Below are 55,690 nucleotides of genomic sequence, written 5' to 3' on the forward strand. Positions count from 1 at the left end.
TCCTCGTTGTGGAGGCAATGATCGCGAAGATGGTGGACGTGGCATCGACCCTCGGCGCCCTTCAGTCCCGCATCGACATGCAGACCGAATTCGCCGCCAAGCTCTCCGACGCGATCGACAGCGGCATCGGTCGGCTGGTCGATGCCGACATGAACGAGGCGTCCACCCGGTTGAAGGCGGTCCAGACGCAGCAGCAACTGGCAATCCAGTCCCTGTCCGTTGCCAACGCCGCACCGGAAACGATGCTGCAACTGTTCCGATAGACACGCTCCCTTAAACGCAAAACGGCCGCCCCTGAGGCGGCCGTCGCGGTTTGCCGTAAGGCAGATCGATCAGGCCGCCGCCTTCAGCTCCCTGTCGACCATGGCGCGCAGCGCGCCGAGGTCCTTGGCGAAGGCGCGGATGCCTTCGGCGAGCTTTTCGGTCGCCATGGCGTCCTCGTTCAGCATCCAGCGGAAGGCCTTCTCGTCGATCTTGATCGGGGCGACGTGGCTGACGGTTTCGGGCGAAAGCCGGCGCTCGAGCTTGCCTTCGGCCTTGTCGAGTTCGTCGAGAAGCTGCGGGCTGATCGTCAGCCGGTCGCAGCCGGCCAGCGCCTCGATCTCGCCGGTGTTGCGGAACGAGGCGCCCATGACGATCGTCTTGATGCCGTTGGACTTGTAGTAGTCGTAGATCGCGCGCACCGACAGCACGCCCGGATCGTCCTCGGCGGTGTAGGTCTTGCCGGTCGCCTTGACGTGCCAGTCGAGGATGCGGCCGACGAAGGGCGAGATCAGGAAGGCGCCGGCATCGGCGCAGGCGATCGCCTGGGCCTTGCTGAACAGCAGCGTCAGGTTGCAGTCGATGCCTTCCTTCTGCAGCACTTCGGCGGCGCGGATGCCCTCCCAGGTGGAGGCGAGCTTGATCAGGATGCGCTCGCGGGAAATGCCGCGCTCGTCATAGGCCTTGATGATGGCGCGCGCCTTTTCGATCGAGGCCTGCGTGTCGAACGAGAGGTCGGCGTCGACCTCGGTGGAGACGCGCCCGGGGACGAGTTTGGCCAGCGCCGTGCCGACCGAAATCGCCAGCCGGTCTGCGACGGCGGCGACCACGCCCTCGCGGCTGCCGCCCTGCGACTGGCCCCAGCGCAGCGCCTCGGCGATGGCGTCGGCAAACATCGGTGTGCCCAGCGCCTTCAGCACGATGGTCGGGTTGGTGGTGCAGTCGACGGGCTTCAGGCGGGCGACGGCTTCGATGTCGCCGGTGTCTGCGACCACGGTCGTCATCGCACGCAGTTGTTCTAGCTTGGAGGTCATGTTCGAGGTCCCGTTTCGTGATGTCCTGTGAAGCGCCGACCGTCGGCTCGAAACGATCGCCGTTGCCTTCAGCGCACCGCCGGCGCATATGCCGGAGATGCCGCTTCCCGGGTCGCGCATGCGAATGCATGCGGCGTCGGTGACGCTGCGGCACGGGCGACTATCGTCGTCGCGTCGCATCGATGTCAAGCACTTTTGCTCATTCGGTTAAACATATGTCGCGCCGCTTCGGTTCCATGCTATGAGCGGTCGATCCGTCCACAGGGACGGCTCCGAGGAATGGAGGAGCGATTGGTGAAACTGAGGCGGGAGACGCACACGGCCATATCCGAAAGCGCGTCGCTGCGTCTTCGCGCGGCCTGGCTCTACTACAACCAGCGCCTGACGCAGAAGGACGTTGCCGAAAAGCTCGGCGTCAGCAGGTCGACGGTGATCCGCATGCTCGACGAGGCGCTGAAGCGCGGCGAGGTGCAGATCTGGATCGATGAGGGCGTCGGCGACTGCGTGGAACTGGCGACGCGGCTGGAGCGGGCCTACGGCCTCGACGAGGCGGTGGTGGTGCCGGCGGCCGACAGCGCCGAGGGCACGGCCAAGAGCGTCGGGCTGGCGCTCGGCCAGTTCCTCACCGAAACGATCCCCGACGACTGCACGATCGGTGTCGGCTGGGGCCGCACGCTGACCGCCTCGCTGGCCAGCTTCCGCCCGGCGCGACGGGAGCGCGTCAAAGTCGTGTCGCTGCTCGGCGGCGTCGTCCAGGCGCATCACATCAACCCGATCGAATACAGCTGGCGGATCGCCAGCCAGCTTGGCGCCGAGTGCTATCTGTTCCTCGCGCCGCTTCTCGTCGACAGCCGCGAGACGAAGCACAGGCTGATCGAGAAATGCGGGCTGAAACCGCTGTTCGAGCTGGCGGAGGCGATGGACATCGCCGTCGTCAGTTGCGGCGACATCGGGCCCGATTCCACCTCGCTGTCACGCGGCTTCCTGCCGCGCCAGGTGCTGGACGAGCTGGTGGCGGCCGGCTGCGTCTGCGACACGATGTGCAACTTCCTCGACGCCGAAGGACGCACCATCGACCATCCGATCCGCGACCGTGTCATGTCGATCGACCTCGACACGGTAAAGAAGGCCAGCCACATCGTGCTCGTCTCCGGTGGCGCGCACCGGGCGGCGGCGATCCGCGCGACGATCCGACGGATCGGTTGCAACACGCTGATCACCGACGAGGGTGCGGCGCTGGCGATGCTGGAACTGGCGGAGGCTCAGGCCGCGTAACGCAGGCCGCGCAAGATGGTCAGATCAGGTCCAGGAGTGCTGCGCGCGAAACCGCTCCGGTGATGTTGCGGGCGCCCAGCTTCACCATGGCCGTCGTCAGCGCCTCGACGACGCGCGGCAATGGCAAGTCGGTCTCGAGCACGATCTGACCCGGCGACCGGCCCTCGGCTACGAGCGCAAGGCAACGCAGCTCGATGGCCGAAAGTTCGGGCCTGGCCGGGCGCGGCAGGTGTGACGAATGCGAATCGGCGGTGGACATGACGAGGTGATAGGGCGCCTTTTCGCAGCCGCGCCAGCCGAAGCTGACGGGATGCTTTATCGAACGTTATCACCATTTTGCTGCTCCCGGAGTGCCTTGGCCGGCGCTGCAGCGGGTTGAAGCGAGAAGCGACCTCTCATTAGGGTTGTCGCGAAATGGCGCATATCGAAAGTTGCAAAAGAACGTCCGGCGTCTTTTGGTTCCACGACGTTCCGGTGCGCCCGCGGCGTGCGGCGGTTGCGGGTGACGCTGTCCGGCGTTATGGGAAGCAGAACGATCAGCAACGGGAAGAGCCGCGTGACGCCGAAAGAACTGAAAGCCGCGCTTCGCAACGAGAAGCTGGCGCTCCGCGACCGGATACCGGCGGAAGCGCGCATCGAGGCGAGCCTGGCGATGGCGGAGCACGCCGGCGACGTCATCGCCTTCGAGCCCGGCGCGGTGATCTCCGGCTTCTGGCCGATCCGCTCCGAGGCGGACATCCGCCCGCTGATGGCGCGGCTCGCCGAGCGCGGCGCAAGGCTGTGCCTGCCGGTGGTGCTCGACCGCGAGACCATCGTCTTCCGCGAACTGGTGCGCGGTGCGCCACTGGTCCATACCGGCTTCGGCACGACCGGGCCCGGCCCGGAAGCCGCGCTGCTCGACCCGGAAATCCTGCTGGTGCCGCTGTCGGCCTTCGACGCGGCCGGCCACCGGATCGGTTACGGCGCCGGCCATTACGACCGGGCCATCGACCGGCTGCGCGCCAAGGGGCATGCGCCACGGCTGATCGGCGTGGCCTTCGACTGCCAGGAGGTGGCCGCGGTGCCGGCCGAGCCGCACGACGTCGCGCTCGACGCGGTGCTGACCGAGGGCGGCTTTCGGATTTTCAACGGTCAGGGCGGACGGGGCTGATGCGCTTTCTCTTTCTCGGCGACATGGTGGGCAAGACCGGCAGGACCGCGGTGTGGCAGCGACTGCCGGGACTGATCTCCGACCTGAAGCTCGACTTCGTCGTCGTCAACGGCGAGAACGCCGCCGGCGGCTTCGGCATTACCGAGGAGATCTTCCAGGAGACGATCAACGCCGGCGCCGACGTGGTCACCACCGGCAACCATGTCTGGGACCAGAAGGAGGCGGTGACGTTTGCCGCCCGGCACGACCAGTTCCTGCGCCCGGCGAACTATCCGGCCGGGACGCCCGGCCGCGGCTCCAACCTGTTCTTCGCCCGCAACGGTGCCCGCGTGCTGGTCGCAAACATCATGGGGCGGGTCTTCATGCACCCGGAGCTCGACGACCCCTTCACCACCGGCGAGACGATCCTCGCATCCTGCCCGCTCGGCGAGCAGGCGGACGCGGTCATCTTCGACTTCCACGCAGAGGCGACCAGCGAGAAGCAGTGTTTTGGCCACTTCGTCGACGGACGCGCGAGCGCGGTGATCGGCACGCATACGCATGTGCCAACCGCCGACTGCCAGATCCTCAACGGCGGCACCGGCTACATGTCCGATGCCGGCATGTGCGGCGACTACGACTCATCGCTCGGCATGGACAAGGAGGAGCCGCTCAATCGCTTCATCTCGAAGATGCCGAAGGGCCGCTTCGAGGCGGCGACCGGACCGGCGACCATCTGCGGCGTCGGCGTGGAGATCTCCGACCGGACCGGGCTGGCGGAAAAGATCGCCCCCTTGCGGCTCGGGCCGCGGCTTTCGGAGACGATCCCGGATTTCTGGGCCTGAAGATTCATCTCCAGATTGCGCTTGCCTCGCTCTGAAACTTTGGCATGATTTGTGTGTCGCGATTTAAAGTGATACAAAAAACATGCGGATCGTTTATGATGAGCGCAAGCGCCGGGCGAACATCGCCAAGCATGGCTATGATTTTGCCGAACTGACGCTGGAGTTCTTTGCCGGATCCATCGCCGTTGCAGCGAAACATGGGAGGTGGAAAGCGATCGGGCCATTCGGCGAGCGGCTAGTGGCAATCGTCTTCGTTCCCCTTGGCAGCCAGGGCGTTTCGGTCATCTCCATGCGGCCGGCGAGCCGTCAGGAAAGGGCACTCTATGCAAAGCAATAAACCGAGACGCCTTTTTCCCCCCATCACAGACGAGGAAGAGGCTCGTATTCAGAAGGCCATCGCGCAGGATCCGGACAATCCCGAGTGGACGGAGGAGGATTTCAAGCAGGCTCGCCCGTTCGCAGAGGCCTTTCCCGACCTGATGGAGAGCATCCGCCGCGCCCGCGGACGGCCGCCTGTGGCGCGGCCGAAGCAGCAGGTCTCGCTGCGGCTCGACCCCGAGGTGATCGAGAAGTTCAAGGCGACGGGCAAGGGCTGGCAGGCGCGCATCAACGAGGTGCTGAAGCGCGCCAAGGTCTGAGCGAACGGCACAGGCCGCCAAGCCACTGCCCATGCAGTGACGCCGTGCCGAGCGGGCGACGGACGGCGCTGTGTGACTTTGCGACCGCCGGACATCGTCGGCCCGGGCTATGGAGCGAGGCTCCGGGGCCCACTCGGCCACTGGCCAGCCTGCGTCTCCCCGAAGACGACGTGCGCGCGGACGCCGACCTCCGGTTCCTCGTCGGCGGTGAAATTCGCCTTGGCGATCTCCCAGCCAAATTTCAGTGTGCTGCCGGTGGAGGCCCAGATGGCGGCGTCGTCCAGCCGCAGCGCCAGCATCGTCAGCTTCGGGTCGTCCTTGCCGTGATCGTACCAGGCTTCGACGACCGAGTTCCAGTATGCGTCGATCCTCGCCGGGTTCCTCTCGACCGTGATGCGGCCGGCGAGCGAGGCGTGATAGTCGTGATCCTTGCCGACGACGCAGAAGATGCCGCGTTCGCCGCTCCCTTCGCCGATCGCCTCGGCAAGGTCCGTGTCGGTCTTGGTGAAGAACCAGATCGTGTTCGTCTCCCGGTCGAGATGCGGGGCCATCGGCTGCGGGTGCATCCGGACGCGCTCGAGCCCGAGCATGCCGGCACCGATCCGGTCGATCTCGTCGAAGAGCTGTTCGCGGGGGTTTTCGCGGGCGCGGGTCAAGCTGGTCATGAGGATGCTCCTTTGCTATTCCAATGCCGTCGCAACGTGCCGGAGAAGGCCATTGTTCCGGATTTTCAAGGTGACGGGATTGTGAACGGAACCGGCGTGCCGGCGGCTCGACCCGGCGGGACGCGAAAGGCATAGTGCATGCGCTCGACGGTCGGAGGCGCCGATGTTAGTCCGATTCATCACGCCGCTTGTACTGCTTTGCGTTTTTGCAGGGGCCCTTCCGGCGCGAGCCCAGGAGCCGGCAAAGCCCGCCAGCCAATGCCAGATGATCGCGCAGGCGCTGCCGGACGTGGTATTCGCGAGCGTCCGGTCCGCCGACGTCCAGAGCGACGGCACCGTGGACATCACCTATATCGGGCATTCCACCTTCTTCATCGAGACGGCGGGCGGCGTGAAGATCGCGACGGACTACAACGGCTGGTACCGTACACCGTCGCTGCCGACGGTAGTGAGGATGAACAGAGCGCACTCGAGCCACTACACGATGGCGCCCGATGCCGCGATCGCCCATGTGCTGCATGGCTGGCGCGACGACGGCGGGCCGGCCGACCACGACCTCGTCGTCGGCGACGTCTATATCCGCAACGTGCCGACCGACATCCGCGGCTGGGGCGGGGCGATGGTGGAAAACGGCAACTCGATCTTCATCTTCGAGATCGCCGGCCTCTGCATCGGCCATCTCGGCCACCTGCACCACGAACTGACCGAGAAACAGTATGCCGAGATCGGCCGGCTGGACGTGCTGATGGTGCCGGTCGACGGCGGCCTGACGATGGGCACGGAGAGCATGAGCCGGGTGGTCGAGCGGCTGCGCTCGGCGCTGATCCTGCCGATGCACCGGCGCGGCCCGCCGATCGCGCAATTCCTGTCGATGTTCGACGAGAGCTTCGATGTATCCCTCTCGGATACGGCGACCGTCAAAGTCTCTACGGCAACCCTGCCGCGCCGCCCGTTGATCCTTGTCCTGAAGGGCGTTTGAGAAGGCGGAAGCGCGCCCTGGCTGGCCTGTGCGGCGAGGATTTTGCCGCCCCTGCTGGACGGATCGCCTCAATGAAACTATAAGGCGCCATTTTCCAACATCGGAGCCGCCGGGCCGGACTGGACACGGGTGGGTGCGCTCCCGAACCGAAACAGCGCCGGTTGCCGCTCCCGGAGCGGGTCGCTGCCGTCGCGCCAGACATATCAAGGGGTGCCATGGCAGGCCATTCACAGTTCAAGAACATCATGCATCGCAAGGGCCGCCAGGACGCGGTGCGCTCGAAGATGTTCTCCAAGCTCGCGCGCGAAATCACCGTTGCCGCCAAGGCCGGCATGCCCGACCCGGCGATGAACCCGCGCCTGCGGCTCGCCATCCAGAACGCCAAGGCGCAGTCGATGCCGAAGGACAACATCGAGCGCGCCATCAAGAAGGCCTCCGGCGGCGATGCGGAGAACTACGAGGAAGTCCGCTACGAGGGTTATGGCCCGGGCGGCGTCGCCGTCATCGTCGAGGCGCTGACCGACAACCGCAATCGCACCGCCTCCTCGGTGCGCTCGACCTTCACCAAGGCGGGCGGCGCGCTTGGCGAGACCGGCTCGGTGTCCTTCTCCTTCGACCGCGTCGGCGAGATCACCTACAAGCTTTCGGTCGGTGACGCCGACAAGGTGATGGAAGCGGCGATCGAGGCGGGCGCCAATGACGTCGAGACCGACGAGGAAGAGCACACCATCTATTGCGCCTTCGAAGAAATCGGCGAAGTGTCCAAGGCGCTCGAAGAAACCCTCGGCGAGGCTGAGACCGTCAAGGCGATCTGGAAGCCGCAGAACACCGTGCCGGTCGACGAGGAGAAGGCGCAATCGCTGATGAAGCTCATCGACACGCTCGAAGACGATGACGACGTGCAGAACGTCTATTCCAACTTCGAGGTGTCCGACGAGGTGATGGCGAAACTTTCGGCCTGACGGGCGACGTACCGATCAATTTCCGCCCGTGCCTTTCGAGGCGCGGGCTTTTTTCATGACCTATCCTGCATGACTTACGACCTGGTCATTTTCGATTTCGACGGGACGCTTGCCGACACCGGCGAGTGGTTCATGACCGCAACCAACAAGGCGGCGGATCGCTTCGGCTTCCGTCGGATGTCGCTTCCGGAATTCGACGAACTGCGCTCCAAAGGCAACCGCGAGATCATCGCTCATATGGGCGTTCCGTTCTGGAAGTTGCCGGCGATCGCTGCGTTCATGCGCCGGCAAGCCGAGGCGCATGCTTCCGAGATTCGCCTGTTTGCCGGCGTCGAGCCGATGCTGTCTTCGCTGAACGCGGCAGGCGCCCGTCTGGCAATCGTGAGTTCCAATCGCGAGAAGGTCGTTCGTGCCGCGCTCGGGGACAATGTCAGGCACATCGATCATTTCGGCTGCGGCGCTTCGCTGTTCGGAAAGGCGCGGCATTTCCGCCGGCTGTTGAAGGCGACGTCGGTGGCTCCCGGGCGGGTGCTGTCCATCGGCGACGAGGGGCGCGACATCGAGGCGGCGCGCGATTGCGGCATAGCGGCCGGCTCGGTCGGCTGGGGTTACGCCGATCCGGGCTTTCTCAGGAGTCTCGGACCGGACCTGTTCTTCGCCCAGGTCGAGGATATTGCCACCACCCTCGCCGGGACCCGCCCCTGAGGTCAGGCGGCGAGCGCTCTTCGGGCCTCGGCGAACAGCCGCACGGATTTCAGCCGCGCTTCCATGTCGAAGACCGGCATGGAGATGATCAGTTCATCGGCCTTGGTCAGGTCGAGGAACCGGGCGATCTGCTCGCGGGCGGCCTCAGGTCCGCCGACCACGGCATATTGCAGCGTATGCTCGACCATGATCCTTTCCTGCTCGCTCCAATGCCCCTCCATGCTTTCGACCGGCGGCGGGAAGGCCGTCGGCGCACCGCGGCGCAGAGCGACGAAAGACTGCTGCATCGAGGTGAAGTGATAGCGCGCTTCTTCGTCCGTGTCGGCCGCGACACCCATGACGCCCACCATGACCTGCGGCTTGTCGAGATATTGCGACGGCTGGAAGCGCTCGCGGTAGATCTGAAGCGCCGACAGCAGCATGTCGGGGGCGAAATGCGAGGCGAAGGCGAAGGGCAGGCCGAGCATGCCGGCGAGATGGGCGGAATAGTGGCTGGAGCCCAGCAGCCAGACGGGGACGTTGCTATCGGAGCCGGGGACGGCGACAATCTTCTGGTTCGGCTGGACCGGGCCAAGCAGCGCCATCAGGTCGACCACGTCCTGCGGAAAATTCTCGGCTGAGGTTTCCATGTTTCGCCGGAGCGCCCGGGCGGTCAGCATGTCGGTGCCGGGCGCGCGGCCGAGACCGAGGTCGATGCGGCCGGGAAACAGCGCTTCCAGCGTGCCGAACTGCTCGGCGATGACCAGCGGCGAATGGTTCGGCAGCATGATGCCGCCGGCGCCGACGCGGATGCTGTTCGTGCCGGCGGCGACATGCTGGATGACGAGCGAGGTGGCGGCGCTGGCGATGCCGCGCATGCCGTGATGCTCGGCCAGCCATACGCGCCTGTAGCCCTGGGCCTCCGCCTCTTGCGCCAGCCGCCGCGAATTGGCGAGCGACTGGGCGACGGTGCCGCCTTGAACGACCGGGGAGAGATCGAGGATCGAGAAAGGGATCATGGCGGCGGGCCTCATGAATGGATTTCAATGCACCCCCATGTAGGTTCAATTCAATGAAATCCAAACCGGGCCGTAAGCGTTTCCGGCGGGCCTATGGATGTTTTTGTTTTGTTCACATTTCGCTGGCAGGGTCCGCCCGACGGGAATAGGGTTCGACCATGCAGGGCACGATTCGCATCATCGGCATCGATCCGGGGCTTCGCCGCACCGGCTGGGGGATCATCGACACGCTCGGCAACTCGCTGCGCTTCGTCGCCTCCGGGACGGTGACCTCCGACGGCGACATGGACCTGGCCTCGCGGCTCTGCCAGTTGCACGACGGGCTGGCGGAGATCATCCATGCCTACCGGCCGGACGAGGCGGCGGTGGAACAGACCTTCGTCAACAAGGACGCGACCGCGACGCTGAAGCTCGGACAGGCGCGCGGCATCGCCATGCTGGTGCCGGCGCGCGCCGGCCTGCGGGTCGCCGAATACGCGCCGAACGCGGTGAAGAAGGCGGTAATCGGCGTCGGCCACGGCGACAAGCAGCAGATCCAGATGATGCTGAAGGTGCTGATGCCGAAGGTGGAGTTCAAGGGCGCCGACGCCGCCGATGCGCTGGCCATCGCCGTCTGCCATGCCCACAACCGCGGCAGCCTGGCCAGCCGTCTGGGCCAGCTCGCCGGCTGATCTGTTCTTGACTTGTTCTGGTTTTGGCATTAAGTAATACCGTAGAGGTATTACGATGCGTGTAACTGAAAAAGGCCAGGTGACGATCCCGCGGAATGTGCGAAACAATCTCGGCATTGTGCCGGGATCGGAGGTGGAGTTCGTTCTTCAAGGCGACAGTGCCGTTTTGCGCCGTGTCGAGCGGTCTGCTGACGAGCGCGAGCGGGAGGTTCAGGAACTGACCGAGCATCTCCGGCGTCATAAGGGCTCGATGGCACTTGGCGACCTCGACGGCGAGGCCTTTTACAAGCTGTTGCGCGACTGATGGCCACGCTTGTCGATACCAACGTCCTGATCGACCTTTTCCATTCCGGCAGCGTCTTTGAAGACTGGTCCCTTCGTGCGATCACGGAGGCGCGGCGGCAGGGTGATGTGCTGATCAATCCGTTGATCTATGCCGAGATGGCTGCCGGTTTCGCCACGGTCGCCGCACTCGATGCGGCACTCTCGCCGACATCTTTTCTGCGCGAAGACCTGCCATGGGAAGCAGCCCATGCTGCTGGTCATGCCTTCCTGCAGTACAAGCGCGGCGGTGGCGACAAGCGTTCGCCCCTGCCGGACTTCTACATCGGCGCGCACGCCCTGGTGCGCGGGCACAATCTGCTGACCCGTGATCCAGTGCGCTATCGAACCTATTTCCCGATGATCCGATTGATCACACCCGAAACACATCCCTGACGGACCTTACCATGATCGGCAAACTCAAAGGTACTATCGACGAGATCGGCGACGACCATGTGGTGCTGGACGTCCATGGGGTCGGCTACGTCGCCTTCTGCTCGGCCCGGACGCTTGGCAAGCTTGGCTCGGCCGGCGAGGCGGCGGTGCTGTTCATCGAGACCTATGTGCGCGAGGACCAGCTGAAGCTGTTCGGCTTCCTTTCGGCGCTGGAGCGGGAGTGGTTCCGGCTCCTGCAGAGCGTGCAGGGGGTCGGCTCGAAGGTGGCACTGGCGGTGCTGTCGACGCTGACGCCGGGCGAGCTTGCCAACGCGATCGCGCTGCAGGACAAGGCGCAGGTGTCGCGCGCCCCGGGCGTCGGGCCGAAGGTGGCCGTGCGGATCATCACCGAGCTGAAGAACAAGGCGCCGGCCTTTGCCGGCGAGGCGGGGGGCGCAATCGGCCTGAAGCAGGAGATCGGCGAGGGCGTGGCACCGGCCCCGGTCGCCGACGCCGTCTCGGCGCTCACCAACCTCGGCTATTCGCGCGACCAGGCGGCGAATGTGGTCGCCGCGGCGCTGAAGAACGGCGGCGAGGACGCCGATAGCGCCAAACTGATCCGGCTGGGGCTGAAGGAACTGGCGCGGTGATTCCCTTGTTTTCGAGCGCGTTCCTTACTAATATTGTTCCGGTAAGGAGATCGGTCGATGAATATCTATGACAGCACCCTGACATCGAAAGGCCAGACGACCGTTCCCGCCGAGGTGAGAGAGGCGCTAAACCTGAAGCCCGGCGACAAGATACGCTACGTCGTCAGTGGCAACCGGGTCTATTTGCGGGTGAAGAACAAGCGGGCGATTGACCTGGCGGGCAAGTTCTACGACCCGAACAGGCCTCCAGTGTCGATCGAGGAGATGGAGGCAGCTATCGGCGATGCGATCGTGGATCATGTGCTGGGGCGGGAATGATCGGACTCGATACGAACATCCTTCTGCGTCTTTTCTTCAAAGATAATCCCGAGCAGAGCGAAAAGGTTGCCGCGCTGATAAGGCAGCTGCCGGAGGTCGGTCCGGGTTATGTGAATTGCATCACCTTGATGGAGTTCGCATGGTACTTGCGTCAGCGGGGCAAATTGTCGAGGAGCGAGGTCATGGAAGGCATATCGGACCTGCTCGACACCCAGGATATCATCATGGAGGACGAGCACCTCATCGAGGCGACGCTTGCGGAAATGGCGAACTCGAATTCAGAATTTCCCGATGTCTTCATCGCCCTTCGCAACGGCAACGCCGGCTGCATCGCCACAAAGACGCTTGATCAAAAGGCTGCGGCCCGCATCCCCGGAATGGAACTTCTGACATGACCGAAGCCGCACGGCTGATCTCCTCCGAACGGCGCGGCGAGGATGTCGATGCCGCGCTGCGCCCGCAGACGCTCGACGACTTCACCGGCCAGGCGGAGGCCCGCGCCAACCTGAAGATCTTCATCGAGGCGGCGAAGAACCGGGGCGAGGCGCTGGACCACGTGCTGTTCGTCGGCCCGCCCGGCCTCGGTAAGACGACGCTGGCGCAGATCATGGCGAAGGAACTCGGCGTCAACTTCCGCTCGACCTCGGGGCCGGTGATCGCCAAGGCGGGCGACCTTGCGGCGCTTCTGACCAATCTCGAAGAGCGCGACGTGCTCTTCATCGACGAGATCCACCGCCTCAACCCGGCGGTGGAGGAGATCCTCTATCCGGCGATGGAAGATTTCCAGCTCGACCTGATCATCGGCGAGGGGCCGGCGGCGCGCTCGGTGAAGATCGACCTGTCGAAGTTCACGCTGGTGGCGGCGACGACGCGGCTCGGCCTCTTGACGACGCCGCTGCGCGACCGTTTCGGCATTCCGGTGCGGCTGAATTTCTATACGGTCGAGGAGCTGGAATCGATCGTGCGGCGCGGGGCGCGGCTGATGGGGCTCGGCATGACCGACGAGGGCGCGCGCGAGATCGCCCGCCGGGCGCGCGGCACGCCGCGCATCGCCGGACGGCTGCTGCGGCGGGTGCGCGATTTTGCCGAAGTGGCGAAGGCCGAGGCGGTGACGAAGACGATCGCCGACGAGGCGCTGACGCGGCTGCTCGTCGACAACATGGGCCTCGACCAGCTCGACCGGCGCTACCTGTCGATGATCGCCCACAATTTCGGCGGCGGACCGGTTGGCATCGAGACGATCGCCGCGGGTCTTTCGGAGCCGCGCGACGCGATCGAGGACATCATCGAGCCCTACATGATCCAGCAGGGCTTCATCCAGCGCACCCCGCGCGGCCGCGTGCTGACGGCGAACGCCTGGAAGCACCTGGGGCTGCAGCCGCCGAAGGATCTCGAGGCAAGCCAGTTCCGGCTGTTTTCCGAGGAGGACTGATCCGGACCCGCATCCGGGTGGCGGCCACTACGGCGCGTGTCGTCCCGATGAGGGAAACGCCGGCGAACGCTGACAGGTCTCTTCCGCAGCAGGCGCCATGTCGATCGGCCTTGCTGCTGCGGAAGAACCGGCGCCGCGTGCTCTCGACCGCGACGCCCAGCCGCCATCAATGGCTGATGGTGGTGCCGGAACCGGAGCCGGAGCCGACCTTGATGCGGCGGGTCTGCTCCTGCGCGGCGTTCTTCGGCAACGTGATGGTGAGAACGCCGTTCGTCATGTCGGCGTGGACGTCATCGGGATTGATCGAATGCGGCACCCTGATGGAGCGCTGAAATTGACCGAAGGATCGCTCGACGAAGTGATAGTTCTCCTTCTCCTCTTTCGCTTCTGTCCGCTTTTCGCCACGGATCGTCAGGAGATCGTCGTCGAGCGTGATGTCGACATCCTCTTCCGCCACGCCCGGCAATTCCGCGGTGACGCGGATCTGGTTCTCGGTTTCGGAGACGTTGATTCGCGGCATCAGCATGCCCTGCTCGCGTTCCGCAATCGGCGACCTCGTGCCCTGGAACACCTCGTCGAACAGCCGGTTCATGCCCTGTTGCAGGGAGAAGAAGGGATCGTTGGTCATGGAGGTGCCGGAAAACGGCATCAGTGAACGACGTACCATGGTAGTCACTCCTTCATCGACTGAAGGCCGGTCACTGTTGGGATGCCGCGTGTCCGGTCACCGGCCAACAGGGCCGGACAAGCGCCCGTTTGCGCATCCCGGTATGAGGAGAAATTTTAAAACAATGGCGGCGCAATTGGAACCATGACGCAGGGCAGACGGCCGCGGCGGCACGTCGCAGTCGCTATGAGAGCGCTCGGATGCTTCGCCTATCGGGAGGCGACAAGATCGGTGACAACGGCGCGAAGCCGCGCCGCGCCTCCGGGGCCCCAGCCGAGCGCACGGATCCTCTCGGTCGCCATGGGATTGAAGGCCAGAAGGAAGGCGGGCGGCGGCAGCGGGTGAGGGCATGCTGTGGCGTCCCGCACGATCGCAAGGACAGAACGGGTGTCGACGAGCAGGTCCGAGACGTTGAACACCCAGCCGCTGATGACTGAAGGGTCGGCCTCGAGCATCAGCCGGACGGCCGCGGCGACGTCATCGCCGTGGACCTCGGTGCCGGTGCGGGCGGGAACCGGGCGACCGGCTAGGTAATCGTTGAACAGGGACTGCCATTTGTGCTGACGGCCCGGACCGGCAGGGCCGTAGACGCCGGTGACGCGCAGGCAGGTGGTGATGAAGGCAGGGCCGCAAAGCGACTGCAGGCGGCGCTCGGCCTCCAGCTTGACCTGACCGTACAACGTCTCCGGCTGCGGCGGCGTTTCCTCCGTGAGCGTCACCCGTCCGGGATACGGGCCATAAACGGCGCGGCTGGAGAGAAAGACGCAGCGGCGGATGCCGGCCTGCCTTGCCTCTTCGAACAGCCGCACCGATCCGTCCAGATTGGCGCAGCGGAATCCGTCCGGATCGTCGCCTTCGCCGCCCCGATACTTGCCGGGCAAGTGCGAGAAGGCGGCGTGGACGAAATGGTCGACGTTCCTGAAGGCGTCACCCTGGTCGAGGTCGGGGTCGAGGATGAGCGGCGCGAAGGCCACGTGTTTCGAGTAGAAGCCGGCTGCGGGCGGCGATCGGCCACCGACGGTGACGTCATGGCCGTGCGCCAGCAGGTGCTCGACGACGAAGCGGCCGACATAACCGGTGCCGCCGGAGACGAGGACGCGGCTCATGCGCCTAGCTGGCTGGCCCGCGCGACGGCCGTCGGGGCGGGATTGGGCAGGCTGTCGATGTCGGGGATCGGCGCCCCGTCGTGAAAGGCGTGCCAGAGCGCGATCAGCGGCGCCAGCCGTTCCCCCTTCGGATGGTTCGCCTCCCAGGGCTTCTCATACTGGTAATGCAGCACGTGGATGCTCCGCCAGTCCCACAGTTGCGGCAGGTTGAACCAGACGTATTGCAGCATGTTCATGAAGACCGGCAGGCCGTGCCAGCCCGGAAAGAAGGCCTGCAGGAAGGTCTGGTCGGTGCGCGGCCAGAAGGCGTCCGGCGCGTCGAGCCGTTCCAGCATCGCCGAGAAGGTGGCCGTCGAGGGCCGGGCGACGAACACGCCGGAGTTCAGCCGGTGGAAGTCGGCCAGGCTTTCGTAGACGTTGGGGGCGGCGGAGAACTCGGGGTAGGCGAACAGCCGGTCGATGTTCTTCAGCACGATCGCGTCGGCGTCGACGAAGATGCAGGCCTCATACTCGACCAGCTGCCAGAGCCGCAGCTTGACGAAGTTGTCGAGCGGGGTGTGGAACGCCGGCTTGCGTCCCTTGGTGAAGGGGGCGGCACCATGCAGGGCGGTGCGGGCATGGCGGGCGTTGAAGGCGTCACAGAGCGGCAGCAGATCGGCCTCGACAAGACGGCAGCCGAGGGCGGCGAGGGCGGTTCGGTGTTCGGCCGCCAGAGCCGGTGTGTGCAGGACGACGATGTCGGCGGTCGTGCCGGTCGCAAGCAGCGAGCGGACGAGCGCGGTGGCGCCCTTCGCATAGTCCGCGTTGGTGACGAGCGTCACATACGCCTGTCGCGCCCGGGGCGGTCCGCCAAGCCTGATGCCGGCTTCGGGGGCGTTTGCCGTCATGATACCGATTTGAGCCTCCGGCCTTCCGGGTCGGGGTTGATGGTGGCGGCGATGTCGCGCGTCCAGGCGGAAACGGCCGGCACGCGCGAGCGGTCGACGCGGTAGGCGAATTTCTTCGCCACGTCGACGATCTCCGACAGCAGCCCGCTCTCCAGCGTGGTCGGCTCGAGGCCGAGGGCGCGGAATTTTTCGTTCTCGACGGCGAGATCGTTCTCGGCCGCTTCCTTGCGGGGGTTCGGCAGCCAGGCGATCTCGCTGCCGGTCAGGCCGGCGATCAACTGGGCAAGGTCGCGGACGCGGTGGGTCTCGGTCATCTGGTTGAAGATCTCGACGCGGGCGCCGCGGGCCGGCGGGTTTGAAAGCGCCAGCTCGATGCAGCGCACCGAATCCTGGATGTGGATGAAGGCGCGGGTCTGGCCGCCGGTGCCGTGCACCGTCAGCGGATAACCGATCGCCGCCTGGATCAGGAAGCGGTTCAGCACGGTGCCGTAGTCGCCGTCGTAGTCGAAGCGGTTGACCAGCTGCGGGTGGCGGCGCGTCTCGCTCGTATGCGTGCCCCAGACGATGCCCTGGTGCAGGTCGGTGATGCGCAGGCCGTCGTTCTTCGCATAGAACTGGAAGAGCAGCTGATCCAGGCACTTGGTCATGTGGTAGATCGAGCCGGGGTTGGACGGATAGAGGATTTCCTGGCGGGCGGTGCGGCCGTCCATCGTCTCGATGCCGACCGGCAGGTAGCCTTCGGGGATCGCAGCACCGACCGTCGAGTAGCCGTAGACGCCCATGGTGCCGAGATGGACGACATGGGCGTCGAGGCCCGTCTCGACCAGCGCATTCAGAAGATTGTGGGTGGCCGAGACGTTGTTGTCGACCGTGTAGTTCTTGTGGCGGTCGCTCTTCATCGAATAGGGCGCGGCGCGCTGCTCGGCGAAGTGGATCACCGCATCCGGCCGCTCCTCGCGCAGCCAGTTCTTCAGGCGCTCGTAGTCGCGGGCGAGGTCGATCAGGTGGAAGTGGATGCGGCGGCCGGTCTCGGCATGCCAGACGCGGGTGCGTTCCTGGATCGAGTCCATCGGGGTGAGCGATTGTACGCCAAGCTCGGTGTCGATCCAGCGGCGGGAGAGATTGTCGAGGATGTGGATCTCATGACCGGCGTTGGAGAGGTGCAGCGAGGTGGGCCAGCCCACGAAACCGTCTCCGCCGAGAACCGCAATCTTCATCGCCGATGCCATGGAATACCCCCTGCGCGTTGAGACTGTCCCGGTCATAGTGACCGAATATGACAGGAGTGCAATCCTTGCTTTTGCCCCGCCGTTCCTCCACAGAGGCGGGAAGATCGCCACGTTTCGGATATTGAACATGACGAATTTCGACCACGCCCTTGCGGGCGAACTGACGGCGGACGGGCACCGGCTGGTGCAGCGCGTCTACTACGAGGACACGGACTTTTCCGGTTTCGTCTACCACGCGCGCTACCTGCACTTCATGGAGCGCGCCCGCACCGACTACCTGCGCTGTCTCGGGGTCGAGCAGGGCGCTTTGTCCATCGAGAGCGACACGGAAGGGCTGATGTTCGTCGTCCACCGCATGGAGATCGACTTCAAGGCGCCGGCCAAGATGGACGACATCCTCACCGTGTTGACGCATACGGAGAAGGCGGGCGGGGCGAAGATGGTGCTGCAGCAGGAGGTGCGCCGCGGCGAGCAGCTGTTGATCGCCGCCAAGGTGGTGATCGCCGTCATAAACGCCAAGGGCCGGCCGCGGCGGCTGCCGGACGGGCTCGCGGCGCAGTTTCTTTCGGCTGCGGCTGTCGAAGCGGGTTGATCTCACTGATCCGTTACGGCGCTGACGATGCGGTCGGTCAGCGACTGTTTCCATTCGCGCATTTCCGCCCATGGATCGGTCTCCGCCAGCCGCTGCAGGACGACGGGGATCGTGAAGGCGTTGGCTGCGTCTAGGGCGGCCAGCTCGGTCCAGGTCACCGGGGTCGCAACCGGTCCGCCTTTGCGAGCGCGGGTCGAATAGGGAGCGACCGCTGTGGCGCCACGCTCGTTGCGCAGCCAATCGATGAAGATCCTGCCCTTGCGCTTCGCCTTCGACATGGTCGTGACATAGCGGTCGGGCCTGGCATCGGCGAGCCGCTGCGACAGCGCCCTGGCGAACGTCTTGACCTCGTCCCAGCCCGCCTTCGGCGCGAGCGGCACGATGACATGAACCCCCTTGCCGCCGGTCACCATGGGCACCGATTGCAGACCGACCGCAGCGAGCACGTCGCGCAACTCCTCGGCTGCCTGCTTGACCTCTTCGAAGTCAATGGCGTCATCCGGATCGAGGTCGAAGATGATCCGGTCGGGCCGCTCCAGCTTGTCGGCGGCCGCGCCCCAGATGTGGAACTCCAGCGTGCCCATCTGCACGGCGGCGACGAGGCTCTTTAAATCGGTGATCGCCATGTAGCTTTCGGTCTCACCGGACGATTCGCGGATCGGTACCTGCGCGATCTCCTCGGGAAAGCCGTCGCCCGCGTGCTTCTGGAAGAAGCAGTGGGCGATATCGCCGCCGGGGCAGCGCAGGAGCGAAACGGGATGTCGGGCGGCGTGTTGAAGCATCCGCGGGGCGGCCGCTTCGTAGTAGTGCGCCAGATCCAGTTTTGTGATGTTTCCCTCCTTGAAGAGAACGCGCTCGGGATGACTGATCGTAATGCCGGCGACGAGGTTGCTTCGCGCCGCCGGCTTTGAGGGCGCACGCGTCCCCGCCGCCGCGCGGTCGGTTGCCGAGGGCGACTTCTTGCCGGATGCATCATTCTCGGTGCTGTTTTTCGGTTGCTCCAGAACCACGGTCCGCGCCTCCTTGTCCTTGCGCAATCCTTGAAACGATCCGTGCCGGACATGGCCGTCGTCGGTGAACTCGGCGAAGTCGACCTCGGCGACGAGATCCGGTTCAAGCCAGACGGCGCCGCGGGCGTATTCCTTGGGGACCGATGCAAACGGCGATGCCTTGCGGACGCGTCTGGCGAACAACGCGCCAAGCTCGCTCAATGTTTCATCGTTGAAGCCGGTACCGACCCGTCCCCGGTAGATGAGGCGGTCTTTGTCGAAGGTGCCAAGCAGGACCGAGGCGAAGGGACGGCCGCGCTTGTCGGAGGGGGCATAGCCGCCGATCACGAACTCCTGTCGCCGCGAGCACTTGATCTTGAGCCAGCTGCCGACGCGACCGGACCGGTAGGGATCGTCGGCGCGCTTGGAGACGATGCCTTCCTGCCCCGCCCGGCACATGCTGCGGAAGACTTCGTCCGCGTGCCCGCGGACGTGCTCGCTGAACTTCAGAATCCGCCCGTCCGAGCCCGCCAGCAACGACTTCAGCAATGCCTTGCGTTCCAACAGTGGCCGTCCCGAAATGTCCTTGCCGTCCAGATGCAGGAGATCGAAGGCATAGAACACGGTCTGCCCCCCATCCTTCAATGCCTTTTGCAGCGCGGAGAACTGCGAGCCCTCACCGTCGGCGGCAACGGCCTCGCCATCGATCAGCGTGCTTTCGCAGTCGAGTTCCGACAGGGCCGTAGCAATGCCGGCAAACTTATCCGTCCAGTCGAGACCGTTGCGGGTGTAGCAGGTGACGCGGCCGTCGCCGATCGCCGCCATCAGCCGGTACCCGTCGAACTTCACCTCGTTCAACCAATCGTTGCCCTCGGGTGCGCGGGTGCTGAGGGTGGCGAGTTGCGGGGCGCGGAAGGCGGGCTGGCCGGAGGCCTTCGTATCGGCTTTTTTTTTACGCGACCGGGCAGGGGCGCAAGGGCCCCCTTGCGAAGGTTCTCCGAGACGGATTCGCTAGACTGCCAGACATGGCGCTTCGTCTCGCCCCTGCCAGCGGCGATTTCCGCCATCGTGCGCTGCGTGACGACGCTGGTGTCGTTTTCCCGCAAGACACTCTCGCCATCATCGCACGCCTCCGCGTCGCGCTCCTTGATGAGCAACCAGTTCTCGTGCTTTTCCCCCGGGTGCGGCTTCATGCGTACGAGCGCCCAGTTTCCGTTGAGGCGGCGGCCATAGAGGCGGAATTTCAGCTTGCCTTCCTTCAGGCCCTCGTCCGGATCTTCCAGCGGCTCCCAATGGCCGAGGTCCCAAAGCATCACCGTGCCGCCGCCATACTCACCCTTGGGAATCGTTCCCTCGAAATCGCCATAGGCCATCGGATGATCCTCGGTGCGCACGGCTAGGCGCTTGTCTTCGGGGTCGAGGCTCGGCCCGCGCGTCACGGCCCAGCTTTTCAGCACGCCGTCCCATTCGAGGCGGAAGTCGTAATGCAGGCGGGTCGCGGCATGTTTCTGGATCACATAGCTGAGGCCGCTCCTGGAGCGGCGTGCAACCTCACCCTTGGGTTCGCTCGTCTTCGAAAAGTCGCGCTTGCGGTTGTATTCCTTGAGGGATTGCTGGGGCGTCGCCATGGAACCTCACATTGACATCGGCGGGTGCCGGCGGGTTGGGATTTCTGGCCGGGCTGCCGCTACGCTCATGTCGTTCAGACGAAATATAGCATTTCCTCACGCTGTGGGCAGAGGGATGCGCAGCAGGCAGCGCTTGGCAAATGTGCGACCGGGCGAATTGGTTCCATCGGGGCGGCAAGCAGCGCGAGATGTTTTCGGAGCCTCCCGGTAATACTCTCTTAACCATAATGATGTCTTACTCAAAGCACTGGATTTTGTGCGCTGCACGTCATCCTTTAACCAAAATTGCCGGCAAGAAGGCAGATGAAAGCGTTAGATCGGCGTGGCAGCCGGCGACATCAACCGGACATTCTTGACGGAAACGCGGAGCGGTTGCGGACACATCGAACCGCCAGCTCCAAAGGTTTGCGCAGAGCCGGCTCGGCAGATCCGAAATTCCCATCGGATGCCGGTCCGGCCAGGATGAAGACCCGGTGCGATGGCCATGGCCCGTGCCGGGTGTTTGGATTCGGGGACAGAAGTCTATGGAACAGGTAGGTTTGGCAGCAACGACCGACGTGAGCCTTTGGTCGCTCTTCATGCAGGCCGGCTTGGTCGTGAAGCTTGTCATGCTCGGGCTGATCGGCGCGTCGGTGTGGACCTGGGCGATCGTTGTCGACAAGACACTCGCCTACGGCAAGGCGCGACGCGCCCTCGACAGCTTCGAGCAGGTGTTCTGGTCCGGCCAGTCGCTGGAAGAGCTCTACCGCACGCTTTCCGACCGGCAGACGTCGGGCATGAGCGCGATGTTCGTCGCCGCCATGCGCGAATGGAAGAAGAGCTTCGAGCGCGGCGCGCGCTCGCCGATCGGCCTGCAGATGCGCATCGACAGAGCGATGGACGTGACGCTGGCGCGCGAATCCGAGGTGTTGGAAGCGCGGCTCGGCTCGCTTGCGACGATCGGCTCGGCCGCCCCGTTCATCGGCCTCTTCGGCACCGTCGTCGGTATCATGACCTCGTTCCAGGCGATCGCCGGCTCGAAGTCGACGAACCTCGCCGTCGTGGCGCCGGGTATCGCCGAGGCGCTGCTCGCCACGGCCATCGGCCTGCTGGCCGCAATTCCCGCCGTCATCGCCTACAACAAGTTCACCGCCGATGCCGGCAAGCTGACGGCGCGCATGGAAGGCTTCGCCGACGAATTCTCCGCCATCCTTTCGCGCCAGATCGACGAGAAGCTGCAGCCGCGCCAGGCGGCGCAGTGACCGGCCGACGTTAAGCAGGAGACGAAGCCATGGGCATGTCAGTCGGTGGAGGAAAGGGCGGCGGAAGCCGTCGCAGGCGCGGTGGTCGAAAGGCGGTCATGAGCGAGATCAACGTCACGCCATTCGTCGACGTCATGCTCGTGCTGCTCATCATCTTCATGGTCGCCGCTCCGATGATGACGGTCGGCGTTCCGCTCGATCTTCCGAAGACCTCCGCCAAGGCGCTGAACGCCGAAACCCAGCCGATCACCGTGTCGGTGAAGGCGGACGGCGCGGTGTTCCTGCAGGAAACGGCGATCCCGGTCGAAGAGATCGCCGCCAAGCTCGAGGCGGTCGCCACGACCGGCTACACCGAGCGCATCTTCGTACGCGGGGATGGTGCAGCCCCCTATGGCGTGATCGCCGACGTCATGTCGCGCATCCAGCAGGCGGGCTTCACCAATATCGGCCTCGTCACCGAGCAGAAACCGGACAATTGATCAGACCGCGATGAAGGGCAGCCTCGCCACATCCGCCGCATTGCATATCCTGGTGCTCACCTGGGCACTGGTGTCGATCGGCAGTCCGGAAAGCTTCGACGTCGCCGACGTCGAGGCGATGCCGGTCGACATCGTGCCGATCGAGGAACTGACGCAGATCCAGCAGGGCGACAAGAAGGCGCCGATGGCGGAGAAATCGGCCCCCGTGCCGACCAAGCGCCAGGATGTCGTCGAGAACGCCGAGAACGCCGGCGACAACGACATCGACATGAAGACGCCGCCGACGCCGGACAAGAAGCCGCAGGCCGTCGAGACGGCGGCTGCCCCGCCAAAATCCGAGAAGGCGATCCCGACACCCGAGCCGGCGAAGGAGCCGGTGGAAGAGGTGCAGAAGACCGAACCTGCGACGACGCCCGCCACGGAAGTGGCGAAGGCCGAGCCGAAGCAGGACGTGAAGCCCGACGCCAAGCCGGAAGAAAAACCGACCGAAGAGGCACCGGCCGAGGTCGCCGAGGCCGAAGCGCTGCCGGAAACTGGACCCGTTCCCGAGGTCAAGCCGAAGCCGGCGCAGGCCCAGACGGCCAAGACCGAGGACCGCAAGAACGAGGACAAGAAGAAGGAGCAGAAGAAGTCGGCCTCCGCCAAGGAGAGCGACTTCAACGCCGACGAGGTGGCGGCGCTCCTCAACAAGACCGAAAGCAAGGGTGGCGGCGCCAAGCGCTCGACGGAAACCGCCTCGCTCGGCGGCAAGAAGACGACCGGCGGCTCGAAGCTGTCGATGAGCGAGATGGATGCGCTGCGCGGCCTGATCCAGAACAACTGGTCGATCATCCCCGGCATGGCCGATGCAAGCGACGTGCGCATCAAGGTATCGATGCAGCTCGATCCGGACGGCAACATCATCGGCGAGCCGGAGGTCGTGGCGACCGGTGGCTCGGAAGCGGCGCGCCGGGCGCTCGCCGGTGGTGCACGCCGCGCGATCCTTAAATCCGCGCCCTTCGATAAGCTGCCGAAAGACAAATACGACGCCTGGAGCGAAGTCGTGGTGAACTTCGATCCGAGCGAAATGATGTGATGCCACGTGGCATGAACCCTAGGAAGGCCTAGAACGCATGTTGAGACGCACTTTTCTTCATTCTGCCGCTGGACTGACGGGCCTTGCGGCGACCGTGTCGCCGGCTATGGCGCTGGTCGAGATCAACATCAACAAGGGCAACGTCGAGCCGCTGCCGATCGCGGTGACGGATTTCATCGCGGGCGGCGACCTCGGCCAGAAGATCACCGATGTGATCGCGGCCGACCTGAAGCGCTCCGGCCTGTTCGCCCCGGTCAGCAAGCAGGCCTTCATCGAGAAGATCTCCAACCCGGATCAGCCGCCGCGCTTCGAGGACTGGAAGGTCATCAACGCACAGGCGCTGGTAACGGGCCGCGTGGCGCAGGAGGGCGGTCGGCTTCGCGCCGAGTTCCGCCTGTGGGACACCTTTGCCGGCCAGCAGATGACCGGGCAGCAGTTCTACACGCAGCCGGAGAACTGGCGCCGCGTCGCCCACATCATCGCCGATGCGATCTATGAGCGCATCACCGGCGAGAAGGGCTATTTCGATACCCGCATCGTCTATGTCGCCGAGAGCGGCCCGAAAACCGCCCGCAAGCGCCAGCTCGCGATCATGGATCAGGACGGCGCCAACGCCCGCGCGCTGACCAATGCCAACGAACTGGTGCTGACGCCGCGCTTCTCGCCGAGCCGCCAGGAAATCACCTACATGTCCTTCGAGGGCCAGCAGCCGCGCGTCTACCTGCTGCAACTCGAGACCGGGCAGCGCGAGGTGGTCGGCAACTTCCCCGGCATGACCTTTGCGCCGCGCTTCTCGCCGGACGGCCAGCGCGTGATCATGAGCCTGCAGCAGGAAGGCAACGCCAACATCTACACGATGGACCTGCGCTCGCGCACGACGACGCGGCTGACTTCGACGGCGGCAATCGACACGGCGCCGTCCTATTCGCCGGACGGCACCCAGATCGTCTTCGAAAGCGACCGCGGCGGACGCCAGCAACTTTATGTGATGAGCGCCGACGGCTCGGGCCAGAACCGGATTTCTTTCGGTGACGGCTCGTACTCGACGCCGGTCTGGTCGCCGCGCGGCGACCTCATCGCCTTTACCAAGCAGTCGGGCGGCAAGTTCTCAATCGGCGTGATGAAGACCGACGGTTCGGGCGAGCGCATCCTGACGTCGGGTTTCCACAACGAGGGCCCGACCTGGGCCCCGAACGGCCGCGTGCTGATGTTTTTCCGTCAGAACGCCGGCGCGGGCGGCCCGCAGCTCTATTCGATCGACTTGACGGGGTATAACGAGCAGCAGATTCCGACCAACGGCTTTGCGTCCGACCCCGCCTGGTCGCCGCTTCTGGAGTAGTCTTCCGGCAAATTGTGACGGCGCCGCCGCTTTCTCGCCTCAAAGTCCTGCAAATCAGGCATCGAACGGCGAGGGATTCGGCGGCGTGTGCCGTTTATGTCGGGGATCGGGGAACATTGCGAAAGCCTTTGTTAACCATAGTTGTTGAAAGCCGGTTAACCGCGTGCGGTTACAGTCTGGCAACCCTGATTGAAACCCAAGCCCCATCGAACTGATGCAAGGAGACCGGCTCATGAGCCGCATTGAAATCCCGGCCGCTGGCCGCATGCAGAATCTCGCTCGCAATCCCGCTATGATCGCCCTGTTCATGGGCCTCGCACTTGCCGGCTGCGCCAACAAGAAGAACATGCCCAACAGCGCCGGCGAACTCGGCCTGAACAATGCCACCCCCGGCTCGACGCAGGACTTCACCGTCAACGTCGGCGACCGCATCTTCTTCGACACCGACTCCACCTCGATCCGCGCCGATGCGGCCGCGACCCTCGACAAACAGGCGCAGTGGCTGCAGAAGTATTCGAACTACGCGATCACGGTCGAGGGCCATGCCGACGAGCGCGGCACGCGTGAATACAACCTGGCGCTCGGCGCCCGGCGTGCGACGTCGACCAAGCAATACCTCGTCAGCCGCGGCATTCCGGCCAACCGCATTCGGACGATTTCCTACGGCAAGGAAAAGCCGGTCGCCGTCTGCGATGACATCTCATGCTGGTCGCAGAACCGCCGCGCCGTGACCGTTCTCGGCGGGGCCGGCATGTAAGCTGCGCAGGTCGGCTGAACACAGCGACCGACAAGGCCTGCCAGCGCTGGCAGGCCTTTTGCGTTGAGGGGGGACGGCCAAAACGACGGTTGCTCCGCCACGCGCAGTTTTTTATCACACTTTGGCCGAACTCCGTTGCTTTTTGAGAGCATTTGGCAAAACCTGCGCCGCGCGCGCCAATGCGCAATCTGACCAACGGGACAAAGTCATATACGGGACAAAGTCATATGAAGAAAATCGTCGCGGCAAGCCTGATTGGCTTGGCAGCTCTCGCCGGGCCAGTGGACGCGTTGCACGCATCGCCGCTGTCGGCGCTGGCGAACCGCTTGATGCCGGCTACCGGCAAGGCGGACAATGAGGTCGTGCTGGCGCAGGCCAACGATGCAATGCGCATCGGCCAGCTCGAAGAGCAGATCCGCTCGCTCAACGGCCGCATCGAGGAGATGAGCTTCCAGTTGCTGCAAATGCAGGAGCAATTGCGCAAGACGCAGGAAGACAACGAATACCGCTTCCAGGACCTGGAGAGCGGCAAGGGCGGCGGCAAGAGCGGCGCGCTGGAAAGGCCGCTCGGCCAGAATTCCGGCGCCAGCCAGACGGCAGCAACGGAGCTCCCGGCGGATCCTTCCGCCGCGGGCGCGACCGACACGGCCTCCGCCGGCGGTCTGGCGCCGCAGGAGCAGACCCTCGGCACGATCCGCTTCGACGAGCAGGGGAACCAGATCGGTGCCGAAATGAACGAGAGCGCGTCGATCGGCAGCGGGTCGCTTCCGGACATCGATAGCGGTCTGCCGACGGCCGGCGGACAGGCGGCCGGTTCGCTCGACAATCCGGACGAGATTTACAAGGCGGGGTACGGCCACGTGCTTGCGGGCGATTACGCGCTCGCCGAGAAGGAGTTCCGCGACTATCTCGACATCTTCCCCGAGGGCGACAAGGCTGCCGACGCCAGCTTCTGGCTGGGCGAAGCGCAGTATTCGCAGGGCAATTTCAACGATGCGGCCAAGACCTTCCTGAACGCGCACCAGACCTACAACAAGTCCAAGAAGGCGCCGGAGATGCTGCTGAAGCTCGGTATGTCGCTTGCAGCGCTCGACAACCGCGAAACCGCCTGCGCGACGCTGCGCGAAGTCGCAAAGCGCTATCCGAATGCGTCCAAAGCCGTGAAGACCAAGGTCGCCAGCGAACAGAGCCGGCTCGCCTGCTGATACGACGGGGCGACGTGGTGAACGGCCGCAACAGCCCGGGCATCGACGCAACGATCGCCCACTTTCTCAAGAGTTTCCACAAACCCGCAAGGTTGCTTGTCGCCGTTTCCGGTGGCGGCGATTCTGTCGGCTTGCTGCTCGCGCTCGACGAAGCGCTGAAGACAGGCCGATTTTCCGGATTTTCCCTTCTTGCCTGCACCGTCGACCATGCGCTGCGCGCCAATTCCGCCGACGAGGCTGATTGGGTGGCAGCGCTTTGCGCCCGCCGGGGCATTTCGCACCTCTCGCGCCGCTGGGATGGGCCGAAACCTGCAGCCGGCATCCAGGCGCAGGCCCGGAATGAACGCTACGCGCTGCTGTCGGAGGTCGCGCGCGATCGTCACGCCGACGCGATCCTGACGGCGCACAATCGCGATGACCAGTTCGAGACGATCGCCATGCGCAAAGAGCGCCGGAGCGAAGGCGCCGGCCTTGCCGGCATTGCACCGGCGACGCTGGTTTTCGGCAGCACCTGGGTGCTGCGACCGTTCCTCGACGTGCCGCGGGCCGACATTCGCGCCTACCTGCAGGCGATCGGCCAGGACTGGCTCGAGGACCCGAGCAACCGCAACCGCACCTTCGAGCGCGTCCGCGTCCGGCTCGATGGCAGGGACGGCTCGGACGCGGTCATGTCCGCTGCAACGGAGATGGCCGCCGACGTCGCGCGCGCGTCGGAACTGCGCATGCAGGCATCACGGCAGGGCGCTGCGTTCCTGTCCGGTCAGGTTCGGGTGTACGAGGCCGCGTTGGCGCGGCTGCCGGCGTCGGCGGTGCCAACGCTCCTGGGTGGCCAGCCGGAATGGCGCGCTCTGCTGGCTCTGGTCGCAGTCCTCGGTGGCCGCGAGCACCACCTGGATAAACACGCAGCCGAAAGGCTCAGGCTGTTTCTCGAAAGCACAAGGTTGTCGCGGATGACCGCGGGCAGGGTGGTGTTCGATCGCCGCCGCGAGGGGCTGTTTCTCTACCGTGAGCATCGCGGTGTTGCGCCTGTCACCATTGCGCCGCTCGATTGGGCGATCTGGGACGGTCGTTGGCGGGTGTATAACCGGTCGAGCAGTGACTTGACCGTTCAGGCCGCTGCCGAGGTGCAGGGTTGCAGCATTGCCGCAGGTGACGTGCCATCGGGCGTCGCCAGGCGGGCTGCGCGCAGCCGTCCGCTGGTGCTGGCGGGCGATGCGCGGGCAGAGGCAGACCTCTTTTCGCTCGAGCCGGTGCTTTCACCCTACGACCGCTACCTCCCGGTTTTCGACCTGCGGCTGGCGCAAGCGCTTGCTGCACTGTTCGCGCGCGCACCGTATCCCGCCTTGCCGGTGCGGCTCGGGTGCGACGACTCGCGTCGTGGTGATATTCGCCCGGATGGTGCATAAGGTGGGCATTGTTGCCGCGAAATTCCGCCGAAACCGCAAATCCGCCATAGCCGTCAAGGATAATTCCCGAAATGGCCGGGGGCCGTTCGGTTTGCCTTGGCAAGGCGGTACTGCGACCCTATGTTAGGTGCAAATGAGACGGCACAACACCTGTAGCCGAGAAAACGCCCGGAAAGCCCGATGAATCCAAATTTCCGCAATGTCGCCCTCTGGGCCATCATAGCGCTCCTGCTGATCGCTCTCTTCAGCATGTTCCAGACGAGCCCGGCGCAGACCGGTTCGCGGGACGTTCCCTATTCGCAGTTCCTGAAGGAGATCGATGCGAGCCGGGTCAAGGAGGTGGTGATCACGGGCAACAAGATCGTCGGCAGCTATGTGGAGACCGGCACCACTTTCCAGACCTATGCGCCGGCCGTCGATGACGCGCTGCTGGAGCGGCTGGAAGCGAAGAACGTGGTGGTCAACGCCCGTCCCGAGACCGACGGCTCCAACAGCTTCCTGAGCTACATCGGCACCCTGCTGCCGATGCTGTTGATCCTCGGCGTCTGGCTGTTCTTCATGCGGCAAATGCAGGGCGGCTCGCGCGGCGCCATGGGCTTTGGCAAGTCCAAGGCGAAGCTCCTGACCGAAGCGCACGGCCGCGTCACCTTCGCCGACGTCGCCGGCGTCGACGAGGCCAAGCAGGACCTGGAGGAGATCGTCGAGTTCCTGCGCGACCCGCAGAAATTCCAGCGCCTCGGTGGGCGCATTCCGCGCGGCGTGCTGCTCGTCGGCCCGCCCGGCACCGGCAAGACCTTGCTGGCGCGCTCCGTCGCCGGCGAGGCGAACGTGCCGTTCTTCACGATTTCCGGCTCCGACTTCGTCGAGATGTTCGTCGGCGTCGGCGCAAGCCGTGTCCGTGACATGTTCGAGCAGGCGAAGAAGAACGCGCCCTGCATCATCTTCATCGACGAGATCGACGCCGTCGGTCGTCACCGTGGCGCTGGCCTTGGCGGCGGCAACGACGAGCGCGAACAGACGCTGAACCAGTTGCTGGTCGAGATGGACGGCTTCGAGGCGAACGAGGGCATCATCCTGATCGCCGCCACCAACCGTCCGGACGTCCTCGACCCGGCGCTCTTGCGTCCCGGCCGCTTCGACCGCCAGGTCGTGGTGCCGAACCCCGACATCGTCGGCCGCGAGCGCATTCTCAAGGTGCACGTGCGCAACGTGCCGCTGGCGCCGAACGTCGACCTCAAGGTGCTGGCCCGCGGCACGCCCGGCTTCTCCGGCGCCGACCTGATGAACCTCGTCAACGAGGCGGCGCTGATGGCGGCACGGCGCAACAAGCGCCTTGTCACCATGCAGGAGTTTGAGGACGCCAAGGACAAGATCATGATGGGCGCGGAACGCCGCTCGTCCGCCATGACCGAGGCCGAAAAGAAGCTGACGGCCTATCACGAGGCGGGGCACGCGATCGTGGCGCTCAACGTGCCGATGGCCGATCCGTTGCACAAGGCGACGATCATTCCGCGCGGCCGTGCGCTCGGCATGGTGATGCAGTTGCCGGAGGGCGACCGCTACTCGATGAGCTACAAGTGGATGGTCTCGCGGCTGGCGATCATGATGGGTGGCCGCGTCGCCGAGGAGATCACCTTCGGCAAGGAGAACATCACCTCCGGCGCTTCCTCCGACATCGAGCAGGCAACCAAGCTGGCCCGCGCGATGGTGACGCAGTGGGGCTTTTCCGACCAACTCGGCCAGGTGGCCTATGGCGAGAACCAGCAGGAGGTCTTCCTCGGCCATTCAGTGGCGCAGTCGAAGAATGTTTCCGAATCCACCGCCCAGAAGATCGACAACGAGATCCGCCGCCTGATCGACGAAGCCTATTCGGAGGCCAAGCGTATCATTACCGAAAAGCACCACGAATTTGTGGCGCTGGCCGAGGGGCTGCTGGAATACGAGACGCTGACCGGCGACGAAATCAAGGCGCTGATCCGTGGCGAAAAGCCGGCCCGCGACCTCGGCGACGACAGTCCGCCACATCGTGGCTCGGCGGTGCCCAAGGCCGGCGGCCAGAAGAAGGGCGGCGAGGCAGAAGGCGGGCTGGAACCGCAGCCGCAGTAGCGCCATTCGGCGGGGTCAACGACAAGCATTGACGTTTCAGGGGCGTCGCGTGAATGATCACGCGGCGCCTTTCTGCATCAGCAAGATTCGTTCCAGCAATGCGAGCGCGATCACCATCCAGATGAGCACGACAACCGCCAGGCCAATGCGAGAGGCGGGCAGGGCGATCCGCTCGACGGCGCGCGGCCCGCAGTTCGGCGCGAATATCCGGAGGGATCAGCTTTAGAGCGGCAATCGTCCCGAGCGGGACGATGATCAGGTCGTCGAGGTAGCCAAGTACGGGAATGAAGTCGGGGATCAGGTCGACCGGCGAGAGAGCGTAGGCGGCAACCATCGCCGCAACGGCCTTGGCGTGCCAGGCAACGCGCCGGTCGCGGGCGGCGAACCAGAGGACGACCACGTCGCGCTTGATCGCGCGGGCCCAGGTCTTGGCTGTATCGATCCACGTCATCGGCATGTTCGTCCGCGGCTGTTCGGCTGCGGTCGCTGACGGCGCACCGCAGGTTTCCTGTCGTGGGCAAAGGTTGCATTCTAGGCACGCCCGCGCTGTGTCGCAATCGACTGTTGCTCGACCGTATCGGCCGGTAACGGCCTGTAACGGAATTTCAGGTGCTCTCGGTTTCAATCTGTGGCAAAGAGGCGAAAAGAGCCGCGATCGACAGCGCCAGCGTTTGGGCAGCCGCCGGAGGCTCGGCACACATTCAGGAGCATAGATGAAGCGTCGCTATTTCGGAACGGACGGCATCAGGGGCCAGTCCAACGTCTTCCCAATGACGCCAGACCTCGCAATGCGGGTCGGCATCGCCGTCGGTACGATTTTTCGCCGCGGTACCCATCGCAACCGCGTCGTCATCGGCAAGGACACGCGCCTGTCCGGCTATATGCTTGAGAACGCGATGGTGGCGGGCTTTACGGCGGCCAGCGTCGACGCCTTCGTGCTCGGACCGATCCCGACGCCGGCGGTTGCGATGCTGACCCGGTCGCTGCGCGCCGACATCGGCGTGATGATCTCCGCCTCGCACAATCCCTTCCAGGATAACGGCATCAAGCTTTTCGGTCCCGACGGCTACAAGCTTTCCGACGAGCTGGAAATGCAGATCGAGGCGCTGCTCGACAACGACGCCGTGCCGCAACTCGCCAAGGCCGGCGAGATCGGCCGGGCCAAGCGCATCGACGGCGTTCAGGACCGCTATATCGAGTATGCCAAGCGCACCCTGCCGCGCGACGTGACGCTGCACGGCCTTCGGGTCGTGATCGACTGCGCCAACGGTGCGGCCTATCGCGTGGCGCCGGCGGCACTCTGGGAACTGGGTGCGGACGTGGTCACGATCGGCGCCGATCCGAATGGCACGAACATCAACCGCGATTGTGGCTCGACGCACCCCGAGGCGCTGCGGCGCAAGGTGGATGAGGTCCGCGCAGACATCGGCATCGCGCTGGACGGTGATGCGGACCGTGTGCAGATCGTCGACGAGAACGGCAAGCTGATCGACGGCGACCAGCTGATGGCGGTGATCGCCGAGACGTGGGCCGGCGACGGCATGCTGAAAGGCGGCGGCCTAGTCGCGACCGTGATGTCCAACCTCGGGCTTGAGCGCTTCCTCAAGAGCAAGAAGATCGGTCTGCATCGCACGCAGGTAGGCGACCGCTACGTCGTCGAACACATGCGCCAGCACGATTTCAATGTGGGCGGCGAACAGTCCGGTCACATCGTCCTTTCCGACTTCGGCACGACCGGTGACGGGCTTGTGGCGGCGCTGCAGGTGCTGGCCTGCGTCAAGCGCAGCGGCAAGCCGGTCAGCGAGGTTTGCAACCGCTTCGAGCCGGTGCCGCAGGTCCTGAAGAACGTACGCATCGCCGGCGGCAAGCCGCTCGAGGATGCCGGCGTACTTGCGGCGATTGCGGACGCCGAAAACGCGCTGGCCAAGAGCGGCCGGCTGCTGATCCGTCCGTCCGGAACCGAGCCTCTGATCCGCGTGATGGCTGAAGGCGACGACCGGTCGAAGGTCGAGCGCATCGTCGACGAACTGGTCGGGGTCATCGGTTCGGTGCGCAGCGCCGCCTGAGGCAGCAGTCCGCCAGGAAATCTTGATCTACCGAAAGGGCCGAGGTCTGCCACCTCGGCCCTTTCGGTGTTGAAGGAAGCAGGCGGCGGCGCGTCTCCCGCGCCAGGCTTACCCAATGGTTAACGCCTAGGGTAAATCATCGTAGTTAATTGCAACTTAACCTTTCCCGGCCATTATCCGTGACGATCGATGAATTGGGTCCTGTGTTTGCCGCAGCGCCCGACAATCTTGTTATGGAGTTGGGCCATGAGAATGTTAATGAGTACCGCCCTTGCAGCCGTGATTGCGAGCTCTTCGGCGTATGCGGCTGACCTCTACCAGGCGGCGCCTGCCCCGATCGCGCCAGTCGAGCCCGTCGTGTCAGCCAGCGGCTGGTATCTGCGCGGCGATGTCGGCTACGGCTGGACCGATATGCGCGGCGCCAGCTACTATCAGGGCGGCCCCGGCGGCTTCAAGGCGGACTTCGACGACACGGACCTCGATGATGGCTTCATCCTCGGTGGCGGCGTCGGCTACCAGTGGAACGATTATTTCCGCACCGACGTGACGCTCGACTATCTGTTCGACACCGACTTCAAGGGTTCGACGAGCGGTAGCTGCGGCGTCGCCGCGAACTGCGTGTCCACCGATCGCGCCTCGATGTCGGCGCTAAGCCTGCTCGTCAATGCCTATGTCGACCTCGGCACCTATGGCGGCGTCGCCGGTGGCTTTGGCGGCGTCACCCCCTACGTCGGTGCCGGTATCGGCGCAACGCGGGTCAACTGGGGCAACCTGCGCAACACCTCGTGCGACGTCAATGATCCCGGCAGCTGTGACCCCACGATCAAGCACGACGGCGAAGACAGCTGGCGCTTCACCTATGCCCTGATGGCGGGTGCGTCCGTCGACCTGACCTGCAACTGGGCCGCCGACGCCGGTTACCGCTTCCGCCAGGTCGCTGGCGGCGACATGTTCGGATACGCCATGAACGGCGGCCCGGGCGATGACGACGGCTTCTACATCCACGAGGCGCGCCTCGGCCTGCGCTACAGCTTCAACAGCTGCGAGGTGCCTTACGTTCCGCCACCGGTCGAGCCTGCGGTCTACAAGTAACGATCGCACAACCCCTACGCCAAGAAAGCCGTCCGGCTACCGGGCGGCTTTCGTCGTTCCGAGCAGGCGGTTACGACCGGAGATTGAGACGTACGTCATCCGACCTATCCTTGCCGCCGTATTGCCCGCCCGACGCCCGATAGGCGAAGTCGACAACGCTGCGAGGTCATGATGTTCTGGATCGTGCCGGGGTAACATTGACGGGGATGCAGTTTGGAGTACCGGACCCTTGGAGATACGGAACTTTGCCCCTCGCTCCTCGGTCTTGGTACCTCGAGGCTGACCTCCGTCTCATCCGGGCTTTCCCGCCGCACAGCGCTCGACCTGGTTTCGGCGGCTGCGGATCTCGGGATCAACTTTATCGATACAGCCGATATCTATGGCCAGGGCGACAGCGAAGTCGTGATCGGCGAGGCCATTCGCGATCGTCGGGACCGCTTCATTGTGGCGACGAAAGCCGGTTATCGGTTTGGCAGGACCGGCGGCATACTCAAGATGGCAAAGCCGTTCTTGAAGCGCGTATTGGGCCCGTTCAGACACGCACGGACCTGGGTGGCCGCCGTTCGGACGAACGCCGAGACGGCCAACGTCATCGCACAGGATTTCTCGCCGGGCTATGTCGCCACCGCCATCGAAGCCAGTCTGCGCCGCCTGCGCACCGACTATCTGGACATCTTCTACCTGCACGACCCGCCGGCACTGTTCGACCTGTCGGACGAATTGCGAGCCGTCCTGGAACGGGCCCAGCGCGCGGGCAAGGTGCGGCACTTCGGGACCGCGTCTGCTCACGATGAATCGGTGGAACTCGTGCGGCGCGATCCGCTCTTTCGGGTCGCCCAGACCGAGGTGCATCCGTGGCGCTCTTCCGCATCGCTGTCTGCGCTGCCGGCTGCGGGAAAAGGGGTTGTGGTGCACCGGGTCTTTGCACATGACCAGGAACAACGCCTTGAAGAGTTCGCCCGACGCCATGCCATCACCCCCCGGCAGGCCATCCTCGGATTTGTCGCCCAACAGCCTTTTGTCAGCTCCGTCCTCACCGGGACGACAAACGTCGGGCATTTGCGAGACAACATAGCGAGCGTGGAATCGACGCGGAACATTCCTTTCAGAGAGTTGGCCGAGACATGTCCCGGCTGAAAACGGTGCCCGCGGGCACCATCCTGGAGTGCGACGTACTGATCGTCGGCAGTGGGCCGGCCGGAATCACGATCGCCATGGGACTTGCAGGATCATCGTTGCGCACGATCTTGCTGGAAAGCGGCGGCGAGCGCGAATCGACGCAATCGCAAGACCTGCTGCGTGGGTTCGTTCATCCTGTGGGCAGCCACGAGCCTCTGGAGGCCAATCGCCGTCGCGTGTTCGGAGGCGCCTCGACGGCGTGGGGCGGTCGCTGTATCGCGTTCGATCCGATCGATTTCAAGCCTCGTCCCTGGATTCCGTACAGTGGATGGCCGCTCGGTTGGCGTGACGTGGAGCCGTATCTCGCGCGCGCCGCCGCTCTGTGCGAGGTCGGCGAGCCCGTGTTCGATGCAGGCAGTGCGTTTCCCGGCCGCCAGGCCGAGATGATTGCCGGCTTCGACGGCGGCGGAGTGCTCTCCTCGCCGCTCGAGCGATGGGGGCCGCCTACGAATTTTGCCCGACGGTATGGACCGCTGCTCGACAAGCAGGCCAATATGACGACCATCCTGAATGCCACCCTCGTCGGTCTGAAATTCGATCCGGAGTCCGGTTGCGTCTTGCACGCGCAGGTGGCGTTGGCCCCCGATCATCGCTTCATTGTCCGGGCGCGCAGGATCGTGCTGGCTTGCGGCGCCATAGAAAACGCTCGCCTGCTGCTCGCCTCGAATGATGCTGCTTCGGCGGGTATTGGAAATGCGTTCGACAAGGTGGGCAGGTTCTATATGTCGCATCCGAACGGCATGCATGCCTGGAGCCGCCTGACGGACCCCGGAGGCCGTTTTCTCTTCGGCTTCGAGCGGCACGGGGAGACATACGTTCGCCGCAGGTTCTGGATAACACCGACGGCGCAACGCCGACGGCGTATGGGCAATGCCGTTGCCAGTTTCCTCACGCCCTATGGCGATGAGGAATTGCAAGCCGGTGCGCTTTCGTCGGCGGTGTTCATCGCCAAGTTCGCGCTTGCGCTCGCTCGCAAGCGCGATGTTGCCGACATCCTGCGGCACAGGAAGGTGCTATTGCGGCACTTCGGCAGGATGGCGAAAGAGGCCCCCGCACTGGTGCCGCAACTCGTCGAAGCGGCGAGGCAGCGGTTTTTCGCCAAGCGTCGGCTGCCGATCCTGCTGCCGCGGAAGGAGGACCTGCACAACCGATTCGGTCTGTTCTACCAAACCGAGCATCTGCCGAATCCCGACAGCCGCATCGTTCTGCATTCGGAGCGGGACGCATTGGGTGTTCCCCGTGCGGAAGCAAGAATCGCCTTTACCGATCTCGACGTGCGGACCGTCATGGCCACCCACGCCCTGGTCAGGGACCAGTTCAGGCGCAGCGGTACCGGAGAACTCGTCTACGACGAGAGGGACCTGGAACAGCAGGTGCGTGCGCGCCTTCGCATGTTCGATTCCATGGCCCATCATGCCGGCACCACGAGGATGTCGAAGGAACCAGCGACCGGTGTCGTCGACGAGAATTGCCGGGTGCACGGCACCAGCAACCTGTTTGTCGCGGGATCGTCGGTGTTTCCGACGAGCAGCCATGCCAACCCCACCTTCATGATCGTCACCCTCGCGCTGCGCCTGGCGGAGCACCTGCGGCAAGGTGAATGCTGTCTCTCTGTCGGGGAGGTCGACCAATCGCAGGAGCAAGGACACTCCACGGTGCGGTGGCAGGATGCGACGGCGGCCATGGTTAACAAACATGCTTAACCGAGCCTTAACCCTTCCCTGAAATACTGGTTCTCACTTAACCGGCCCGTGGCCGTCGCGTGGGGGCGAGACATGATCGTGCGAAAGACAATTCTCGGTGCCGCTTTGACCGCCGGCCTGTCGGCGACCGTCGCTCACGCCGGCGGCGAGCTCTATCCGGTGGTCCAGGCGCCGGAAGTCGATATGGGAACGATCGCCGCCGCACAGGGCTGGTACATCCGCGGCGATCTTGGGTATTCCGCATCGATTAGCGGCGGGGATGGAAACTACACCTACGTTGACACATTCACCGGCGGCCAAAGCCGAGAAAGCTTCGATGATAGCCGTTTCTCCAAGCCCTTTTCCTATGGCTTCGGCATGGGCTACCAGTTCAACAACTTCCTCCGTGCCGACCTGACGACGGATTTTTTCAATTCCAGCTTTGATGCCGAATCAGGGATTGATCAGCCATGCCGGCCGGGCGGCAATGCCGGTACGGGCTGCAATTTCACCCACGACTCCGGCTTCGACGCCATCAGCATCCTGGCCAACGGCTATGTCGACCTCGGCACCTATGCCGGCTTCACGCCGTACATCGGCGCCGGCATCGGTGCGACCAATGTCCAGTGGGACGACCTTACGACCCGCGCCACCTGCGTCGATGGCGTCGGTACCTGCGGCAGCACCGCTCAGGGCACGACGAAAAATCCCGGCGAGGAAAGCTGGCGCTTCACCTATGCGCTCATGGCCGGCGCCTCCTATGACCTGACGAACCGGGTCAAGCTCGATGTCGGCTACCGCTACTCCGACATCGATGGCGGCAAGATGTTCGGCTACAACCAGTTGGAAAAGTCGCTCGGCGCCTCCGGCACGAAGGCCAGCGACGACGGTTTCCAGCGCCACGAGATCCGCGCCGGTATCCGCGTGACGACCTGGTAAACGTCCAAAACCCTGGATTGTGCGGCGCGGGACATGTTCTCGCGCCGTTTCCTTTGCGGCGAAAAATTTCCTGACAGCGACGTATTCGGCTTGACTTGGATGGCCCCCTCCCATATTTGCGGCGGCGGGACACCCTTCCCCAACGAAGGGCTTTCTATCTGGAAGGATAGCCATCATGACGAAGACCGTCACCCCGCCGGACGTGCGTCCGAACAATACCCGTTTCTCTTCTGGCCCCTGCTCGAAGCGTCCGAACTGGTCGCTAGAAGCGCTTGCTGACGCTCCGCTCGGTCGCTCGCACCGCGCCAAGATCGGCAAAGCCAAGCTGAAGCAGGCCATCGATCTCACCCGCGAAATCCTGGAAGTGCCTGCCGATTACCGCATCGGCATCGTGCCCGCTTCCGACACCGGCGCCGTCGAGATGGCGCTCTGGTCGCTGCTCGGCGCCCGCGGCGTCGACATGCTCGCCTGGGAAAGCTTTGGCGCCGGCTGGGTCACCGACGTGGTCAAGCAGCTCAAGCTCGCCGATGTCCGCAAGTTCGAGGCCGCCTATGGCGAGCTTCCCGACCTTTCCGCCGTCGATTTCGACCGCGACGTGGTCTTCACCTGGAACGGCACCACCTCGGGCGTGCGGTTGCCGAATGCCGACTTCATCCCGGCCGACCGCCAGGGCCTGACGATCTGCGACGCGACCTCGGCCGCGTTTGCGCAGAACCTCGACTTCGCCAAGCTCGACGTCACCACCTTCTCCTGGCAGAAGGTTCTCGGCGGCGAGGGCGGCCACGGCGTCATCATCCTGTCGCCGCGCGCCGTCGAACGGCTGGAGAGCTACACGCCGGCCTGGCCGCTGCCGAAGATCTTCCGCATGACCAAGGGCGGCAAGCTGATCGAGGGCATCTTCCAGGGCGAGACGATCAACACGCCGTCGATGCTCTGCGTCGAGGACTATATCGACGCTCTTCTCTGGGCCAAATCGCTCGGCGGCCTGAAGGCGCTGATGGCGCGGGCGGATGCCAACGCCGCGGCGATCTTCGACTTCGTCGAGAAGAATGACTGGATCGAAAACCTCGCCAAGGTTCCGGCGACCCGCTCCAACACCTCCGTCTGCCTGACGATTGCCGACAAGGATGTGCTGGCGCTTGACGCCGAGGCGCAAGGAGCCTTCGCCAAGGGCATCGTCGCACTCCTCGAGAAGGAAGGCGTCGCCTATGACATCGGCGCCTATCGCGACGCGCCATCCGGCCTTCGCATCTGGGCGGGTGCGACGATCGACACCGCCGACATCCGGGCGCTGCTGCCCTGGCTCACCTGGGCCTACGAGACCCAGAAGGCATCGCTTTCCAAGGCTGCGGCCTGATTGCGCGACCGGCCCCGCCTTCGTGCGAGGCCACCCCGATCCCAAATTCCTATCGCACGAATGAAGGAGGCCTTCATGGCACCTCGCGTACTCGTATCCGACGAACTGTCGCAAACCGCCGTCCAGATCTTCCGCGACCGCGGCGTCGAGGTCGATTTCCAGCCGCAGCTCGGCAAGGACAAGGAAAAGCTCGCCGAGATCATCGGCAACTATGACGGCCTCGCCATCCGCTCCGCCACCAAGGCGACGGAAAAGCTGATCGCGGCCGCCACCAACCTCAAGGTGATCGGCCGCGCCGGCATCGGCGTCGACAATGTCGACATCCCGGCCGCCTCGCGCCGCGGTATCATCGTCATGAACACCCCGTTCGGCAACTCGATCACCACCGCCGAACACGCCATTGCGCTGATGTTCGCCGTCGCCCGCCAGCTGCCGGCCGCCGACCTGTCGACCCAGGCGGGCAAGTGGGAGAAGTCGAAGTTCATGGGCGTCGAGATCACCGGCAAGACGCTCGGGGTCATCGGCGCCGGCAACATCGGCGGCATCGTTTGCAAGAAGGCGATCGGACTCGGCATGCATGTCCTGGCCTATGACCCGTTCCTGTCGCCCGAGCGCGCCCAGGAAATGGGCGTCACCAAGGTCGAGCTCGACGACCTGCTCGCCCAGGCCGACTTCATCACCCTGCACGTGCCGATGACCGACAAGACCCGCGGCATTCTCGGCAAGGAAAACCTGGCGAAGACCAAGAAGGGCGTGCGCATCATCAACTGCGCCCGCGGCGGCCTGGTCGATGAGGAAGCGCTCGCCGAAGCGATCAAGTCCGGCCATGTCGCCGGCGCCGGTTTCGACGTGTTCGCCGTCGAGCCCGCCACCGAGAGCCCGCTGTTCGGCCTGCCGAACGTCGTCTGCACGCCGCACCTCGGCGCCTCGACGACGGAGGCGCAAGAGAATGTCGCTCTCCAGGTGGCCGAGCAGATGTCGGACTACCTCATCAAGGGGGCTGTCTCGAATGCCATCAACATGCCCTCGATCACCGCCGAGGAAGCGCCGATCCTCAAGCCGTTCATCAAGCTCGCCGACGTGCTCGGCGCCTTCGTCGGCCAGGTCACCGAAAGCGCCATCAAGGAGATCGAGATCCTCTATGACGGCCAGACGGCGACGATGAACACCAAGGCGCTCACCAGCGCGGTGCTTGCCGGCCTGATCCGCCCGCAGGTCGCCGACGTCAACATGGTCTCGGCGCCGATCATGGTGAAGGAAAAGGGCATCATCCTTTCCGAGGTCAAGCGCGACAAGACCGGTGTCTACGACGGCTACATCAAGCTGACGGTCAAGACCGCCAACCAGACGCGCTCGGTCGCCGGCACCGTCTTCTCCGACGGCAAGCCGCGCTTCATCCAGATCAAGGGCATCAACATGGATGCCGACGTCGGCGCCAACATGATCTACATCGCCAACACCGACGTGCCCGGCATGATCGGCTTCATCGGCACGACGCTGGGCGAAGGCGGCGTGAACATCGCCAACTTCCAGCTCGGCCGCGACAAGCAGGGCGGCGACGCGATCGCGCTGCTCTATGTTGACGGGGCGGTGAAGCAGGAGGTGCTCGACACCCTGACGGCCCACCCGGCGATCCGCCAGGCGAAACCGCTCGTCTTCAACGTCGACTGAATTCGTCTCCTCCCAAGATGACGAGAACAGAGGCCCGCCCGGGAAACCGGGTGGGCCTCTTGAGCCGCGTCGATACCGGCCGAACCGATCGCCGAGCTGGAGCAGGCGTTCCTAGCCGCGTCTCCCGAAATCAGGAACCGGTGTCGGGACAACGACATGCGCGGCTAGCCCTTGTCCGCCAGCCGCTCCTTGATGATGCCCGCAATTCTTTCGGTTTCGCGAGGCGGGAGGTAGTCGTACGGTGCCAGGTCGCCGTTGAAGGGCCGTGTCAATCCGAGGGTTTCCTGCAGGTCGCGGTGATACCACTCGAATTTCTCCAGCCGTTCTCCGGGAACCGGTGTGAGCTCAAGGACATAGACCGGACGGCCCGTGGACAGCGCCTCGCAAGGCATCGTGATGGAGTCCTTCGCGATCAGGAATGCATCCGCAGCTGCGGCGAACTCGACATAGGGATTAGGCGTGAACCGGTCCCACACGACCACGTGCTTCGAACGCAGCTTCAGGAGCGAATGCAAGGTTTGCTCGGTCGACCGGCGCGATACCGAGATAAGGACCTTCCAGTTCTGATCGACCAGCCCATTTACCGCTGACGCAATCGCTTCATGCGCCGGTGCGTCGTAGTCATAGGCGTCGTTCGGACCGCCGACAAAGACTGCAGCCACTTTTTCGTCTGCGGGCGCATAGATCGCCCGCGCAGCCGGACGCCGCTCCTGCCAGAACTGGGCGGAGAAACGATGCGGGACGCCGAGCATCTGGAAGTAACCGGGCCGGCTTTCGAATTCGGGCCTCCAGCCATGGCGCGACACGAAAACCATGTCGTAGCCGTCGATCTTTGGCGGCTGAAGATGAACCGACAAAGGCATGCCCCCGTAGGCGGCCTTGATCCTCATTGCCCGCTTCTCGGCGCGAAAGCCGCACGAGATGATGAGTTCTGGTGCGTGTTCCGAGCGCCGAAAGAGCGGCGGATCAAATATCCGGCGAAAACCTCGCCCGGCGATGAATGTCTTTTCCGTTGGGCTGGGATCAAAGTGGCGGGCAACCGCGACACATTGCGACAAGGTTCCGATTTTCGGTTCGCTAACGGTCCAGGCTTTCAATTGTCGCGGCCCCAGCTTCCACCCGTCATCGTGGCCAGAGAAAGGTCGCACAATTGACGAAACGAAACAATGGTGTGGACCGACGGCTGCCCGGAATGGAAGAGCCCGCCACCGTTGTTTCGGGGCGGGCTCTTTTGTCTGAAGTATAGTCGATGCCTGCTCAGGCCGCGCGGCGAGCCGTGTAGCCATGCTGCTGCTGTCCGGGTTCCAGCTGAAACTGCGCAATGCGGTCTGCGAGGTGGGCGCTCTCGGCGGCAAGCGTCTGGCTGGCTGCCGAGGTTTCCTCGACCATCGCCGCGTTCTGTTGCGTCATCTGGTCCATCTGGTTGATCGCGGTGTTGATTTCGCGCAGGCCGACGGATTGCTCCTGCGCGGCGGTGGCGATCGCGACGATGCGGTCGTTGATCTCGTTGACGCGCCGCTCGATGTCGGACAGCGAAGTCCCGGTCGCTTCGACGAGGTCGACGCCGGCGGAGACCTCGCCGGTCGAGGCGGTGATCAGTGCCTTGATCTCCTTGGCAGCGTTGGCCGAGCGCTGGGCAAGTTCGCGCACTTCCTGGGCAACGACGGCAAAACCCTTGCCGGCCTCGCCGGCGCGTGCGGCCTCGACGCCCGCATTGAGCGCCAACAGGTTCGTCTGGAAGGCGATGTCGTCAATCACGCCGATGATCTCGCCGATCTTGGAGGACGAGCTCTCGATCCGCCCCATGGCGTCGATCGCCCTGCGCACGACCTCGCTCGAGGCGGATGCGCCCTTGCGCGCCTCGGCCACCATGCGCTTGGCTTCCTCGGCGCGGACCGTCGAGTTCTGCACAGCCGAGGTGATTTCGTCGAGAGCCGCGGCGGTTTCCTCAAGCGAGGCGGCCTGCTGCTCGGTGCGCTGGGAAAGGTCGTTGCCGGCATTGCTGATTTCGGCAGCACTGCTGTTGACGACGCGGGTGGAGTCGGCGATCGCGGTGATGGTCGACCGCAAGGCGGCAACCGCGCCGTTGAAGTCGCGACGGAGTTTCTCATAGTCTGCGCCAAGATCGCCGACCTGGAAGGTCAGATCGCCGCTGGCGAGCTTTTCGAGCGCCGCGCCGATCTGGTCGACGACATGGGCCTGGCTGCGCGAGACGGCGGCTTGCTGCTCGGCGCTGGCGTTGCGCTCGCTGTCGATCAACCGCTGCTGCTCGCGCTGGCTGACCTCGAGTTCGTTGCGCTCGATGACGGAATTGCGCAGCAGCACCAGCGCCCCGGCCATGTGGCCGATCTCGTCCTTGCGATCGGTGTCTGGGACTTCGGTACGGGTGTCGTTCCTGGAGACTTCGAGCATAACGTCCTTGAGCCGCTCGATCGGCTGGCTGATCGACCGGCCGATGGCAAGCGCGGCTGCGAGCGTTGCCAGTCCGGCAAGCACGGTGATGGTGATGGTCACGATCAGAGTCGTCTGTGCCTGGGCGGCCAGGTCGTCAGCGTAGACGCCGGTGCCGACGCCCCAACCCCATGGCTTGAAGCCCTGGATGTAGGAGAATTTTTTGACCGGTTCGGATTGGCCGGGCTTGTCCCAGTAGTAGTCGACGAAACCGCTGCCGGGGTTCTGGGCGAGCTGGATCAGTTCGACGTTGAACGCCTTGCCGTTGTGATCCTTCAGGCCCGTAATGTCAGTTCCTACCAAGGCCTTGTTCAGCGGGTGGCCGACCATGATGCCGTCGAAGCTGTTGATAAAGAAATAGCCGCCTTTGCCGAAGCGCATCGCCATGACGTTTTCGAGTGCGTATTTCTGGGCTTCCTCACGGGAGAGCTCGCCCTTTCTTTCCTGCTCTTCGTAGCCGGCGATCACGGAGATCGCCATCGCGGTGACGTTCTGGAGCATGGCGCGGCGCTCGGCCGCGATTTCCTCGTTGGCGACGTTCGTCTTGTAGGTCATCGCCGCCGCCAGGACGAGAAGCGCCAACGCCGTCAGAAGGTATATGCGTGTCGATATTTTGAGATTTTTCAAGAGTCAGCCCCCGCGGGAAGCAGCGCATGCTTCCCCGCAAGCCGTCATGGGCTTTCGGGGGGAGGCATTTGATGCAGTTTTGAAGATTTCAGAGCGGCCTTCGCACGTCTACATCGACGCATAGCACTCCAAGCAACGGTTTGAACTGACCAGCAAATGTCTAAGCAATGCTAAATGCCGCCTCCCTAATTTGAGGATTGTCAGGTGCGGCTTTGTCGACGCCGTGTCAATCAGGACAGCTCCCCGGGCGCCGATCGCCTGAAGGATGTGATCGCTGGTGCCGGGATGACAAGGCCGGGGCGACGTCAGTCCTGTTTCGGACGACCCCACTCGGCAACGGCAATGCCGCCCAGCACGAGGCACATCGCGACCATATGAAAGACCTGCAGGCTCTCGCCGATCAGCAGCACGGAGAGAAGCATGCCGAAAACCGGAATGGCGTTGATGAAAAGGCCGGCGCGGTTCGGCCCGATCATTTCCACGCCGCGCACCCAGAGAACCTGGGACATCAGCGAGGGAAAGATCGCGGCGTAAAGAACGACGATCCAGCCGGTGGTGTCCGGTACGATCATTCCGCCTTGCGCCGCCTCCCACCAAAGAAGCGGCAGCGAGCTGACCAGCGCGCCGAACACGGGAACGACGATGAAGCTTTGCCAGTGCATTGCCGGTTTCCAGCGCAGGGAGACCGTGTAGGCGGCGTAGACGATGCAGGCGAACAGCATCAGCATGTCGCCGAAGTTGAACTTCAGGTCCATCAGCGAGCCTAAATCGCCATGAGCCGCCGTCGTCAGTACGCCGATCAGGGTCATGGAGAAGCCGACGATCTGGGCGGGAGTGGCGGGTATGCGGAAAAGGACGAAATTGAAGGCGAAGATGAGCATGGGAATGCCGGCCTGCTCGATCACCGCGTTGATGGCGCTCGTATGCTTCAGGGCGGAATAGAGCAGTGCGTTGAACAGCATGAAGCCGAATGCGCCGTAGAGGAAAAGCTGCAGCCAGTACGCCTTGATTTTCTGCCAGTCGCGCTTGATCTGCGGCCTCATGAACGCAAGAATGACGCAAAGAGCGATTAACCAACGCAGTGTCGTCAGCATCATCGGGCTGACATGGCCGACCGCCAGTTTTCCGGCAACGGAGTTGCCGCCCCAGAAGAGCGTGGTCACGCAGAGATAGAGATAGGCTTTGCTGTTCACGGCGTTTTTCCAAGAAGCGCATCGCAGTTGCGAAGGGAAGGGCGGGCGCAGAGATAGGTTCAATTTGCCGAAATGGCGACGTAAAAAGCGGGTTGCATCCCCATAACAGGGTCGCTTTCGGAAAAACTACACAGTATAGATGCGCGGGTTTGTAAAGAGTGCGCGAGCAAACGCGCAAGAAGCAGGAAAGACGAAATGACCAATGTCGTGGTGATCGGGTCCCAGTGGGGCGATGAAGGCAAGGGCAAGATTGTCGACTGGCTCTCGGAGCGCGCCGACATCGTCGTGCGCTTCCAGGGCGGCCACAACGCCGGCCACACGCTGGTCATCGACGGGACGAGCTACAAGCTTTCGCTGCTGCCTTCGGGCGTGGTCCGCCCGGGCAAGATGGCGGTGATCGGCAACGGCGTCGTCATTGACCCGCACGCGCTCTGCGCGGAGATCGACAAGCTGGCGGGCCAGGGCGTTACGATCACCCCCGACAATCTGCGCATCGCCGACAACGCGACGCTGATCCTTTCGCTGCACCGCGAACTCGACGGCATCCGCGAGGATGCGGCCGCCAACACCAACGGCGGTGTGAAGATTGGCACCACACGCCGCGGCATCGGACCGGCCTACGAAGACAAGGTCGGCCGCCGCGCCATCCGGGTCATGGATCTCGCCGACCTCGAGACGCTTTCGGCCAAGGTCGAACGGCTGCTGACACACCACAACGCCCTGCGCCGCGGCCTCGGCGAACAGGAGATCAGCCACGACGCGATCATGCAGGAACTGACCTCCGTCGCCGACCGCGTGCTGCCTTTCCGCGACACGGTCTGGCTGATGCTGGACAAGGAGCGCCGGGCCGGCGCACGCATCCTGTTCGAAGGCGCGCAGGGCTCGCTGCTCGACATCGACCACGGCACCTATCCTTTCGTCACCTCCTCCAATACGGTTGCCGGGCAGGCCGCCGCCGGCTCCGGCATGGGCCCGGGCGCGCTCGGCTACATCCTCGGCATCACCAAGGCGTACACGACCCGCGTCGGCGAAGGACCGTTCCCGACCGAATTGACCGACGAAATCGGCCAGTTCCTCGGCGAGCGCGGCCGTGAGTTCGGCACCGTCACCGGCCGCAAGCGCCGCTGCGGCTGGTTCGACGCCGCGCTGGTGCGCCAGTCGGTCGCCACCAACGGCATCACCGGCATCGCCCTGACCAAGCTCGACGTTCTCGATGGTCTGGATGAACTGAAGATCTGCGTCGGTTATACGCTGGACGGGCAGGAGATCGACCACCTGCCGGCGAGCCAGGGCCAGCAGGCGCGCGTCGTGCCGAAGTACATCACGCTGGAGGGCTGGAAGGAATCGACCGTCGGCGCGCGCAAGTGGGCCGATCTGCCGGCGCAGGCGATCAAGTATGTCCGCCAGGTGGAAGAACTCATCGGGGCACCAGTGGCGCTGCTTTCGACCAGCCCCGAGCGGGACGACACCATACTTGTGACAGATCCCTTCGAGGACTAGGATTTGATTTGACACCCGTTCCGGACTGGATTCGCGACAACGAAAGGCCGGAGATCACGAGAAAGTTCTTATGGCGGATTTTGTAGCAGTCATTCGTCGGGCCGTTGATGGCCTCACGGACAATTCTCCGGATATGCGGGGCAAGGTCTACGACAAGGCTCGGGGCGCGGTGCGCCGGCAACTCGAGGCGATGAACCCGCGCCCATCGGACGAACTGGTCCAACGTCAGCTCGACAAGCTCGAAAAGGCGATCACGGAGGTTGAGAGCGAGCACGCCGAGGCCCTTCCGGCCGAAGAAGCGGCGATCGAAGAGACCGTTCCGGTTGCGATCGAGTCGCCCGAGGTGCCGGAGCCGCCCGAGACCGTCCAGCCGCCACTGCAGCCGGTCGTCGAGCCGGCGCCATCCGAACCTCGGGCCATGGCGGAGCCGGCGACCGTTTCGTACGTGTCTGTCGAGGAGCAGGAACCGCCGATCACCGAGCCGGCGCCCGCGTTCCGGCCCGAGCAGCCCGAGCCGGCGGTCCAGCACTGGGCGGACGAGGCCGCGAGCCTGCCGCAGGATGTCGTGCCCGCGCAGGACGAAACGGCGCATCCGGACGCGGCCGTGGAGGCCCAAGACCAGAGCCCCGCGTTCATCGGTCTGCAGCCTGTCGATGAACCGGCCAATGATCATACAGCCTTTGCCGAGCAGGCCGCCGGCCCCCTCCCGAGTGAGCCGATCAACGACGCGCCTGCCGCCGCTGCCGCTCCCGACGCGGCGGGTTCGGTGGCACCCGGGATGGCTGGTGGTGCACCGGCGGCAATGGCCTGGGAATGGAGTGAGGTATCGGCGGATACCGTACCGGACGCGGTGACAGCCCATGAGGCCGTCGCACGGGAGGAACGCGCGCAGGATTTTGCGTCCGCGGAAGTCCCAGCCGAGCCGCCGGCGGAATGGAAGTGGCCGGAAGAGGCGACGACCGGCGAGTTGAAGACGGAGCAGAAGAACGCCAGGGACAATGCCTGGGGCGATCTGGAGGACCTGATCGGCTATCAGCCGGGCAAGGGTGGGGGCGCCACTGCCGCGACCGCGCCTGATGCGGGACCAGCCGGAGTCACCGAGGCGGTGCGCAACGGACAGCGGCCATTCCGGGCCGAACCGCGCAAGCGCAAGATCAGTTTCGCCGCAATTGGTGCCGCGGTGGCGGCAGTTGTGGTGGTTGGCGGCGCAGGAGCAGCCTACTGGCTCAACCGCGACACCGTCGACCAGGTGATCGGCGACCTCGTCGCGCCGGCCGCGACCCCATCGGGGGGCGTTGCCGATGGCGGTTCCGGCGTAGCGGCCACGGGCGACCAGAACCAGAGCGAGACGGCGGGCACGCAAGTCGCTTCCGTCGAGACCGGCAAGTCGAAGTTCACCCAGCGCCTGCTTGCGGATGGCACGGAGATCGACGAGGGACCGGCTGTCGTCGCCGGCGAGATCACCACGGAAGAAGGCAAGTCGGTGGCTGAGCAGACCACCGAGGTTGCGTCTGCCGGGGCGACCGCGCCGGCCGGCGCGAACGGGGCAGCCACGGCGACCGGCGGCGGGTCGGATGCCGGCCCGGCAGCAGGTGGAGTTCCGGCGTCTGACACGTCCGGGCAGGTCGCAGCGGGCACCCCGGGGACGCCAACGGCACCTGGTACGACGCAGACCGCAGCGACCGCGGGCGCGACTCAACAGCCGCCGGTCGGGGTTTCGCAGAAGATGTTCCTCTATGAGGAGCGTCTCGGCCAATCCGCGCCGACGGCGATCGATGGCACCGTGGTCTGGTCCAAGGGTGAGGAGTCACCAGGTGGCGATGCCAAGCCTGAGCCGGTGATCCATGCCCAGGTCAATGTCCCATCCAACGGCCTGACGGCGCAGCTGACCCTTCGGCGCAACGCCGACAAGTCGCTGCCGGCGAGCCACCTTGTCGAGATCGTCTTCGCGCTGCCGGCGGAGTTCGAGGGCGGCAACATCGACAGCGTCCAGCGCGTGGCGATGAAGCAGACGGAGCAGGATCGTGGCGACCCGCTGATCGCAGTTCCGGCGAAAATCACCGAAGACTTCCATATGATCGCGCTCAACGATTTCCCGGACGCGATCGCACGCAACACCGAACTGCTCAAGAGCCGCGACTGGATCGATATCCCGATCACCTATCGCAATGGCCGGCGCGCCCTGATCACGCTGGAAAAGGGCACGACCGGGGCGGAAGTGTTCAATTCGGTCATGAACGCCTGGTCGGCGCTGGGGCCGACGGCAAACAGCCAGTAATGGCCAGAACGAAAGAGCCCGGCGGTGACGCCGGGCTCTTCGCTTTTACGGTTATCAGTTCTTCCCTGCTTACGCGTCTTCGATGACGCGGACGGACTTTGCCTGTTCGATGGCAAGTTTCTGTACGGCTTCCTGGACCTTCTCGAAGGCGCGCACCTCGATCTGGCGCACGCGCTCGCGGCTGATGTCGAATTCGGACGAGAGTTGTTCCAGCGTCACCGGATCCTCCGACAGGCGCCTTGCCTCGAAGATCCGGCGTTCGCGCTCGTTCAACACGGCCATGGCACGCGCCAGCATGGCGCGGCGGGTTTCCAGTTCGTCCTGCTCGATCAGCGTCTCTTCCTGGCTGTCGCGGTCGTCGACGAGCCAGTCCTGCCATTGGCCGGAATCGCCTTCGCTGGCCTTGATCGGCGCGTTCAGCGAGGCATCGCCGGACAGGCGCCGGTTCATCGACACGACCTCCTCTTCGGAAACCTGCAGCTTCCTGGCGATTTCCGCCACCTGGTCGGGCTTCAGATCACCCTCCTCGATCGCCTGGATCTTGCTCTTCATCCGGCGCAGGTTGAAGAACAGCCGCTTCTGGTTGGCGGTGGTGCCCATCTTCACCAGCGACCAGGACCGCAGGATGTATTCCTGGATCGACGCCTTGATCCACCACATCGCGTAGGTGGCGAGGCGAAAGCCGCGCTCGGGATCGAACTTCTTCACGGCCTGCATCAGGCCGACATTGCCCTCGGAAATGACCTCGCCGATCGGCAGGCCGTAGCCGCGATAGCCCATCGCAATCTTCGCCACGAGGCGCAGATGGCTCGTCACCAGCTGATGGGCGGCATTGCGATCGTCATGTTCCTGGTAGCGCTTGGCGAGCATGTATTCCTGCTGCGGCTCAAGCATCGGAAACTTGCGGATTTCGTCGAGATAGCGGTTGAGACCGCCTTCGCCGGCCGTTATGGACGGCAGTGTGTTGCGGGCCATCGAGCACCCCTTTCCTTGGTACGGCTTCCTCGGTAGGCAAGCCTTCAGCGGAGCTTGATCCAGATTGGCTTCCCGTTTGCGATCATGCTCCGGGGCGGGACTTGGCGACCCCGCCAGAGTGTAAGATAGGTGTGGCGAAACAATGGTTCAAGCACCGGTCGTTTCACGATAGGGTGAAAACCGGAACGATCGTGCGGCTTGTGCGGGCAAGACAATATTTCGTGCCGGCGGGCCGGATTTTCAAGGCCAGTGCTTGTCCGGCGCGGATCAGTTCATCGCCCGCAGCGTCGCCAGCAGCGCCTCCAGGTCTTTCGGCGCCGGTGCCTCGAAGCGCATCACCTCGCCGGTGATTGGATGCTCGAACTGCAGCATGAAGGCATGCAGGGCCTGGCGGTGGAAGCCGTTGACCACCGCGCGCGCCGCGTCTGGCAGAAGGTTCGCCTTCGTCTTGAAGGCCGCACCATATTCGGGGTCGCCAATCAGCGGATGACCGATATGGGCCATGTGCACCCGGATCTGGTGCGTGCGACCGGTTTCGAGTTCGCACTCGACCAAAGAGGCGAGGCAGGTCGCATCCGGCTTCTCGCCGTAGCGCTCGATCACCTCGTAATGCGTGATCGCTTCGCGCGCGTCCTCGCTTTCCTCGCGCTTCACGGCGCGCTTGGTGCGGTCGCCGGCGCGGCCGAGGGGGGCGTCGATCGTGCCGCGCAGTTGCTTCGGGCGCCCCCAGACGACGGCCTGGTAGGTGCGCTCCAGCGGGCCGCTGCGGCCATGGTCGGCGAACTGCGCGGAGAGATGCCGGTGGGCCGCGTCGTTCTTTGCGGCGACCATGACGCCGCTTGTCTCCTTGTCCAGCCGGTGGACGATGCCGGGGCGGCGGACGCCGCCAATGCCCGAGAGACTCGTGCCGCAATGATGGATCAGGGCGTTGACGAGCGTCCCGGTCCAGTTGCCGGCTCCCGGATGGACGACGAGCCCGGCAGGCTTGACGACGACGATCAGATCGTCGTCTTCGTAGAGGACCTCCAGCGGGATGTCCTCGCCCTGCGGTTCGGGGTCTTCGGGTTCGGGGAGCGTGATCGCGATCGCGTCGCCGGGGTGCACCTTGCGCTTCGGTTCGGTGACGGCCGTGCCGTTGACGAGGACCGCGCCCTGTTCGATGAGCGCCTTGAGGCGGCTGCGCGAATATTCGCCGCCGAGCGCGTCGGCCAGCCAGGCATCGAGGCGGCCTGCGGCATCCTCACCAGCGGTCAGGACTTTCCTTGTGTCGTCGGCTTGTTTAAAGGGGTCGCTCATTCAAAGATTGTCCTGCCTGTCGGAGACGCTACCGCTCATGTCGAATATCGAGATCGATGAACAAGAAGAAAAGCCGCTCGATCCGGCCATGGAAAACGTCCGTCGCAAGATGGTGCGGCTGCAGCTCGTCTCGGGCGGTATCATGCTCATCATGTTCATGGCGGTGCTTGCGGCCATTGTCTATAAGGTGACGCGGACGGATGGCAAGCCCGAAAGCCGCATCTCTGCCGGGCTTTCGGTGCCGAGCGACGGGCCGCTCACCGGCACTGTGGCGCTGCCGGACGGCTTCACCATCTCGTCGGTCTCCCAGTCAAATGGCCAGATCCTGTTCTTCGGTACGCTGTCTGATGGAGCGCGCAAGGCGATCCTGTTCGACATCGCTGCCGGCCGGATCGTCGCCGACATCGACGTCACCGGCCGCTAGGCACTGCCGATGGCGGCAGAACCGATCCGGATCAGCGACAGCGACGATCTGCGGATTGCGGCCTTCCGCTCGATCCGCGAACGCGACCTCGTCGGACGGCAGGGCCGGTTCGTTGCCGAGGGAACGGTGGTGCTGCGCATGCTGGCGAGCGCCCATGGGGGAGCCTCCGGCTTTCGCGCCGAGGCGATCCTGGTCCTTGAGAACCGGCTCGGCGGGCTTGCCGAAATCTTGGCGCGCTTCCCGGCCAGTGTACCCGTCTACGTGGCCGACCGCGCGGTGTTCAACGCGATCGCCGGCTTCGACATGCATCGCGGGGTGCTGGCGATCGGCCGGCGCGAAGAGGCCGCGGACGCGGCGGCTCTGATTGCATCGCTTCCGGCGGACAGTCTCGTGCTCGCGGCTTGCGGTATCTCGAACCACGACAACATGGGGGCGCTCTTTCGTAATGCGGCGGCCTTCGGCGCGGATGCGGTTCTGCTGGATGAAACCTGCTGCGATCCTTTGTATCGCAAGGCGATCCGCGTGTCCGTCGGGGCGGTCTTGAGCGTTCCCTTCGCCAGGGGCGGGGATGCGAACACCCTCCTTGGCCGTCTTGCGGAGGCTGGCTTCGTCATCTGGGCCCTGTCGCCACGGGGCGAGACATCCATTGCTCGCATCGAGGCTTCGCCCCGGCTGGCACTGGTTGCCGGAACGGAAGGCGAGGGGCTTCCGCCAGCCATCCTATCCCGCTTCCATACCGCGCGCATTCCACAAAGGCCCGGGCTCGATAGCCTGAATGTCGCCACCGCAAGCGGCATCGCGCTCTACCAGATGGCGCTTCTCGGCGGCCGCGTGCAATAACGCAAGATCGATACGGGATTTGCTACTCGCGCGGGGGCAGCATGTCCTTGGCGCGGTCCGCCAGGCTGGTGCGGCCGACATCGGCGGGCGGGCCGGGCTGGTTCAGCAGGCTGCGGATCGGCGAGGCCGCGCCTTCGCGCGCATCCGTCAGAACGATCATCCGTGCCGCGACGTCGGCGATCTCCTCGCGCAGTGCCGCATCGGCCTCCGGCGACGGCGGTTGGGCCAGGTGTTGCGTGATGGCGGCGCTGCGATCGCGTACATCCGCCTCGAGCGAAGCGATGTCGATGCTGTTTGTGCCATTGGCTGCTGGTGTTCCGTTGGCGAATTCGCCGGGTGACGATACGGGGGGGAGCAACGCCTTCGTCTCCTGTGTGCGTGGTCTGGCCGAGGTTTTGGGGAAGACCGCCACGTTCTTCAATTTTTCGCGCAGGCGTCCGATCTCTGCGGTCTCGCGCGTCAGCTTTGCCTCAAGCTGGCGCGATCGGCCTTCCTCTCGCGACAGTTTCAGCCCGGCATCCTTCAACTGAGCCTGGGCGGCGCGGAGGCCATCAAGCAATTTCTCGCGCTCGTGCCGCAGCGTCCTGATCCGGCTGTTGAGGTTCTCCAGCTCGGTTTCGCGCGCGGCACCGACGATCATGCTGTCGTTCAGGTCGGTCTGGACGAGATCCCGGTTGGCGTTCAGGATTTCGATATCGCGCTTCCGGTGCAAGATTTCGCGCTCTGCCGCTTCCAACTCGGCCTTCAACTGTCCGTATCTCTGGTCCTCGTGGCGCAGGGCCGAGCGCAGGTCGCCGGCTTCCACCTTCATATCCTCGATCTGCGCTTTAAGATCGGCGTTGTCGGCCGCCAGTCGGCCGATGTCTCGCTTCAGCGTCTCAATCCGGACCGAAAGCTGTGTACTCTTCTCTCGCTCGCGTATGAGCTTTTGCGAAACACGGGCGTTTTCGGCGGCAAAGGCTGCGCGCGCCATGTCCGTCTGCGCCCTGACCTCCTGCGGGCTGAGCGGCATGGTCGCCTTCATGCGGTTCTCCGTATAGGCGACGATGCGACGCTGGATGGCCGGTGCGACCAGCAGACCCGTCAGCGTTGCCGCCAGGAAACCCAAGGCAAATAGCAGGGCGTATTCGATCACGGCGACGTCTGTCCTGTTTCCCTGTCGACCTCTCGCACTATAGCGATCAGAGCCCTGTTGCACAGGGGTTCACGAACAATTTCAGTTACGCCGGTAACCTCGCGCGTGTGGCGCGATGGCGTACTAGAATGGATTCCAGGTGGGGCTACGCGTCAGCTTCAGATAGCCGGCATTGATGCCGAGGCGGGCGCCGATGCCGGTGCGGATCGGCACGATGACCATGTTCCGCTCGGTCAGAACCGTCATGCCGACGCCGGCAACAACATAGGCCGAGCCGGAGACGCCGGCAAAGCGGGTGTAGAGCGCGTTCACATCCGGAAGGTTGTAGACGAGCATCATCGTGCGGCTGCCCTGTCCGCCCCAGTCGAGGCCAAGGGACGGGCCCTGCCAGAAAACGGGGTGGCTGCCGACGTTTTTCGTGTTCATTTCGCCTTCGCCGTAGGTGAGACCGGCGACGAAGGCGCCCGATCCCTCCTGGCCGAGGATGTAACCGTTCGGCAGGCCGTAGGATTCGAAGGCGCGCTCGACCACCTTGGCGAGGCCGCCAGTGGTGGAGCCGAAGAAGCTGTGCCCGGCGTCAACGATCTCCTGAACGGTGTACTGCGATCCGCTGGTGCTCTGCGCGTGTGTCGCCACCGGTGCGGCCATCGCCCCGATCGCGGCGAGGAGGACGGTTCTCCTGGTCAAATGTGACGCACACATGTCACTACCCCCGTGCTGGTTCAGGACGTTGTCGTGAATGGCAATTTGACCGGATCGTGTTAACAATCGGTTTACCAAATGTGGTGTCTTTATGGCTGACCTCTAATTGAGCCTGCTCGGCACAACTTTTGCGTGCTAGGTGACAATTGAACAAATCCACCCGCCTGACGGTTGCAGATCGCCGCTGTCGGACAGGGCCTTCTGGAGAATATGATGGCGAAGAATCCGAACCTCACCCTGAGCGGTCCCGACCTTGCGGCGCTGCTGTGCAGCCGCGTGTGCCATGACGTCATTTCCCCGGTCGGTGCTATCAACAACGGGCTTGAACTGCTCGACGAGGGCGGGGCGGACGAAGACGCCATGGACCTTATCCGCACCAGTGCGATGAACGCCTCGGTGCGGCTGAAGTTCGCCCGGCTCGCCTTCGGTGCCTCGGGGTCCGTCGGCGCCTCGATCGACACGGGCGAGGCGGAGAAAGCCGCGCGTGACTTTGCCGCTGCGGAAAAGAAGACCGAGATCACCTGGAGCGGACCGCGGGCCATTGTCGCCAAGAACCGCGTCAAGCTGCTGCTGAACCTTTTTCTCGTCGCCTATGGCGCGATCCCGCGCGGCGGCTCGATCGACATCACCCTCGAGCGTCCCGACCTTGACGCGGAGTTTCGCCTGACCGCGAAAGGGCGGATGCTGCGGGTGCCGCCGAAGTTTGTCGAGGTGCTGTCCGGCCACCTCGAAGAGGCGGTCGATGCCCATACGATCCAGCCCTACTACACGGTTCTCCTCGCCGAGGAAGCGGGCATGGACCTGGAGATCGTTCCGTCGGCCGAAGAAATCACCTTCATCGCCAAGGTGCCTGCGGCAGCCTGACGAGAAGGTGGCGGAGCGCAATCCCGGTAACCATTTGTTTGCCAGAGATGGCTACACTTGCTTCATAATTGGCCGCTCGTGTGAGCGGGAAATTGGAGTAGGCTATGCGGCGCATCATGATTGCCGACGGTTCCGATGTCGTGCGCAAGGTTGGAAAACGCATCCTGTCGGGACTCGACTACCTCGTGCTCGAGGCGTCCAACTCGCTGGAGGCGCTGGTCCGCTGTGAGGCGGATTTGCCCAACGTAGTGATCGTTGATTCGACTATGGATGGCGCCCTCGAACTGATCGCCAACCTCCGCATGCTGCCGAAGGGCGAGACGGTGCGCATCTTCTACTGCGTCGTCGAGGCCGACCTGAAGAAGATGATGATGGGCAAGCGTGCCGGGGCGGACGACTTTCTGTTGAAGCCGTTCGATCGCAAGATCCTCACGACGGTCTTTGCCAATCTCTCTATCGCCGCCTGATGCGCGGGTTCTCAGCCTAAAGCGGGTCGCGATCCTTCGGAGTCGCTTCCCGCGCTTTAAGTCCTTGTTTTATCGCATGTCGTTTTTCGCAAAACCGCTCCACACTTTTGCGCGACATGCCTTAAACATGCCCTTGGAAACGGCCGCGTTGAGCGGCCGTTTTTGTTCGGCGATGTCTCCGGGCTTTTGCCGCCATCGCGGGTCTGACCGCGTTCGCTGGCTGCCTGCTCGCCCCTGACAGCAAAAAACCCGCCGTTGCGGCGGGTTCGATGCGGGTCTAGCTCGGCTTGCTCAGGCGATCTCGGCGTATTCGCCATCCGGCTCGCGCAGCACGTAGCCGCGGCCCCAGACCGTCTCAATGTAATTCGCGCCGCCGGCGGCATTGGCGAGCTTCTTGCGCAGCTTGCAGATGAAGACGTCGATGATCTTCAGCTCCGGCTCGTCCATACCGCCATAGAGGTGGTTGAGGAACATTTCCTTCGTCAGCGTCGTGCCCTTGCGCAGCGAGAGCAGCTCGAGCATCTGGTATTCCTTGCCGGTCAGGTGGACCCGCTGGCCGCCGACTTCGACGGTCTTGGCGTCGAGGTTGACAATCAACTCGCCGGTCGAGATCACCGACTGTGCATGGCCCTTCGAGCGGCGAACGATGGCATGGATGCGGGCAACCAGTTCGTCCTTGTGGAAGGGTTTGGTCATGTAGTCGTCGGCGCCGAAACCGAGGCCGCGCACCTTGTCCTCGATGCCGGCCATGCCGGAGAGGATCAGGATCGGCGTCTTGACCTTGGCCAGGCGCAGCGTGCGCAGCACTTCGTAGCCCGACATGTCCGGCAGGTTCAGGTCCAGCAGGATGATGTCGTAGTCGTAGAGCTTGCCGAGATCGACACCCTCTTCGCCGAGATCCGTCGTGTAGACATTGAAACTTTCGGATTTGAGCATCAACTCGATGCTCTGCGCTGTCGCGCTGTCGTCTTCAATAAGTAGTACCCGC

The 55,690-nt window shown here is 64.3% G+C and carries 54 protein-coding genes and 2 pseudogenes (2 of these 56 only partly in view); 38 read left to right on the top strand and 18 right to left on the bottom strand.

Going from position 1 to position 55,690, the window contains the following annotated elements:
* Positions 1-263: the final stretch of a flagellin N-terminal helical domain-containing protein gene (locus JNC62_RS08505; protein WP_374837786.1), read on the top strand. The gene continues 703 nt to the left of window position 1, outside the view; the window shows 263 of its 966 coding nt (coding positions 704-966); its start codon lies beyond the left edge, outside the window; its stop codon occupies positions 261-263.
* 69 nt (positions 264-332) lie between these two features.
* Here the strand turns inward: JNC62_RS08505 and tal are convergent, their stop codons facing one another.
* A complete protein-coding gene (gene tal / locus JNC62_RS08510; protein ID WP_374837788.1) occupies positions 333-1,295 on the bottom strand; it encodes a transaldolase in 963 nt (320 codons plus the stop codon).
* A gap of 291 nt (positions 1,296-1,586) precedes the next feature.
* Here tal and JNC62_RS08515 point away from each other — a divergent pair, with 291 nt between their 5' ends.
* Positions 1,587-2,570 (top strand): sugar-binding transcriptional regulator, encoded by a 984-nt coding sequence (locus JNC62_RS08515; RefSeq protein ID WP_374837790.1) that lies wholly within the window; start codon positions 1,587-1,589, stop codon positions 2,568-2,570.
* Positions 2,571-2,589: 19 nt separating this feature from the next.
* Here JNC62_RS08515 and JNC62_RS08520 read toward each other — a convergent pair whose 3' ends face one another.
* Positions 2,590-2,829 (bottom strand): transcriptional regulator, encoded by a 240-nt coding sequence (locus JNC62_RS08520; protein WP_374837791.1) that lies wholly within the window; start codon positions 2,827-2,829, stop codon positions 2,590-2,592.
* A gap of 297 nt (positions 2,830-3,126) precedes the next feature.
* Here JNC62_RS08520 and JNC62_RS08525 point away from each other — a divergent pair, with 297 nt between their 5' ends.
* The 4 genes from JNC62_RS08525 (at position 3,127) to JNC62_RS08540 (ending at position 5,182) form a co-directional block, all read left to right on the top strand.
* Entirely contained in the window at positions 3,127-3,720 is a 594-nt protein-coding gene (locus JNC62_RS08525; RefSeq protein ID WP_374837793.1) for a 5-formyltetrahydrofolate cyclo-ligase, read from the top strand.
* The gene (locus JNC62_RS08530) at positions 3,720-4,544 is read left to right on the top strand and encodes a TIGR00282 family metallophosphoesterase (RefSeq protein WP_374837795.1); all 825 of its coding nucleotides are present in this window, start codon (positions 3,720-3,722) and stop codon (positions 4,542-4,544) included. The genes JNC62_RS08525 and JNC62_RS08530 overlap by 1 nt, the downstream gene beginning before the upstream one ends.
* A gap of 82 nt (positions 4,545-4,626) precedes the next feature.
* Positions 4,627-4,881, top strand: coding sequence for a BrnT family toxin (locus JNC62_RS08535; protein WP_374837797.1), 255 nt, complete (start codon positions 4,627-4,629; stop codon positions 4,879-4,881).
* Positions 4,868-5,182, top strand: coding sequence for a BrnA antitoxin family protein (locus JNC62_RS08540; protein WP_374837799.1), 315 nt, complete (start codon positions 4,868-4,870; stop codon positions 5,180-5,182). Before JNC62_RS08535 ends, JNC62_RS08540 begins: the two co-directional genes overlap by 14 nt.
* A gap of 107 nt (positions 5,183-5,289) precedes the next feature.
* Here the strand turns inward: JNC62_RS08540 and JNC62_RS08545 are convergent, their stop codons facing one another.
* Positions 5,290-5,847 carry a pyridoxamine 5'-phosphate oxidase family protein gene (locus tag JNC62_RS08545; RefSeq protein WP_374837801.1) on the bottom strand — a complete coding sequence of 186 codons (558 nt, stop codon included), beginning with the start codon at positions 5,845-5,847 and terminating at the stop codon, positions 5,290-5,292.
* A gap of 163 nt (positions 5,848-6,010) precedes the next feature.
* On the opposite strand from JNC62_RS08545, the gene JNC62_RS08550 reads away from it, so the two are divergent.
* From JNC62_RS08550 to JNC62_RS08560, 3 genes are all read left to right on the top strand, one after another.
* The gene (locus JNC62_RS08550; RefSeq protein WP_374837803.1) at positions 6,011-6,826 is read left to right on the top strand and encodes an MBL fold metallo-hydrolase; all 816 of its coding nucleotides are present in this window, start codon (positions 6,011-6,013) and stop codon (positions 6,824-6,826) included.
* A gap of 215 nt (positions 6,827-7,041) precedes the next feature.
* Positions 7,042-7,788, top strand: a complete 747-nt coding sequence (locus JNC62_RS08555; RefSeq protein ID WP_374837805.1) for a YebC/PmpR family DNA-binding transcriptional regulator — start codon at positions 7,042-7,044, stop codon at positions 7,786-7,788.
* Between the two features lie 69 nt (positions 7,789-7,857).
* Entirely contained in the window at positions 7,858-8,493 is a 636-nt protein-coding gene (locus JNC62_RS08560; RefSeq protein WP_374837806.1) for an HAD hydrolase-like protein, read from the top strand.
* Positions 8,494-8,495: 2 nt separating this feature from the next.
* Here the strand turns inward: JNC62_RS08560 and JNC62_RS08565 are convergent, their stop codons facing one another.
* Complete coding sequence (locus tag JNC62_RS08565) at positions 8,496-9,491, bottom strand: LLM class flavin-dependent oxidoreductase (RefSeq protein ID WP_374837808.1); 996 nt, start codon at positions 9,489-9,491, stop codon at positions 8,496-8,498.
* A 158-nt stretch (positions 9,492-9,649) separates the two neighbouring features.
* Here JNC62_RS08565 and ruvC point away from each other — a divergent pair, with 158 nt between their 5' ends.
* From ruvC to ruvB, 7 genes are read left to right on the top strand one after another with little or no spacing between them, the layout of a single operon-like run.
* Positions 9,650-10,162 carry a crossover junction endodeoxyribonuclease RuvC gene (gene ruvC / locus JNC62_RS08570; RefSeq protein ID WP_374837810.1) on the top strand — a complete coding sequence of 171 codons (513 nt, stop codon included), beginning with the start codon at positions 9,650-9,652 and terminating at the stop codon, positions 10,160-10,162.
* A 55-nt stretch (positions 10,163-10,217) separates the two neighbouring features.
* Positions 10,218-10,466 carry an AbrB/MazE/SpoVT family DNA-binding domain-containing protein gene (locus tag JNC62_RS08575; RefSeq protein WP_108003543.1) on the top strand — a complete coding sequence of 83 codons (249 nt, stop codon included), beginning with the start codon at positions 10,218-10,220 and terminating at the stop codon, positions 10,464-10,466.
* Positions 10,466-10,879: a type II toxin-antitoxin system VapC family toxin gene (locus JNC62_RS08580; RefSeq protein WP_374837812.1), complete on the top strand. Its 414-nt coding sequence runs from the start codon at positions 10,466-10,468 to the stop codon at positions 10,877-10,879. Before JNC62_RS08575 ends, JNC62_RS08580 begins: the two co-directional genes overlap by 1 nt.
* Positions 10,880-10,890: 11 nt before the next feature.
* Positions 10,891-11,508: a Holliday junction branch migration protein RuvA gene (gene ruvA / locus JNC62_RS08585; RefSeq protein ID WP_374837814.1), complete on the top strand. Its 618-nt coding sequence runs from the start codon at positions 10,891-10,893 to the stop codon at positions 11,506-11,508.
* A 57-nt stretch (positions 11,509-11,565) separates the two neighbouring features.
* The gene (locus JNC62_RS08590) at positions 11,566-11,826 is read left to right on the top strand and encodes an AbrB/MazE/SpoVT family DNA-binding domain-containing protein (protein ID WP_374837816.1); all 261 of its coding nucleotides are present in this window, start codon (positions 11,566-11,568) and stop codon (positions 11,824-11,826) included.
* Positions 11,823-12,221 (top strand): type II toxin-antitoxin system VapC family toxin, encoded by a 399-nt coding sequence (locus JNC62_RS08595; protein ID WP_374837818.1) that lies wholly within the window; start codon positions 11,823-11,825, stop codon positions 12,219-12,221. Before JNC62_RS08590 ends, JNC62_RS08595 begins: the two co-directional genes overlap by 4 nt.
* Complete coding sequence (gene ruvB, locus JNC62_RS08600; RefSeq protein WP_374837820.1) at positions 12,218-13,258, top strand: Holliday junction branch migration DNA helicase RuvB; 1,041 nt, start codon at positions 12,218-12,220, stop codon at positions 13,256-13,258. Before JNC62_RS08595 ends, ruvB begins: the two co-directional genes overlap by 4 nt.
* Positions 13,259-13,424: 166 nt before the next feature.
* Here the strand turns inward: ruvB and JNC62_RS08605 are convergent, their stop codons facing one another.
* The 4 genes from JNC62_RS08605 to JNC62_RS08620 form a co-directional block, all read right to left on the bottom strand.
* Positions 13,425-13,925, bottom strand: coding sequence for an Hsp20/alpha crystallin family protein (locus JNC62_RS08605; protein ID WP_374837821.1), 501 nt, complete (start codon positions 13,923-13,925; stop codon positions 13,425-13,427).
* Between the two features lie 209 nt (positions 13,926-14,134).
* Entirely contained in the window at positions 14,135-15,031 is an 897-nt protein-coding gene (locus tag JNC62_RS08610) for an NAD-dependent epimerase/dehydratase family protein (RefSeq protein WP_374837823.1), read from the bottom strand.
* Complete coding sequence (locus tag JNC62_RS08615) at positions 15,028-15,918, bottom strand: glycosyltransferase (RefSeq protein WP_374837825.1); 891 nt, start codon at positions 15,916-15,918, stop codon at positions 15,028-15,030. Before JNC62_RS08615 ends, JNC62_RS08610 begins: the two co-directional genes overlap by 4 nt.
* On the bottom strand, positions 15,915-17,135 hold the full coding sequence (locus JNC62_RS08620) for an NAD-dependent epimerase/dehydratase family protein (RefSeq protein ID WP_374837916.1): 1,221 nt from the start codon (positions 17,133-17,135) through the stop codon (positions 15,915-15,917). The genes JNC62_RS08615 and JNC62_RS08620 overlap by 4 nt, the downstream gene beginning before the upstream one ends.
* A gap of 139 nt (positions 17,136-17,274) precedes the next feature.
* Between JNC62_RS08620 and ybgC the strand changes: the two genes are divergently transcribed.
* The gene (ybgC, locus tag JNC62_RS08625; protein WP_374837827.1) at positions 17,275-17,739 is read left to right on the top strand and encodes a tol-pal system-associated acyl-CoA thioesterase; all 465 of its coding nucleotides are present in this window, start codon (positions 17,275-17,277) and stop codon (positions 17,737-17,739) included.
* Positions 17,740-17,741: 2 nt separating this feature from the next.
* Here ybgC and ligD read toward each other — a convergent pair.
* Positions 17,742-20,356, bottom strand: a pseudogene (gene ligD, locus JNC62_RS08630) (DNA ligase D).
* A gap of 524 nt (positions 20,357-20,880) precedes the next feature.
* On the opposite strand from ligD, the gene tolQ reads away from it, so the two are divergent.
* The 8 genes from tolQ (at position 20,881) to ftsH (ending at position 29,964) form a co-directional block, all read left to right on the top strand.
* Entirely contained in the window at positions 20,881-21,597 is a 717-nt protein-coding gene (tolQ, locus tag JNC62_RS08635; RefSeq protein ID WP_374837829.1) for a protein TolQ, read from the top strand.
* Between the two features lie 29 nt (positions 21,598-21,626).
* The gene (gene tolR / locus JNC62_RS08640) at positions 21,627-22,076 is read left to right on the top strand and encodes a protein TolR (protein ID WP_374837831.1); all 450 of its coding nucleotides are present in this window, start codon (positions 21,627-21,629) and stop codon (positions 22,074-22,076) included.
* A 10-nt stretch (positions 22,077-22,086) separates the two neighbouring features.
* The gene (tolA, locus tag JNC62_RS08645) at positions 22,087-23,151 is read left to right on the top strand and encodes a cell envelope integrity protein TolA (RefSeq protein ID WP_374837833.1); all 1,065 of its coding nucleotides are present in this window, start codon (positions 22,087-22,089) and stop codon (positions 23,149-23,151) included.
* A 37-nt stretch (positions 23,152-23,188) separates the two neighbouring features.
* Positions 23,189-24,490 carry a Tol-Pal system beta propeller repeat protein TolB gene (gene tolB / locus JNC62_RS08650; protein WP_374837835.1) on the top strand — a complete coding sequence of 434 codons (1,302 nt, stop codon included), beginning with the start codon at positions 23,189-23,191 and terminating at the stop codon, positions 24,488-24,490.
* Positions 24,491-24,722: 232 nt separating this feature from the next.
* The gene (gene pal / locus JNC62_RS08655; RefSeq protein ID WP_374837837.1) at positions 24,723-25,247 is read left to right on the top strand and encodes a peptidoglycan-associated lipoprotein Pal; all 525 of its coding nucleotides are present in this window, start codon (positions 24,723-24,725) and stop codon (positions 25,245-25,247) included.
* A 227-nt stretch (positions 25,248-25,474) separates the two neighbouring features.
* A complete protein-coding gene (gene ybgF, locus JNC62_RS08660; RefSeq protein WP_374837839.1) occupies positions 25,475-26,452 on the top strand; it encodes a tol-pal system protein YbgF in 978 nt (325 codons plus the stop codon).
* Positions 26,453-26,469: 17 nt separating this feature from the next.
* A complete protein-coding gene (gene tilS / locus JNC62_RS08665; protein WP_374837841.1) occupies positions 26,470-27,858 on the top strand; it encodes a tRNA lysidine(34) synthetase TilS in 1,389 nt (462 codons plus the stop codon).
* A gap of 180 nt (positions 27,859-28,038) precedes the next feature.
* Positions 28,039-29,964 (top strand): ATP-dependent zinc metalloprotease FtsH, encoded by a 1,926-nt coding sequence (gene ftsH / locus JNC62_RS08670; protein ID WP_374837843.1) that lies wholly within the window; start codon positions 28,039-28,041, stop codon positions 29,962-29,964.
* 57 nt (positions 29,965-30,021) lie between these two features.
* Here the strand turns inward: ftsH and JNC62_RS08675 are convergent.
* Positions 30,022-30,415 (bottom strand): annotated as a pseudogene (locus JNC62_RS08675) (YkvA family protein).
* 262 nt (positions 30,416-30,677) lie between these two features.
* Between JNC62_RS08675 and glmM the strand changes: the two are divergent.
* From glmM to serA, 7 genes are all read left to right on the top strand, one after another.
* Positions 30,678-32,030 (top strand): phosphoglucosamine mutase, encoded by a 1,353-nt coding sequence (gene glmM, locus JNC62_RS08680; protein WP_374837845.1) that lies wholly within the window; start codon positions 30,678-30,680, stop codon positions 32,028-32,030.
* Positions 32,031-32,276: 246 nt separating this feature from the next.
* Entirely contained in the window at positions 32,277-33,122 is an 846-nt protein-coding gene (locus JNC62_RS08685; RefSeq protein ID WP_374837847.1) for an outer membrane protein, read from the top strand.
* A gap of 213 nt (positions 33,123-33,335) precedes the next feature.
* Positions 33,336-34,259, top strand: a complete 924-nt coding sequence (locus JNC62_RS08690) for an aldo/keto reductase (protein WP_374837849.1) — start codon at positions 33,336-33,338, stop codon at positions 34,257-34,259.
* Positions 34,247-36,004, top strand: a complete 1,758-nt coding sequence (locus JNC62_RS08695) for a GMC oxidoreductase (RefSeq protein ID WP_374837850.1) — start codon at positions 34,247-34,249, stop codon at positions 36,002-36,004. The genes JNC62_RS08690 and JNC62_RS08695 overlap by 13 nt, the downstream gene beginning before the upstream one ends.
* A 72-nt stretch (positions 36,005-36,076) precedes the next feature.
* Positions 36,077-36,922 carry an outer membrane protein gene (locus JNC62_RS08700; RefSeq protein ID WP_374837852.1) on the top strand — a complete coding sequence of 282 codons (846 nt, stop codon included), beginning with the start codon at positions 36,077-36,079 and terminating at the stop codon, positions 36,920-36,922.
* A gap of 175 nt (positions 36,923-37,097) precedes the next feature.
* Positions 37,098-38,279, top strand: coding sequence for a phosphoserine transaminase (locus tag JNC62_RS08705; protein ID WP_374837854.1), 1,182 nt, complete (start codon positions 37,098-37,100; stop codon positions 38,277-38,279).
* Positions 38,280-38,354: 75 nt separating this feature from the next.
* Positions 38,355-39,950 carry a phosphoglycerate dehydrogenase gene (serA, locus tag JNC62_RS08710; protein WP_374837856.1) on the top strand — a complete coding sequence of 532 codons (1,596 nt, stop codon included), beginning with the start codon at positions 38,355-38,357 and terminating at the stop codon, positions 39,948-39,950.
* A 164-nt stretch (positions 39,951-40,114) separates the two neighbouring features.
* Here the strand turns inward: serA and JNC62_RS08715 are convergent, their stop codons facing one another.
* The 3 genes from JNC62_RS08715 to JNC62_RS08725 form a co-directional block, all read right to left on the bottom strand.
* On the bottom strand, positions 40,115-41,236 hold the full coding sequence (locus JNC62_RS08715; RefSeq protein ID WP_374837858.1) for an ELM1/GtrOC1 family putative glycosyltransferase: 1,122 nt from the start codon (positions 41,234-41,236) through the stop codon (positions 40,115-40,117).
* Positions 41,208-43,028 (bottom strand): methyl-accepting chemotaxis protein, encoded by a 1,821-nt coding sequence (locus tag JNC62_RS08720; RefSeq protein ID WP_374837860.1) that lies wholly within the window; start codon positions 43,026-43,028, stop codon positions 41,208-41,210. Before JNC62_RS08720 ends, JNC62_RS08715 begins: the two co-directional genes overlap by 29 nt.
* A 305-nt stretch (positions 43,029-43,333) precedes the next feature.
* Positions 43,334-44,221 (bottom strand): DMT family transporter, encoded by an 888-nt coding sequence (locus JNC62_RS08725; protein ID WP_374837861.1) that lies wholly within the window; start codon positions 44,219-44,221, stop codon positions 43,334-43,336.
* Between the two features lie 195 nt (positions 44,222-44,416).
* Between JNC62_RS08725 and JNC62_RS08730 the strand changes: the two genes are divergently transcribed.
* The gene (locus JNC62_RS08730) at positions 44,417-45,721 is read left to right on the top strand and encodes an adenylosuccinate synthase (RefSeq protein WP_374837863.1); all 1,305 of its coding nucleotides are present in this window, start codon (positions 44,417-44,419) and stop codon (positions 45,719-45,721) included.
* A gap of 70 nt (positions 45,722-45,791) precedes the next feature.
* Complete coding sequence (locus JNC62_RS08735; RefSeq protein WP_374837865.1) at positions 45,792-47,999, top strand: hypothetical protein; 2,208 nt, start codon at positions 45,792-45,794, stop codon at positions 47,997-47,999.
* Positions 48,000-48,068: 69 nt separating this feature from the next.
* Here the strand turns inward: JNC62_RS08735 and rpoH are convergent, their stop codons facing one another.
* Together rpoH and JNC62_RS08745 are read right to left on the bottom strand one after the other, a co-directional pair.
* Positions 48,069-48,974, bottom strand: a complete 906-nt coding sequence (gene rpoH, locus JNC62_RS08740) for an RNA polymerase sigma factor RpoH (RefSeq protein WP_374837867.1) — start codon at positions 48,972-48,974, stop codon at positions 48,069-48,071.
* Between the two features lie 267 nt (positions 48,975-49,241).
* A complete protein-coding gene (locus JNC62_RS08745) occupies positions 49,242-50,270 on the bottom strand; it encodes an RluA family pseudouridine synthase (protein WP_374837869.1) in 1,029 nt (342 codons plus the stop codon).
* A gap of 37 nt (positions 50,271-50,307) precedes the next feature.
* Here JNC62_RS08745 and JNC62_RS08750 point away from each other — a divergent pair, with 37 nt between their 5' ends.
* Both JNC62_RS08750 and JNC62_RS08755 read left to right on the top strand, forming a co-directional pair.
* Positions 50,308-50,694 (top strand): hypothetical protein, encoded by a 387-nt coding sequence (locus tag JNC62_RS08750; protein ID WP_374837871.1) that lies wholly within the window; start codon positions 50,308-50,310, stop codon positions 50,692-50,694.
* Positions 50,695-50,703: 9 nt separating this feature from the next.
* A complete protein-coding gene (locus JNC62_RS08755; protein ID WP_374837873.1) occupies positions 50,704-51,534 on the top strand; it encodes a TrmH family RNA methyltransferase in 831 nt (276 codons plus the stop codon).
* A 22-nt stretch (positions 51,535-51,556) separates the two neighbouring features.
* Here the strand turns inward: JNC62_RS08755 and JNC62_RS08760 are convergent, their stop codons facing one another.
* Both JNC62_RS08760 and JNC62_RS08765 read right to left on the bottom strand, forming a co-directional pair.
* The gene (locus JNC62_RS08760) at positions 51,557-52,669 is read right to left on the bottom strand and encodes a hypothetical protein (protein WP_374837875.1); all 1,113 of its coding nucleotides are present in this window, start codon (positions 52,667-52,669) and stop codon (positions 51,557-51,559) included.
* 123 nt (positions 52,670-52,792) lie between these two features.
* The gene (locus tag JNC62_RS08765; RefSeq protein WP_374837918.1) at positions 52,793-53,317 is read right to left on the bottom strand and encodes a DUF1134 domain-containing protein; all 525 of its coding nucleotides are present in this window, start codon (positions 53,315-53,317) and stop codon (positions 52,793-52,795) included.
* A gap of 267 nt (positions 53,318-53,584) precedes the next feature.
* On the opposite strand from JNC62_RS08765, the gene chpT reads away from it, so the two are divergent.
* Positions 53,585-54,235: a histidine phosphotransferase ChpT gene (gene chpT / locus JNC62_RS08770; RefSeq protein ID WP_374837877.1), complete on the top strand. Its 651-nt coding sequence runs from the start codon at positions 53,585-53,587 to the stop codon at positions 54,233-54,235.
* 104 nt (positions 54,236-54,339) lie between these two features.
* On the top strand, positions 54,340-54,702 hold the full coding sequence (locus JNC62_RS08775) for a response regulator (protein ID WP_374837879.1): 363 nt from the start codon (positions 54,340-54,342) through the stop codon (positions 54,700-54,702).
* Positions 54,703-54,993: 291 nt separating this feature from the next.
* Here JNC62_RS08775 and ctrA read toward each other — a convergent pair whose 3' ends face one another.
* Positions 54,994-55,690 carry the 3' portion of a response regulator transcription factor CtrA gene (gene ctrA, locus JNC62_RS08780; protein WP_374837881.1) on the bottom strand. 2 nt of this gene lie beyond the right edge of the window, so only the last 697 of its 699 coding nucleotides appear in the window; its start codon straddles the right edge of the window (only 1 of its three bases is visible, at position 55,690); it ends in the stop codon at positions 54,994-54,996.

Source organism: Mycoplana ramosa (assembly GCF_041930185.1).
GTDB lineage: Bacteria > Pseudomonadota > Alphaproteobacteria > Rhizobiales > Rhizobiaceae > Mycoplana > Mycoplana ramosa.

Bases quoted from the DNA above. Each gene is read 5' to 3' on its own strand.
- tal (WP_374837788.1), bottom strand. From the start codon at position 1,295: ATGACCTCCAAGCTAGAACAACTGCGTGCGATGACGACCGTGGTCGCA.
- JNC62_RS08520 (WP_374837791.1), bottom strand. From the start codon at position 2,829: ATGTCCACCGCCGATTCGCATTCGTCACACCTGCCGCGCCCGGCCAGG.
- JNC62_RS08530 (WP_374837795.1), top strand. From the start codon at position 3,720: ATGCGCTTTCTCTTTCTCGGCGACATGGTGGGCAAGACCGGCAGGACC.
- JNC62_RS08535 (WP_374837797.1), top strand. From the start codon at position 4,627: ATGCGGATCGTTTATGATGAGCGCAAGCGCCGGGCGAACATCGCCAAG.
- JNC62_RS08540 (WP_374837799.1), top strand. From the start codon at position 4,868: ATGCAAAGCAATAAACCGAGACGCCTTTTTCCCCCCATCACAGACGAG.
- JNC62_RS08545 (WP_374837801.1), bottom strand. From the start codon at position 5,847: ATGACCAGCTTGACCCGCGCCCGCGAAAACCCCCGCGAACAGCTCTTC.
- JNC62_RS08550 (WP_374837803.1), top strand. From the start codon at position 6,011: ATGTTAGTCCGATTCATCACGCCGCTTGTACTGCTTTGCGTTTTTGCA.
- JNC62_RS08555 (WP_374837805.1), top strand. From the start codon at position 7,042: ATGGCAGGCCATTCACAGTTCAAGAACATCATGCATCGCAAGGGCCGC.
- JNC62_RS08560 (WP_374837806.1), top strand. From the start codon at position 7,858: ATGACTTACGACCTGGTCATTTTCGATTTCGACGGGACGCTTGCCGAC.
- JNC62_RS08565 (WP_374837808.1), bottom strand. From the start codon at position 9,491: ATGATCCCTTTCTCGATCCTCGATCTCTCCCCGGTCGTTCAAGGCGGC.
- ruvC (WP_374837810.1), top strand. From the start codon at position 9,650: ATGCAGGGCACGATTCGCATCATCGGCATCGATCCGGGGCTTCGCCGC.
- JNC62_RS08575 (WP_108003543.1), top strand. From the start codon at position 10,218: ATGCGTGTAACTGAAAAAGGCCAGGTGACGATCCCGCGGAATGTGCGA.
- JNC62_RS08580 (WP_374837812.1), top strand. From the start codon at position 10,466: ATGGCCACGCTTGTCGATACCAACGTCCTGATCGACCTTTTCCATTCC.
- ruvA (WP_374837814.1), top strand. From the start codon at position 10,891: ATGATCGGCAAACTCAAAGGTACTATCGACGAGATCGGCGACGACCAT.
- JNC62_RS08590 (WP_374837816.1), top strand. From the start codon at position 11,566: ATGAATATCTATGACAGCACCCTGACATCGAAAGGCCAGACGACCGTT.
- JNC62_RS08595 (WP_374837818.1), top strand. From the start codon at position 11,823: ATGATCGGACTCGATACGAACATCCTTCTGCGTCTTTTCTTCAAAGAT.
- ruvB (WP_374837820.1), top strand. From the start codon at position 12,218: ATGACCGAAGCCGCACGGCTGATCTCCTCCGAACGGCGCGGCGAGGAT.
- JNC62_RS08605 (WP_374837821.1), bottom strand. From the start codon at position 13,925: ATGGTACGTCGTTCACTGATGCCGTTTTCCGGCACCTCCATGACCAAC.
- JNC62_RS08610 (WP_374837823.1), bottom strand. From the start codon at position 15,031: ATGAGCCGCGTCCTCGTCTCCGGCGGCACCGGTTATGTCGGCCGCTTC.
- JNC62_RS08615 (WP_374837825.1), bottom strand. From the start codon at position 15,918: ATGACGGCAAACGCCCCCGAAGCCGGCATCAGGCTTGGCGGACCGCCC.
- JNC62_RS08620 (WP_374837916.1), bottom strand. From the start codon at position 17,135: ATGAAGATTGCGGTTCTCGGCGGAGACGGTTTCGTGGGCTGGCCCACC.
- ybgC (WP_374837827.1), top strand. From the start codon at position 17,275: ATGACGAATTTCGACCACGCCCTTGCGGGCGAACTGACGGCGGACGGG.
- tolQ (WP_374837829.1), top strand. From the start codon at position 20,881: ATGGAACAGGTAGGTTTGGCAGCAACGACCGACGTGAGCCTTTGGTCG.
- tolR (WP_374837831.1), top strand. From the start codon at position 21,627: ATGGGCATGTCAGTCGGTGGAGGAAAGGGCGGCGGAAGCCGTCGCAGG.
- tolA (WP_374837833.1), top strand. From the start codon at position 22,087: ATGAAGGGCAGCCTCGCCACATCCGCCGCATTGCATATCCTGGTGCTC.
- tolB (WP_374837835.1), top strand. From the start codon at position 23,189: ATGTTGAGACGCACTTTTCTTCATTCTGCCGCTGGACTGACGGGCCTT.
- pal (WP_374837837.1), top strand. From the start codon at position 24,723: ATGAGCCGCATTGAAATCCCGGCCGCTGGCCGCATGCAGAATCTCGCT.
- ybgF (WP_374837839.1), top strand. From the start codon at position 25,475: ATGAAGAAAATCGTCGCGGCAAGCCTGATTGGCTTGGCAGCTCTCGCC.
- ftsH (WP_374837843.1), top strand. From the start codon at position 28,039: ATGAATCCAAATTTCCGCAATGTCGCCCTCTGGGCCATCATAGCGCTC.
- glmM (WP_374837845.1), top strand. From the start codon at position 30,678: ATGAAGCGTCGCTATTTCGGAACGGACGGCATCAGGGGCCAGTCCAAC.
- JNC62_RS08685 (WP_374837847.1), top strand. From the start codon at position 32,277: ATGAGAATGTTAATGAGTACCGCCCTTGCAGCCGTGATTGCGAGCTCT.
- JNC62_RS08695 (WP_374837850.1), top strand. From the start codon at position 34,247: ATGTCCCGGCTGAAAACGGTGCCCGCGGGCACCATCCTGGAGTGCGAC.
- JNC62_RS08700 (WP_374837852.1), top strand. From the start codon at position 36,077: ATGATCGTGCGAAAGACAATTCTCGGTGCCGCTTTGACCGCCGGCCTG.
- JNC62_RS08705 (WP_374837854.1), top strand. From the start codon at position 37,098: ATGACGAAGACCGTCACCCCGCCGGACGTGCGTCCGAACAATACCCGT.
- serA (WP_374837856.1), top strand. From the start codon at position 38,355: ATGGCACCTCGCGTACTCGTATCCGACGAACTGTCGCAAACCGCCGTC.
- JNC62_RS08715 (WP_374837858.1), bottom strand. From the start codon at position 41,236: ATGGCTACACGGCTCGCCGCGCGGCCTGAGCAGGCATCGACTATACTT.
- JNC62_RS08730 (WP_374837863.1), top strand. From the start codon at position 44,417: ATGACCAATGTCGTGGTGATCGGGTCCCAGTGGGGCGATGAAGGCAAG.
- JNC62_RS08735 (WP_374837865.1), top strand. From the start codon at position 45,792: ATGGCGGATTTTGTAGCAGTCATTCGTCGGGCCGTTGATGGCCTCACG.
- rpoH (WP_374837867.1), bottom strand. From the start codon at position 48,974: ATGGCCCGCAACACACTGCCGTCCATAACGGCCGGCGAAGGCGGTCTC.
- JNC62_RS08745 (WP_374837869.1), bottom strand. From the start codon at position 50,270: ATGAGCGACCCCTTTAAACAAGCCGACGACACAAGGAAAGTCCTGACC.
- JNC62_RS08750 (WP_374837871.1), top strand. From the start codon at position 50,308: ATGTCGAATATCGAGATCGATGAACAAGAAGAAAAGCCGCTCGATCCG.
- JNC62_RS08755 (WP_374837873.1), top strand. From the start codon at position 50,704: ATGGCGGCAGAACCGATCCGGATCAGCGACAGCGACGATCTGCGGATT.
- JNC62_RS08765 (WP_374837918.1), bottom strand. From the start codon at position 53,317: ATGGCCGCACCGGTGGCGACACACGCGCAGAGCACCAGCGGATCGCAG.
- chpT (WP_374837877.1), top strand. From the start codon at position 53,585: ATGGCGAAGAATCCGAACCTCACCCTGAGCGGTCCCGACCTTGCGGCG.
- JNC62_RS08775 (WP_374837879.1), top strand. From the start codon at position 54,340: ATGCGGCGCATCATGATTGCCGACGGTTCCGATGTCGTGCGCAAGGTT.